Here is a 57671-nt window from a genome sequence, read left to right as displayed (position 1 = left end):
ATCTTTTTATCTATCTTCTTTAACTCTCTTGCCATATCTAAGCCTGACATCTTAGGCATATTTATATCTGTGATTACTATATCAGGCGAGATTTGTAAAAATTTTTCTATGCCCTCTTTGCCATTAGATGCTAAAGTAAAACTATAAAAACTATCACCAATAGCACTTTTTAAAAGTCTTGCAATATTTTCTTCATCTTCAACAAACAAAACACGCAATTTTTTTAAAATTTTATTTTTCATAAGTTAAGACTTAATCAGAGGAATTTTAATGCTGAAGGTTGTTAAACCTTTTTTAGAACTCACACCCATATAACCATCTAAACCTTGCTCACAAATCATTTTTGACATAAAAAGACCAAGTCCTGTTCCCCTACTTTGATGTTTAGTAGTGAAGTATGGCTCAAATATCTTTTCTAAATTTTTACTTTCTATGCCACCTGCATTATCTTGAATCTCAATATAAGCAAAATTTTTATCTTTTGTTGTTTTTATATTTATCTCACGAATTAAGATGCCTTTACTTACAAACGAGTCTGTTGAGTTTTTTATAAGGTTTATGATAACTTGAGTTAACTCATTCGAGATGCCAAGAACTTCTAAGTCTATAAAATCTTTTTTTATACTTATCATCTCTACTTTTAAGATTTTTTCTAAAAGAGTCAGAGATTCATTTATACTATCACTTACATTAAAAGGATGCTTCTCTTTTTGTGGTCTAAAAAAGTTTGTAAAATCATCTATGGTTTTTGACATATTATTTATAATGACTTTACTCTCTGCGTAATACTGCAAAAACTTTTCTTCATCATCAGATAATGCTGATTTTTTCATATTGAAGTTACTTAGATTTAACTCTGTTAATGGTTGTCGCCATTGATGTGCAATATTTGCTAGCATCTGACCAAGAGATGCCAATCTTGACTGCCAAAACATAACTTTTTGCTTTTGTTCATTTTTAGATATTTCATCTTTTACACGAATCTCTAGCGTTTTGTTTAACTCTTCTAGTTCTTTTGTTTTTTCTTGAACTCTTTTTTCTAAGGTTTTATTTAACTCTTCAAGTTCTTTTTCTTTTTTTTGTAACTCTTCTTTGTAAAAAACTTCCTTAGTTACATCGTACCTTATAGCTATAAACTCTGCTATATTGTCATCTTCATCAAGAATGGGGATAACTGTTGTATTTACATAAAAGGTAGAACCATCTTTTGCTCTATTTTTTACAGTATCTTTATATATTCTTTTAGCTTTTACTGTGTCCCAAAGTATTTTAAATGTTGATACATCTACATCTGGATGTCTTACAATATTATGATTTTGACCAACTAGCTCTTCTTGTGAATATCCAGAAATTTTACAAAACTCATCATTAACAAAAGTGATTATTCCTTCCATATCAGTTTTGGAAATTATATTGCTCTTCTCTATGGCTTCTTTATACTGTTTTAACATAATGCCATTATATAGATGCTATACTTAAAAATGATTAATATCTCAAATAATAAGCATCTTGATATTATATTACCAAATACAAACAAGGCTTTAAAAGAGGTCTTAAAAAGTGCCTCTCCAAAAGAGTTAGAAGTCTTAACTCAAAGTAAAGACCTAAAATCAGTCATAAACTCCCTGCTTCAAGAAAGTTCCAAAAACTCAGCATCTGATAAAACAATTTTAAATTTAGTTAAAAACAATCCAACTTTAAAAAATCTAGGAACTATCTCTTCAACTATAAAAGACTTACTAAATTCTTTAAAATCAACTCTACAAAATCAAACAACAGAAAAAACTCCACTTCCAATAGAGAAAGTTTTAAAAGAGTTTCTTGTAGATATAAAACAATTAAGTGAAAGTGCCTTAAAAACTAAAATCACAAACTCTGGTATTTTTTTAGAATCAAAACTTAAAAATGTACAAAACCCTCAAGTCCAACTAAAAGAAACCCTAAACTCTTTACTAAAAAGTATTGAGAAAAGTTCTATTTATCCTGTAAAAGTTTTAAATAAACATATAAAAGAGATTTTAAATAGTGAAATTATAAAAAATGCTACAAATAAATCTTTAACAACAACTTCACCGCTGAGGGAAAACTTACCTAATGAAAAACAGGCATTAAATAAAGTTGCAAAAACAATAGAAAAAATCATCCAAACAATGCAAACAAATCTAAAAAGTGAAGATATCACTACTACAAAAGAATTTTCAAAAATCTTAGAAAAACTTCAACACACAATATCACCAAAGGTTTTAACACCAGAAAATTTTAAAGTAGCATCTATACAAGAGAGCATTGTACAACTTTTACCACAACTAACAAAAAGTCAAGTTCCAGAAGCCAAAGGTCTTTTTGATGCTCTAAGTAAGATTTTAAAAATTCTTCCAAATACCTCACTTGAACAACTAACACAAACAAAAATACCACAAGAGATAAAAAGTGCCATTTTACCACTAGAAAATGCCATAGAAAAGTCTGATACTCTCTTTTCAAAAGATACGAAAGTTCTTTTAAATAAACTAACAACTCTTGACACCCCACAAAAACTTTCATCATCTACAAATGTAAAAGAGATAGTAGTAAATGATTTAAAGTCTGTTTTGTTAAAAACAGGTGAAGAAATATCTAAGTCACCACTAACAAACCAAAGTGAAGTTTTAAAACATATAGATAAATTATCTCTTCAGATTGATTATCATCAGTTAGTTTCACACCTCTCAAATTCATCCTCTTTATATCTTCCTTTTTCCTGGGATGCTTTAGAAGAAGGTAGTCTTAATATTAAAAGAGATGAAGATGATAGGTTTTACTGTGATATAGAGTTGAAACTAAAAGAGTATGGGGAGTTAAGTCTGCGTTTGGTTTTATATGAAAAAAACCAAATCAACATTAAAATACACTCTGATAATATAGAGTTTCAAAAATCATAAAAGAGAATATCAATGTTCTTCGCTCAGGTTTGATAGATGCTAACATAACACCAAGAGAAATTCGCATACTAGATGCTAGTAAAAAAACACCTATATCGCCTTATGAGAGCCAAACAAAAGCTATCCACATAGGTTTTGAGGTAAAAGCATGAAAAAAGCAGCCGCACTTAGATATAACAAAGACAAAGAATCCGCACCTCGTGTTATAGCAAAAGGAAAAGGTGAAGCTGCACAAAACATCATCAAAATTGCCGAGCTTCATAACTTACCCATAAAAAAAGATGAAGACCTCATCGAGCTTCTCTCAAAAGTAGAACTAGACAAAGAAGTCCCAGCAGAACTGTATAAAGCAGTAGCAGAGGTTTTTAGTTTTATTTATAAGGTATCAAAGAAAAAGTAAAACAACAAATATAGTTGCGGCAGTAGTATTTAAGCTTTTAGCAGTTTTTGTAGCAGCAATTCTTCAACATTTTGCCTTGAATCTAATATAGCCATTATATAAACGGTGTCATTTCCAACTTTATATATAATTCTCCAAGGAGATGTTATAACTTCTCTATACAGTGTGATACCTTCTTTTTGAAGTTCAGGTACAACTCGACTTTTAAAAGGAAAAAAATTGCTTATTTTAGCTTTAGCTCTAATTTTTAAATAAATCTCATTAGCATTGTGAGGGCTATCTTTTTTTATGTAATCAACAATATTCAAAAGGTCATCTTTTGCATTTGTTGTCCATTGAAGTTTATATGTTTTACTCATTTTTTAAGTAGTTCTTCTACCGAACTAAATACATCTTCTTCATTATGAAGGTTTCCATTTTTAATATCTTCTTCGGCAAAAGAAAGAAGTTTTAAAATAGAAATTGCATTTTTCATATCTTCATAACTTTTTGGATCTTGAATAACAGCTTTAGCTTCACCATTTTGCGTGATAATCATCGGTCGGTGAGTTTCATTTATGTGTTTTAACACATCAGCTGCTCTATTTTTTAAATATGTAACTGGTTTTATATCATTAACTAACTGCATAAAATCTCCTTCAGTCTTTTAATGGTACTATATTAAGACCGAATTTGCAAGTGGGTATTCAACCCGCGTGCCAGTTATCCAGTCATGCAGTGAATGGAAAACGGTTGACTTTATCAATAAAAAGCAAAAAGGCATTTTATAAGTGTGCAAGATTTTATTAGACTAAAACGGTATTTCATCTTCGTCAATATCTATTATTTGTACTGATTGTACTTGCTGTATTGGTTGTATTGGTTGTTGCTTTTTCATTTCAAATCTTTCTTGATTATTCATAATCCAATCCCACCCTGTTTTTGTAAGTTGATAACCAATATAAGAATCATGTTGATAAGAATCTTGATATTCTTGATTTGAAATTAAATCTTTTCTTTCTAAATTTTGTAATCCTATCACAGCAGCCATTTTAGTAAATCCACTATTTTCTATATCATTTTTTATAGTATATGATGATACATTATCTTGTGGACTTGCTAAATTCTCTGCAATCGCAACTATTGTAATAAGTTCATGTTGAGCTAAACCTTCAATATCAGCAATACTTTCTGATGAAACTTTTATTAATATTTCCCTTTTCTCTAAAATTGCTTTAGCTCTATTCTCGATATCTTTTGTTAATTTTTCAAAATCTTGTAAGGATTCAGTTGAATATGTTATTATTTTTCGATGTTGTACATCAAATGGAAATTTAGTTTTTCTATCCTTTGAACAAATCATAATTACTGGTTTATTCGCAGAAATAGCATAACCTAATTCGTACCATACATTAGGATTATCTAAAGTTATATCTGCAAGACAAATTAATGAACTCTTTATTTTATCTTCAATATCATTAATTGGTATACTTGAGTGATGGTCTTCATCTACTCTATATGGTTCTAGTCCACATTTTTCAATAGTTGGCTTAATTACATCAAGGTATCTTTTATCAAATGGCCCTCCATCAAAAGGCTGAATTATAAAACATGTATCCATTTTTACTCCTATTATTTCGTTAAATATTAAGTATTATGATTTGTCATACTTTTACATTATTTTAATTATAATAATTAATTGTTCAAAAACTTACATAACACTCATTATTATGTTTTGCTAGACTTCAGCCCTTGTTAGTTCGATAAGCTCTTTGTCTTTGAATAGTAAATTGTTTACAACTTGAGTAACAGTTGTATTTCTCTCATTAGCAATTTTATTTATAAAATCTTCAAGTTCTGAATCTAAATATATTGGTAAGTGAAAATTTACATTTTTTTTATAAAACTTTCCTCTTGTGCCTTTTGAAAAATCATATTCTTTTTGCATTTGCTTATCCTTCATTGTAAAATTTTATTTCTTTTTTTGTTGCTTTTCTTGCACTTATAATTCTTATATTATAAGTCTTTTCATTTACTGAAATATAAGTGTGAACAACAACAAGTGTTCTGGTTTTCACATCTAATCCAATAGTGGCCCATCGTTCTTCATCTTCGCTATGGCTTTCATCAAAGAGCGAAATTGAATTCTTGTCTTTAAAAATTGAGGTTGCATCTTCAAAGCTAATGTTATGTTTAGATAAATTACTTTTTGCTTTTGTTGGATCCCATTCAAAATTATAATTCATTGAAAGCCTTGTATATTTTATATATTGTATCAAAAATAAAAAAATATTACGAAAAACAACTCTATTTCAGTTCACCCCAATTATCACCAATATTCATACTAGCTTTAAGTGGAATACTTAACTCATAGATATTTTCCATTATGTTTTGGAACTTCTCTCCTAGCATCTGTGCTTGAGAAGCATCTACTTCAAAGATAAGTTCATCATGGATTTGTAAAAGCATTTTTGCATTTAATCTTTCACTTTTTATAACCTTAGCTATCTCATTCATAGAAAGTTTGATTAAGTCACTTGCACTTCCTTGAAACACACTATTAACCGACTCTCTGTCATAAGCTGCTCTAAACATAGGAGATGCCGTTTCATAGTCAAAGTATCTTCTTCTTTTAAGTAAGGTTTCAATGTACCCCATCTCTTTTGATTTATCTACAATAGAGCGAAAGTAAGTTTTAACAGTTGGAAAAGACTCAAAATACTTCTCGATTATCTCTTTAGCTTCTTTTGTTGTTATACCAAGAGTTTGAGATAGTTTTTTTTGCCCCATACCATACAGAAGTCCAAAGTTTACAGTTTTAGCAACTGCTCTTTTTTTAGGTGCTTCTTCTTCTCCAAAAAGGGCTATGGCAGTTTGCAAGTGAATGTCTTTATCTGCTTTAAAAGCATCTACTAACACACTATCTTGTGAGTAGTGAGCCAGAAGTCTTAACTCGATTTGTGAATAATCAATGCCTATAAGCTTCTTACCCTCAGATGCCACAAACGCTTCTCTTATTTTTAAACCTTGAGTAGTTCTAGCAGGTATGTTTTGAAGATTTGGATTTTTTGAACTTAACCTTCCCGTTGCCGTTCCTGTTTGAACAAAAGAAGTATGAATCCTAGAGTCTTTATCTAAAGCTGATAGTTTTAAAAGTGGCTCTATGTAAGTAGAGTAGAGTTTATATGTTTCTCTATACTCTAAAAGAGAAGTAATTATCTCATGTTTATCTTTTAGCGAACTTAGTACCTTCTCATCGGTAGAGTAACCTGTTTTTGTTTTTTTGCCAACAGGAAGTCCTAGATGCTCAAAGAGTATAACACCTAGTTGTTTTGTTGAATTTATATTAAACTCACTCCCAGCTAAAGCATAAATATCTTTGGTCAACTTAGATAGTGTAACTTTAACCTCTTTTAAAAACTCTTCTAAAAAAGAAGAATCAACCCTTATGCCATCTTTTTCCATTTCTAGTAAAGTTTTAATAAAAGGAACTTCTACTTTTTTTGAGTAGTCTATCAGATGAGAGGCATCTTGGAGTTCTAGTTTTTCATTTAAAAGATAAAACAGTTTTAGTGTTATATATGCATCTTCAGCCGCATACTTAGTGGCATCTTCTAGCTCTACACTTGCAAAAGTTTCACCTTTTTTAACTGTATCTTTAAAGGCTACCATTTTATGATTTAAAAGTTTATCTGATAGTTTGTCAAGACCTAAAGCACTCTCTGAGTTTATGAGCCATGCAAGTATCATACTATCGGCATAAACATCTAAGTCATTCTCATTTAAAAACCTAGTTACAAAATGAAGGTCAAACTTGATGTTATGCCCAACAACTTTAGAGTTAAATATCTTTCTTATAGCAGATGCTACAACTTCTTTAGAAATCTGATCAGATACACCTAGATAAAAGTGAGCAAAAGGAACATAAAAAGCTTCTTCTTCATTAAAACAAAAACTAAAACCAACTAAAGAGTTTTTATCGTAGTCAAGCCCTGTTGTTTCAGTATCAAAAGCGACAATAGTATCTGGAGTTAAAGAATCTAAGACTTTTTGTAGATGCGATACTTCTGTTATAAGCGTTGCTTTAAAATCTAAGTTCTTATTTTGTACTTCTTGTTCTACATCTTGTCTAATTTGTGTCTTAACTTCATCACTCACCATGTTTTTAGCGTGGATTACTCTAAGAATTGCATTGAGTTCATACTTTACAAGTTCATCATAAATATTTAAAAATGGATTCTCAACATCCATCTTATACTCTTCAAAATCAATAGAATCCATTACATCATCTTTAAGCGTTACAAGCTCTTTTGACATGTAAGCTGACTTATGTGACTCTCTAAGCTTCTTTTGCACTCCTGGGGGTTTAATCTCATCTATATTGGCATAGATTGCATCTAGCGTTTTGTAAATAACTAAAAGTTTTTCAGCTCCTACCTTGCCTATCCCTTTTACACCAGGGACATTATCTGCACTATCTCCCAAAATTGATTGATAATCAGTAAACTGTTTTGGAGTTACACCGTACTTTAAAAAACAAGCATCTTCATCCATATTTTTTCTTTTTATAGCATCTATAACCACTACTTTATCATCTTCTATGAGTTGGTAAAGGTCTTTATCGTGAGAAACCACCCTAACTTTATACTCTTTTTCTTTTGCAAGTTTTACAACTGTTGCTATCATGTCATCGGCTTCAAAACCAACTTTGCCTAAAGTCTTATAACCCATTTTTTCTATCCACTCTATTGCGATTGGTAATTGCATACTTAACTCTTCTGGAGGAGGCTTACGATTTGCTTTATAATTTGGGTCTATCTCATTTCTAAAAGTAGGACCTTTTGTATCGATTGCAAAGATAATATAGTCACTATCGTGCTGTTTTTGTAAAGTTGATATAAAATTTGTAAAACCTGTTAGGAGTCCTGTTGGAAAGCCTTCTTTATTTTTAAGATGCTGAGGGAGTGCGTAAAAACTACGAAAGAAAAAACCAAAAGTATCTATGACTGTAACTACCTTAGACATCTATAGTACATCCAACATATCATCAATAGCGTCTTCTAAAAGTTCATGGTCATATCCAGCATCACTAGCTTTTTTAAGTCCAAAATTTATGGAAACCTCAGAAAATGGCTTATTTACAGGAACTACTGTTTTTATGATATGAAGTGCTGTTGCATATTCCCTTATAGACTCAGGGGCAGATGCGGGAGTGTCTGAATATTTAATCATTTCAATAAAATCACTATTAAATCCCCAATGTTCAAAAACAATGGCTGTAACTTCTGCAGTAGTCATTTCAACATAAGATTTCTCAACCATAGCAATGTTATTAGTTGTTTCTATCTCAGATGCAAAACTTATAGTTTCATCATCCTCTATTACATCACTAGCTATAAGTATCTTTCCTGTTTCTTGAAGAAGTGTTGCAAGATAAAGCTTATCTGCTTTAGTCTTATCTAAACGGTTATACCAACTAAGCATTAGTGCAGATTGCTGAGTTGAAATATCTGCAAACTCTTCTGATGTAACGCCATAAGGTTGCATATCAACATTTAAAAGCTTGCGAACAGCATTTCCCAAAGCGATAGAACGAGTCATACTCATACCAAAAAGACTCACAGCTTGGGCTGCATTTTTTATATCTTTTGAAAAACCATAAAGAGGAGAATTTGCTGCTTTTAAAAGGTTTGCTATTATCATAGGGTCATGCTCAATTGCTTTTGCCATATCAACTATTCCAGCTTCTTCATCTGCATAAACTTTATTTATATCTATTATTGTTTTTGAAAGTGGAGGAAGAGATTTTATACTATCGAGAATTGAGCTTTTCATAAATAAATCCTATTTTAATTTGCACTTATTATATCTTTAATGCGGTTTATTATTATTGAAAATTTAACTTTATATGATTTTTATGTATCTCACTATATAGCAATTCATTTTTTGTATTAAAACTTACAATATCTATTTTATAATCAAAATCAATTCTCATAAGCATTGCTAAAAATAAAGATTTTTTCTTTCTAAATTCTTGCTTTGATATGTCAGCATCTATCGCTAAATCAATATCTCCACCTCTTTTACTATCATCTGTTCTACTTCCAAATAAGTATACAGCTACATCACCGAAACTCTTTTTTATATTATGTTGTAATATTTCAATCACTCTTTTTGATAACCTCATACATCATACTTTTTAAAGAAGTTTAATGAGTTTAAATAATAACCTTCAAGCTTTTCAAAACTATCTACACAATACTTTAAATCATCTAAAGCTTCTTGTAATTCTTCTGGATAATCATGCTCAAGTTCATTTCTAACTTCTCTTAATTCTATCCAGTTCTCAAGAGAATCTATAATATTTTCTTTTTCAATATTTGATAATACTTCACTCATTTTTGTATTATTTATTCCAGCAGTTTCCAAAAGAAGAGAAAATATTTTTGCACCTAAGAAATCTTGAATAGATGCAAATCTTTTTATAAGTATCTCTTTTTTATTCATTACTCTATTTCATCCCAATTTGATATAATACTCAGTCATATTTTAACATATTTTTAAAAATTCTTTAAGTATGACACTCTGTTAAAGTTTTTTCAGGTCTATTTATGTAGTCATAACCATTGTAAATAGTATAAACTCCATATATTATAACAGCGATAGATGCTAAAGACATCATCATCTTTCTAAAACTTGTTGCAGAAGTAAGAGAGGTTAAAAAACCCAAGCCAAACATAGCAGGAATTGTACTTACTCCAAACACTACCATAACTAAGGCTCCATAGACTGGACTTGCTGTACTAGCTGCTGTTATAGCAAAAAAGTAAACAAAACCACATGGTAGTAAGCCATTTAACATACCAAGTAAAAAGAAACTAAGATTTGATTTTGAGTTTAGCACACTTTTAAAAGCATTTTTATAAATCGAAGAAGATGAAAAAGAATGCTCTATAAGAGTTAAAAACTTTATCTTGCCCATCAAGGACAAACCTGCTAAAACCATTGCAATTCCTGCAAAAATTAGTAAAGCACCGTTTGCATTATTGCTAAATGTAACTACTCCACCTATTGCACCAAAAATGGCACCTAAGATAGAATATGTAAAAACCCTACCAAAAGAGTAAAGTAGATGCGCTACACTTTTTGTCACTTTAGAGCTTTGTGGTTCTATCTTTATGGTTGAGTATGCCAAAACTATACCACCACACATTCCGATGCAGTGACCAAAAGAACCTAAAAAAGCGATGCTAATAATAGTTAATAAATTTACAGTTTCCATATTTGTACTATTTTGTTCCTAAAAGTTGTTTTCTTATTCGTGGATTATTTAGAGTTTCACCTCTTAACATTCTTAATCTCATTGTATCAAAATCTACATATCCTAAAGCTTTTTTTTCATAAGCACCAAAGCCATATCCCATCGGCGTTTTATCTACTAAAGAATAAAAAGCGACTCTAGCATCTATCCATCTTTTACTATCTTTACTCATTACCCATATCACAGCTTCATCTTTAAACTCTTTATCTTGTAACCATTTTACAAAACCACCATGGTCATGAAAGAACCAAGTCTGAGAAGATGGAGATATAACTTGAGAAATATACTCCATATTATCTATAAGCATTCCGCAGTCACTATCTTGGTATTTATTTATTTGCATCTGTATAGGTTGTTTTGATTTGTTATTTTGCATAGTAACTATCATCTGATTTTGTGAAGCTAAAGATAAAAAAACTCCAACAATAATTCCAACAAAAACAATTATTATAAAAAATGGTAGTAATTTTTTCATTATTTTCATAAACTCCATGTATTATTTGATTTATCACACTTAAATTAATTATTTAACTAGTAAATAAAAGAGATATAGAGTTAAAAACTATTTATTTTTTCATATAACTAGATTTATTTTAATAAACTGTATGATTAATCAAATAAATTTTATATATTAGAACTATATTCTCTTTTTACCTTTGCCTAAGTCATCATAAATTAAAAACCTAGCTAAGTCATCTTTCATCTCATTATCAAGTCTATCCCAGATTGCTTTTTTTACTTTTATATCTTACTTGGTCTTCGTGTTGACTCCAATGCATATCTCTTATAAGATAGTGATAACGAACTATTTTTTTAGTATATTCACTTAAGAAAAACCAGTTCTTTATTATCTGATAAGAAGTTTCTTCATGGTCTGTAAAACTATACTCAAAAAAAGGTATCTCATCATCATGCTTATCATACGCTACAAATGGTTTTCCAATATCGTGCAGAAATGCTCCACCAATAAGCTTATAGTCTTTTGCCTTTAAAGTATAATAGAGAACTCTTAAAGTATGTAAAAAAACACCATGCTGATGCCATTTATTTTGTCTATAGAACAATGACATTAAAAAAGTTTTTGATAGTATTTTATTTTTTATATTTTTCATAATTGATATTCATTCTTATTTTCTTTGTTTTTATATTATAACAAAAAAATTATTTTATGCCAAAGGGTGACAAACTTCTACAGTTTCCTTTAAGTCTTGTTTTTGAATATGTGTATATATCTGAGTTGTCATTAGTGAAGCGTGACCTAACAACTCTTGAACTACTCGTAAATCTGCTCCTCCACTTATAAGTGCTGTAGCATAAGAATGACGAAGCACATGAGGAGAAACTTGTAAATATTTTTGAGTTATCTTATATGCGGTTATGCGACTTAAACTTTCTCCTCTATAATTACACCAAACATATTCGTTATCTGACTCTCTTTTATTGAGATATATTTTGATAGCATCTACTGCTACTTTAGCTACGGGAACTATGCGTTCCTTTTCACCTTTAGCATGTCGTATATGTAACCAGCCATCCTCTATATCTTCTTTTCTTAAAGCTAAGCACTCACTTATCCTTGCTCCTGAAGCAAACAAAAACAGTATCAAAGCATAATCACGAAGTCCAAGCCAACTACTTCTGTCTATGTATTTTAAAGCATCTAGTATATCTTTATATGATAAAAATTTAGGGAGAAGTTTTGGAACTTTTGCAAATTTGTATCTTGTTTTTTCATTTTTAAACTGACTTTTATAACAAAAATCAAAAAAGCATTTAACGCAGAAAGTTTTCTATTTAAAGTTCTTTTATTTTCATAGCTAGATAACACTGCTAAGACGCTATCTTGTTCAAGTTTTATAAGAGAAGCAGAAGTTAACTCTTCTATGTGTAACAAGTCACTCTTATAAGCCTCAACACTTTTTTTACTAAGAGCTCTTGTTACACTAATATATTCTAAAAAAGCCTCTAGCTCATTACTCAAATGAGATATACTCATCATCTACATAAAAGATTTTATCAGCTACAAAAATATAACCATCTTCAACATCAACTTCATATACATCATATTTTAGTAAATCTTTTGATAGTTCTATTATGTAACCCTCTTTTTCTAAAGCATAAATTTTATCTTTATATACAATTAAACCTAAAAAGTGAGCAAATGGAAATTTAACTTTTGAGTTTACTTGCAAATCTGGGGTTAAAGAGATTATCTCACCTTGTTTAGTAGTTATATAGATGTTTATATCATCATAAGTTATATTTCTTATCTCGTAACTAACTCTAACTTCTTTTGCTGCCATAGATAAGATTTTATTACCTGTTGCTGCTATAAGTTTTGAATCAACTACATGAAAGTTTATAATATTGTTGAAGTTGTCTTCTGAAGATACGATAACAGTTCTTAGTTTCTTTTTTAGTTTTGCATTGACGATTACAACTTTACCATCAAGCGTTAAAAAAACAACCAAATCATTCATAAAGTAAGGGTTTACTATCTTAGAATCTACAACTATTGGTGGACTTCCTTGTATTTTAAGAAGAAGAGATTTTTTTGATACTGAATAAAGTGCCATTTCATTATCTGCAAACAAAACTGCCAATACATCATTTTTTATACTTGCTGCTGCTATGGTTTTTTTAAGATTAAAAGTTTTTTTCATAGTTGCATCTTCTATGTAGTCAATAGTTAGTTTTCCATCTATACTTGAACTTAAAATCCAACCATCGCTACTACCTAAAAGTCTATGTGACTCTTCAATCTTAGTTTCTATTTCACCATCTTTTAAAAGAACTTTTCTACTCTCAAGCATCGCGACATCAGAAGAAACATCAACTATTCTTTCTTCTTTACTTCCATAAAATCTCCAATCATCTTTTACAACTTTTGGCTCAAATACCTCTTTTGAACTACATGCTCCAAAAATAAAAGCAATAAAAAATAGTAATAATATATGTTTCAAAATACTACTTTACTCCATAATGAAGTAGTGCAGATGCAATCTTTGCAAATGATGACTGAACTGGAACTTTTTGCAAAATCTCATGTGCTTCTTTGATTTTTGATTCACCCATAAGGATAATCGCACTTTGAACTAAGGCTAAATCTTTATATATTGCATCTTGTTTTGAGGCATAAGTGTTTAAAGCTTTAGCGTCTTTAGTATTTTGTGCAAACTCATAAGAAGCTAAGTCACCAACCAAAAATGCAGAAGAATTTTTCATCTCTTTTATAGTAATAAAATCTTTTTTTGCAATCGCGTTAGAATAAACCCAAACATCATACAAATCTGGAGATATACTCTTTAGTGTTAAAAGCGCCTCAGAATTTTGCGAATCTTTACTTAAAACACTCAAAGCTTCATTTGCAGCAGTTACTTGATTTTGCTTGTTAATGTCATATGCAATATTTCCGACAACTAAAACTACAATGACAACTAATGCTACTATCATTTTATTTTTATATTTTTTAACAAACTTCTCAGTAATTACAGCTTTTTCAAAAAACTTTTCTTCAGAATTCAACTCTTCTTTTACCATCTCTATATCATTTTTTAAACTCAAAAATATTCCTTATTTCAAATAGTTTAAAATAATATCGCATACTTTGTTAAAGTTTCATCAAACACATAGAATTTTTTTGTTACAATCATATAAAATAATAACATTAGGAACATAAATGCAAGTAAATGACGCATTGCTAACAAAACTAGAAAAATTATCATTTTTAAAAGTTTCAGATGATAAAAGAGAAGAAATTATCACTCAATTATCTGAAATTGTTAGTTTTGTGGATAATTTAAGTGCATTAGATACAGATGGGGTTGATGATAAATTTGCGATGAATGATAATGCAACTTTTACAAGAGAAGATTTAGCTTCTTGTGATACAAGCATAAATGATAATATCATTAAAAATGCACCTCTAAGCGGTGACCACTTTTTTATAGTACCAAAAATAATCGAATAATATTACAGGAGCATCTATCATGAGTGAAGAAGTTAAAAAAGTAGTTGATATAAAAAAACTACTAAAGAGTGTTTTAGCATATGGGTCAAGTGATTTACACCTTGTTGTTGGAAGTGAACCACAAATCAGGATAGACAAAGAACTTCGTCCTCTGAATCTTGCAATTTTAAATGCTAAAGATATTGAAGAGATGGCTTACTCACTCATAGAAGATAAACAAAAGAAACTTTTTGAAGATCTAAATGAACTTGACTTTTCTTTTGAGCTAAAAGGTATTGGTCGTTTTCGTGCAAACTATTACCGTACTATTGGTGGTGTTGCTTGTGCTTTTCGTATGATTCCTATCGATATACCAACTCTCGATGAGTATGGAAATCCCCCGATTTTTAAAGAACTTATAAAAAAAGAAAAAGGTCTTATACTTGTAACTGGACCAACAGGAAGTGGTAAATCAACTACTTTAGCATCTATGCTTCATGAGATAAACTTAACAGAAAGACGACATATTATCACAATCGAAGACCCTGTTGAGTTTGTTCATAAAAATATAAAATCTCTTTTTTCTCAAAGAGATGTTGGAAACGATACTGCCTCTTTTGCATCTGCACTTAAATATGCTCTAAGACAAGATCCAGATATCATTCTTATCGGGGAAATGAGAGATGCTGAAACTATTGGAGCGGCTTTAACAGCAGCAGAAACAGGTCACTTAGTTTTTGGAACACTTCATACAAACTCTGCCCCTGGAACTATAAACCGTATCATCGATGTTTTTGATGGAGATGAACAAGCTCAAGTAAGAGCACAGTTAGCATCTTCACTTGTAGCAGTTGTTTCTCAAACTCTAATCCCTCGAATCGGTGGTGGTAAAGTCGCAACTCAAGAGATTCTTATAACAAACCCTGCTGTTCAAAATCAAATCAGAGAAGACAAAGTTCATCAAATATACTCACAGATGCAACTAAATCAAAGAGAAACTCATATGAGCACACAAACTCAAGAGTTATTAGAACTGCTTCAAAAAAGAAGTATAACAAAAGAAAATGCTATTAAAAATTCAAATAGACCTGAAGAGCTTATTAAAATGATAGATGGGTTATAATACTTTCTCTATCATACATAATTTAACTACAAACAACATTTTATATTAAATCTTACTTAAACATAAAACTTAATACATAATTAACACTTTATTCTTATAATCCTGATAAATAATTTTAAATATGTTCAAGGGAAATATATGAAAAAAAGAGTTTATCTATCGGTTATTTGTGCGCTTGCAATTAATGTAGCAGCCTCAGATTTAGGAACAATACAGGTTGAATCATCAACAATTGATGATAAATTTGATACAAAAAAGTTCAATGTATCAAGTACGGCAACAATGAGTGGTAAAGAAGTTGAGTCTTTCCATGCAGAAAATATTGCTGATGTTTTAAACACTATTCCAGGTGTTACTGTAAGAAAAAATGAAGGTGATTCAAACAAAATTCACATTAGAGGTGTTGCTACTGAGATGTATATGGGTGAAAAACCTGGTGTAGCAATCGTAATCGATGGTGTACCTGTTCAAGAAAGAGCAGGAAGTGTTAATATTGATGTTGATAATATTCAATCTATTAAAGTTATAAAAGGTGGTGCTTCATACTTATATGGTAACGATGCAATTGCCGGTGCTATCATTATTACAACAAAAAGACCTAAAAGTAAGAACCAAGGTTTTATCGCTACAGAACAAGGAAGTTATAACTATCAAAAGTATCTAATGACATACAATGCAGCAACAGAGAGCTTTGCTATGAATGTTCAAGGTAGCTTTAAAAAAAGTGATGGTTACTGGGAAAATTCTGATTATTGGACTAAATCTATTAATGGTAAATTTCAATACTATATAAATGACAACAGTGATATTACGATTGGTGCAGATAAAACACTAAGATATGAAGATGATACAGGTTCTATTACTCATACAACATTTGATGCAGGTGTTTATACTAATCAAGTTGATAACAATCCTAAAAGTGTTGGTCAAGTAGGATATTCTACAAAATATAATATAGATTTAGAAAAATACTTTATTACATACTCAAATGATATTACAAGTAACTCAAATCTAATGACTCAGTTATATAGCTATAACGATAAGACAGAGAATAGAAGTGGTGCATATGACAGTAATTCCAATGGTCAAAAAGATGATCATTTATATGATGCGTATGCAAATACTAAACAAATCGGTTTAAAATCAGAGTACAGACAAAATACACAAAAATCAGCAGGTATGATTGGTTTAGATATCGCCAGAAATAAAGAGGACAAAAAAAGAACATATAGAGTTTCTTATGACCCTCCAGGACCAAGACCTGTTGTACCAAAGGGAACAGTTAGTAGTGATACAAAATTAGATGAAAGTATTAATGCGATTTACGGCGAGTTAAAATACAAAGTATCTGAAGAATTTGTTGCTACTTTAAATGCAAGATATGATCAAATTACATATGATTATAAAAATAATTTGACATCAGATACATTTGAGAAAAAATATTATGAAGATTCTTATCGTGTAGGTGCAACATATAAACTTGACGAAGATAAAATAATATTTACGAATGTCTCTACAGGTTTTAGAGTTCCTACAATCTCTCAACTATTTGCGGGTGATATTCTATCCGGTAGATATACATATGCTAATAACCCTGATATAAAGACTGAGACAACTATCAACTACGAAATTGGTCTTAGACAAAAAACTGATTTGTTATCTTACGAAATCTCTATTTTCCAACTAAACAGAGATAATACGATTACAAGAGACAGCGGTAACTATGTAATTGACCCAACTGCTCCTGCTACATCTTACGGTAACTTTGCAGATATCAGAAACATGGGTGTAGAACTAGGTGTCAACAGCAATAAGGCAAAAGATTTGTCATTTGTTTTTAACTATACATATCTTGATTCACAATACACAAGATTTGACAGTTATAAGCTAATCTTAAATGGTGCAGTTGATAGCGTGCATAATCTTTCTGGAAATACTGTACCAAGAACTTCAAAGCATACAGTATATCTTGAAGGAAACTACAGAATCATACCAAGTGTAATACTTACGGCTGATGTTAAATACAGATCTTCTCAATATGCAGATGAACTTAACAGAGTTAAAGTTAACGGCTATTCAGTTGTTAACCTAAGAGCTAAATACAATACAAAAATATCAGACTACAAAATCGAAGTATTTGGAAAAGTTGAAAATATTTTTGATGAGCGATACTACATGATGCCTCGTGTAACTGGTGACAGGAATGACGATAATCTATATGATATAAGAGATATGGGATTAACTGTTAATCCAGGTAGAACATTCCTTGCAGGTGCATCTATAAAATTTTAATAATAAGTTGGTAAAAATATGAATATAGAACTAATAAAAGACTTTGTTGACTACGGTGTTATTGGACTTCTTGGAGTTATGAGTTTTATGACTTTTTGGTTTTGGATTGAGAGAATTATTTTTTTTAGAGAAATAGATATTAATAACTTTGAAACAAAAGAAGAACTTGAAATTGTACTTACTAACAATATCAACATTATCTCAACTTTTGGTTCTAATGCACCATATATCGGACTGCTTGGTACAGTATTTGGAATTATCATTACTTTTTATTCTATGGGAGAAGGTAATGATTTGGATGCCAAAACAATAATGACATCTTTAGCTCTTGCACTAAAAGCTACTGCTATGGGACTTATAGTAGCAATTCCTGCCATAGTATTTTACAACCATTTAGCTAGAAAAATTGAAGTTGTTCTAGCTCATTGGGATATAAAAGAAAAGAGAAAACTTGCAAATTAAAAAATTTGATTCAATAAATGTAGTCCCGTTTATTGATATTATGCTTGTACTTCTTGTAATAGTCCTTACAACTGCAACATTCGTAGCAAAAGGGATTATTCCTGTTGATCTTCCAAATGCAAAAACTGCAACAAAGCAAAACAACAAAAAGAATCTTACTATCACTATAAAAGAGAATGGTGATATTTTATTTGACAAGGTTAAGGTCTTAAAAAAAGACATTATTATAGAACTTTCTAAACATGATATAGAAATACCAGTTCATATCAACTGTGACAAAGATGCAAAGTTTGACCTGTTTGTTTCAGTTTTAGACTCTCTAGAAGAAAAAGAGTTTAAAAACCTTGGAATAATTACCAAGAAAAACTAAGAAGAGAAATTAATGGAATATACAGCTTTTATATCAATATTTATCATTGGTCTCTCTTATGGAGCAACGGCATGTATGTTCTCATGTATGCCATTTCTAAGTCCTATACTTATTAGTAATTCTAGCAATACAAAGCAAGCACTAGGAATTATTTTGCCTTTTAGTTTAGGAAGAATATTCAGCTATACGCTAATAGCGATAGTGGCGTATTTGAGTTCTGTTTGGGTAAAACAGATGCTAAATGATAATCAAATTTTTAGCATCATATTAGGTGCTAGTACTATCTCTATGGGAATATATCTATTTTACAAGAGCTTTAATTCAACTAGTTCTTGTGGATACACTACACCATTAATAAAAAAACCAAAGTTAAACAAACTTGGTTTTTTTACTATTGGTGCAACTATGTCAATCAATCCATGTGCTCCGATTATGGCTCTTCTGGCAGTGGCAGCAAATAGCAGTAGCATCTACAACTCTATAGGACTAGGTCTTTTTTTTGGTGTCGGTGCTGTTATATTTTCAATAATATTTTATGGTTTTATACTCTCAAAACTAATTAAGGGATTGATGCTTCAATTTTCTTCTTATAAAGTTTATATAGAAAGAATAGCGGCGCTCCTGCTCATAACAGTAGGAATACTTGTACTAAATGGCGTTTTAGTACTTTAAAAAAGGTTTAGGATTTAATAATGGTAGATTTTATAAAACGAGACAAAGATGATATTTATTCCAAACCTATAATAGGTTTTTTATTTAAAAATCAGAAATTTTTAATGACTCTAAAAATAGTAGTATCAGCTCTATTTTTATATGCTATATATTTTGGTTACATACATACAGGTAAAGATAACTTGTTTACTTGGGCTGTGTTTTGGGTATCTTTTGGTCTTTGTTTATGGTTATCACTCTCCCTACATTAGGAAGAGTTTTCTGTGGCATCTGCCCTCATGGTTTTATGGGAAAATACATTACAAAATTTGGTTTAAAAAAGACTATGCCAAAATGGATGCAAAACCAATATATAGGTGTTTTTTTACTTGTAATTGGCTGGTGGGGGATTTACTATATGTTCCCTGGAGTCTATAGAACAGCTATGGGAACTGCTATTATGTTTACAGTTATGACCCTAATCTCTTTTGTAGTATATTTTTTATATAAAGATATGAGTTACTGTAAATATATCTGTCCTATTGGAACACTAACTAGAGCCTACTCAAAACTATCATTTACATGGTTGGGAACTTATAAAAGTGCTTGTAATGAATGTAAAACTTTTGAGTGTGCAACTGCTTGTCCTTATAACTTAAAACCATTTACATTTGACAAACGAAATTCTATGACTGACTGTACCCTATGTATGGATTGTAGCTCTGCATGTGAAGCGGTTAGTTTTAAAACTAAAAAACCATCATTTTCTCTATTTTCAAAATTTCAAACTTTAAAAGCAGAAGTATGGGCATTTGTTCTTATACTTGCTTCTATTCCAATTACAATGTCGTTTCACCATGGAATCGGACGAAGTAATGCTGCAAGTGATATGATTTGGTCAAAAACAGCTGAGTTCTTCAAAGGTTTTATTAGTTTTGGCTCAATAGACCCTATCGGTCTATTTGCATTTCTTTATGCGATGCTATTTACTATTGTAGCGGCTCTTGTTGGTATGTTTATAGCATCTAAAATTCTTCAAAAAGATTTTTCTAAAATATTTTATGATCTTGGATACTCTTATGCTCCACTATTTATATTAGGTTCAATCGCTCACTCGTTAGAGACATTTTTCATAAAGGGATATGAGAAGATAGTAGAAGGATTTGCTCAAGGTTTTGGATTTACTGTTGATGTAGCATCTCTGGCAAATAGAGGAGATAGTTGGTTGCATATGTTTGGCATACTCAAATGGATTGCAATAGCTTGGGCACTAATCATACTTTATAAAAGAATGAAACTACTAGATGCCAATAAGATGAGAAAGATTATAGCTTACCCTTTTGCAGCATCTCTGATTATTTTCTTCCTAAGTGTCAATATGTACAGATCACTTATTTTAGATACTTACGGCAGAGTTTCTGGAGGACATGGCAGTCATGGTGGTGGTGCGAAGATGTTTCAAGCAGTACTAAATGATAAAGCCACAATCTTACAATCAGGTAGAAGTAAAAAATCTTGTACAACTTGTGGAATGAAGTTGGCAAACTCTTTTAAAGCCAACTATGTAGCAAAACAAGATGGGGTAACTAAACAATTCTGTTCTCTTCACTGTTTTTCAAAAGAAATCAGTATCAAAAAAACTCCACTTACAGACTTTCAAGTTGTAGATTTAAAAAGTTTAAAATTCATAGATGCTAAAAAAGCTTACTATGTTTTAGGAAGTAAAAAAAGAGGAGTTATGTCAAAGATGAGCAAATTGGCTTTTGCCTCCCAAGCAGAAGCTATAGCCTTTATAACAAAATATGGCGGAAAAATTGTAAGCTTTGATGAAGCATATAAAAATGCTCTAAGAGATTTTCAAAAAAGACCATCTCAAAGTTATAAAAAACCAACAGCATTTAATACCATATATTTTTCAGATACTAACCCAGAAGCCAAAAAAAGAAAATCGTATAGTGGTGGGCATAGCCACGGTGGAGCAAGAAATAAAGTTCCTTCAAAAAAAATGTGGCCTACATTTGAAGACAACTCTGGAAAAAAGAACTGTTTGGGTAACATAGATGCCGATCTTTATGTTCTAGATGCTAACTTAATAACAACAAAACTAACATCTTCAAAAGATAGAGGCTGTAAATCTGTTAGTTTTAAAATGCCTGATAATGGCTACTACAACCTTTACTATAATAGTAAAACACTCCAAGACAAGACTCTTTATGTTCAAACGGCAAAGTATGAAAAAATGCGATTTAATCATAGTAACGATGCTGTTTATGACGAAGAAAAAATGTCAGCTCATACAATTGCTGAAGTACCTTTTGATATTTTAAGACTCAGAGAAGACGGTGAGACATTTTATCATCGTCTATATTCAGGCGACAAAATAAGACTAAAAGTTATGCTCAACTCTAAAGCCATTCAAAATGCGTCTCTTACCTTATCAACTCAAACAGGTTGGTCAAAAACCATTAAAACAGATAAAGATGGAGTAGCAGTTTTCACACTTTTAAAAGATTATTTTCCTGAGTGGAACAAGTTTGACAGAAGACATAAGAACCAATTTTTACTCACTGCAAACTTCGCAGAGAATGCTAAAGGTACACATAATGATAAAGAGTATGCATCTATAAACTACGAAGCGACATACACATCTACTTATTATCCAGCAGATAGTGCTTATAGGTCTTACGCTTATGGTCTGTTTGCGGCAACTTCTACAGCTATACTATCAGGGTTCGCTATATACTGGTTTAGAAAAAGAAGACAAAGACCTTTTAAAGAGGTGAGATTTGATGAAAAGAATTAGAGACTTTATAAACAGAGCAGACATTCGAAAATTTCGTTTTTGGTTGCAACTATTTTTCTTTATCATCTTTATATATGGCGGTTACTTTTCTCTTAACTTGGGAAACAGCATCCCTGTATTTTCATGTGGTTACGATAGAGAAGTTGGAGGTATGTGTTACTTCTTGCCTCTACAGCATCAACTAGCTCGTCCTTTGGATGTGCTTTTTAGTGTAGCTAGCATCTCAGTTGCCATAAGTTTCATGACTTTTTTACTATGGTTTATAGTATTTAACAAGGCATGGTGTGGTTATGCTTGTCCTCTTGGAACTATGCAAGACTGGTTAACGGGGCTTAGAAAAAAGATGGGTATCAGGTACAGTACTTATACGCAACCACAATTCAGTAAACTAAAAAAGATAAAGTACATTATGCTCGCACTTGTAATTTTAGCCCCTATGGCTGTTGGTATGGGACTTCTTGGCGGTGAGTGGAGAACAGCATTTTGTGAGATTTGTCCAGGAAGGATGATAACACCTCTATTTGTAGGCGATGTCTCTCAGTGGAGTTTAGACTTCTCAACAAAGAGTGCGATGATCCTTACTTCACTGGGGCTAATATTTACAGGTCTTTTTGTAGTTGGCTCATTTGTTAAAAAAAGATTTTTCTGTTTTTTCTGTCCTATGAGTGCGATGCATTATATCTTTAGTGATGCGGCACTTTTAAAACTAAAAAAAGATGGTGATAAATGTACAAAGTGTGGTGATTGTTATACAGTTTGCGATATGCAGATAAAAGATATTGCTGATGATGTAACAAGTAGCAATATCTTAAGAGATGACTGTATTTTATGTATGAAGTGTGTGGCTGCTTGTCCAGAAGATGATGCCTTACATGTAGATTTTATAAATTATCCAATATTCAAATCTACAAAAGGCGGTTTTGTTAAAAGAATGCAAATGGACAAACTGGAGAAAAAAGATGACTAAAGATATGAGAAAACATACTATAGAGACTCCAAAAGAGAAACAAAACCGTCACAAAGCCATGGAAGCCATAAGTGTCCTCGATAAGCTAAAACATGAATTTAAAGAGCCTCCAAAGTCTACGAATTATTTTTATGCTCTTTTTGAAAGTGTGCATTGCAAACATGAGCCTCTACATAGTGACAAAGTAAAAGTTGGTACTATGTGCATCCAAGTGCCATCAGAAATCATCTACGCACTAGATGCTGTTCCACTAAGACTATGCAACGGTTTTTATACTAATGATGAGATAGGTAGTGATTTACTACCTTCAAAAGCATGTCCATTAGTCAAGGCAACTGTAGGACAGTTTGCATCTAACAACTTCACAGATAAGCCTGATATAGTTATATCTCCTACAACATGTGACCAAAAAGCAAAATCCGGTGCTATTATAGAAGAGATGGGATTTTCAGTCTATGATATGGAGTTTCCTAGAACAAAAGAGAGTGAAGAGAGCCGTGAGTATTGGAGACGCAGTGTTAGAAAATTCACTAAAGAGTTGTCAAATAATTTGGGTAAAAAACTAACTAGAAAAAAGTTAAAAGAGTCTATACAAAAAGTCGGTTTCGCTCAGCATCTCTATCACAGACTAAATATTTTAAGAAAAAACATAAATGTTCCTATATCTGGAGTAGATATGTTTATGATTACTAATGCTTTTTTCTTCGATAAAATAGATAACTGGATAGAAGCAATTGAAGCAGTTGCAAAAGAGTGTGAGCAAAGAGTAGAAGATGAAATCAGTATGGCACATAAGAGAAGTCCAAGAATCGTCTATACAGGTTCCCCTCCTATATTTCCAAACCTTAAAGTCCCTCTTCTTATAGAGCAATCAGATGCTATTATCGTTGCAGATGAGACATGTTCATCAAACAGAATGTTTAATGATATGGTGAGTGTTGATGAGTGGTTTGTAAATGACATGGTCGATGGTGTTGCAGACAGATATCTCAAAGGGTGTACATGTCCGATATTTACAAAAAATGAAGATAGAAAAAGAAGAATTATTGATTTAGTAAAAGATTATAAGGCAGATGGTGTTGTTTATCAGGCATTTGCTGGATGCCAAGTATATGAGATGGAACAAAGATCTATTTTAGAGGCTATGGAGAAAGAAGGAATCCCTATCATTTATCTTGAGAGTGATTACTCTCCTAGTCATTTAGGACAGCTAACAACTAGAATTGAAGCTTTTGTAGAGTCTCTTAAAAATAGAAGAAGGAAACGCTAATGCAGTATTTTGCAGGGATAGATATAGGCTCAACTGCTATTAAAGTAGCACTTATAGATGAAAATAAAAAGTTAATCGGGCATAAAATAAGTGCTAGCGGAAGTATGTTTTATAAGTATGCTAAACAGAGTTTAAAAGAGATACTCAAAGAACATAATATTAGTGAAGATAAGTTAGTTTACACGGTATCAACAGGATACGGTAGAAAACTGTTTAAAGAAGCCGATGAAAATATAAGTGAAATCACTGCAAATGCAATTGGTGCTAGAGCGGCTGCGGCAGATAAGTGTGAAATAAAGACCATTATTAATATTGGTGGACAAGATTCTAAAGCAATTTCACTAGATAGTGAAGGAAATGTAGTAAATTTTGCTATGAATGACAGATGTGCAGCCGGAACTGGAAAATTTTTAGATGTTGTTGCCATGAATTTGGAACTTGAAGTTGACGAGTTAGGTGATTATCACTTTAAATCAAAGGGTACACCACTAGCTATTAATAGTACTTGTGCAGTCTTTGCTGAGTCAGAGATTATAGGACTTTTAGGAAATGACAATAGTGTAGAAGATATAGTTGCTGGAGTTCACTACTCTATAGCAAAAAGAATCATCAAACTAGTAAAGAGAGTCGGTATAAAAGAGAATATCTATTTTGATGGTGGTCCAGCTCTTAACGGTGGTTTAGTTCATGCTATTGAAAATGAGCTTGGAAAAGAGATTTTTATTCCTGAATTTCCACAAATAACTACATCATATGGAGCGGCAATTTTAGCACATGAGTCTCATACATATGAAAACGAGGTAGACTAATTAATGTTTGAAAGAGTATTAAACTTTTTTATTGATAACTATAAAATCAACTATATTCTATTTTTCCTACTCTTTGGAGTTGGTATCTTTTCATATACTCAGATTCCAAAAGAAATATCTCCTACAATAGAACCTAACTCTGTAACAATTAGAGGTTCATATAGCGGTGCATCTGTAGATACGCTAAACAAGATGGCAGTTACTGAGATCGAAGATGAAGTAAAAAACATTGTCGGTGTTGATAGTGTAACATCAGTAGTATCCCCAGGAAGATTTATGATAATTTTAGAGCTTGAAAAGGGAGCAGAAAAAATAGAGGTTATCACAAAAGTTGAAGATGCTATATCTTTAATAAGAGTAAACCTTCCAAGTGATATGGATGAGCCAATTATTCGTGGAGTTGCACATTCTAAAAGTATTATGCATGTATCTATAATCTCTTCTAAAGCACCTAGAGACCGACTAAAAGCACTCTCTAAAAAATTCAAAAGCAGACTTCTCTCCATAAAAGATGTATCAGATGTAACTATATTTGGAGACTCTGAACTTTTTTATGAAGTCTTAATAGATGAGAAAAAAGTTAATGCCTACGGTATTTCTCTAAATGAAGTAATTCGTGTATTTTCAGAAGTATCATATATATTTCCTCTTGGTAAAATAGAAAATCTCAAACAGCAGTACTACATCTCTACTCATAATGACAAAAGAGAATCTCATGAGCTTGAAAATACTATCTTAAACATAGATAATCAACGCATCGAGCTAAAAGACATAGCTATGATAACTAAAAGATATGAAGATGCTTCTACCCTTGCAAGTATGAATGGAAATAACTCTATAACACTTGCTGTTTCACAAAACCCAAAAGGTGATGCAGTTAAGATAGCCGAAGATATCAAAAAACTCATATCCAAGATGAAAGTAAAAAATATTAACTTCGATGTCAGAATGGATAAATCAACTGTAATAAAAGACAGACTAAACATTGTTATCTCTAACATCCTACTTGGCGTTATTTTGATAACTGTACTAACTGCAATACTTATAAATGTCCGTATTGCATTTATTATCGCTTTGGGTATTCCAACATCTTTTGTCATGGGTGCTATTTTTTTCTACTTTACAGGGCACAGTATCAATGTCAACTCTCTTGTCGGTGTACTTATTGCTATTGGTATTATCGTAGATGATGCTATCGTTGTGAGTGAAAATATACAACAGTACATAGAAAAAGACTACTCTCCAAGAGAGGCTGCCTTTTTGGGGACAAAAGAGGTTGCAAAACCTGTAACCATTGCATCTATAACTACACTGTTTTCTTTTATCCCTCTACTGATGCTAAGTGGAAAACTTGGAGAAATCATACAGCTTATACCTATAGCATTCTCTGCCCTTGTTGTCGCTTCACTTATAGAATCGTTTATATTTTTACCTATTCACGCTTCACATACTCTCTCTTGTAAATCAAGAACACTCTCCTGGGATAGAGTAAAGGCACTCTACCTAAGAGTTCTCAAACAACTTGTAAAGTACCAAAAGACTTTCTTGCTTACATTTGTAATAATCGTACCTGCCCTAATTTACTACGGTGTGAAAAGTTCAAAATTTCAAATGTTTCAGCCATTTGATTCTTCATCAATAAACATTACATTTAAGGCAAAACCTACAACTACTTTAGAAGAATCACTGGAGATTGTTCAGACTTTAGAAAAAAGTATTTTAAAAGAGAAAGACAGATTTTTTGTAAAACATGTGAGTTCTACTGCCGGATATAGAAGAAGTGCAACAGGTTCTGCCGAGATGTACCCTTATGTAGGGTATCTCTCTCTTGAACTGCATAAGATGAAACCTTCAAACTTTGTAGACAAGTATATTACTCCTTACCTTAGTTTCTATTATGACCCTGCTGGTAGAGTAAGAGATAAATCTTCACAAGCAATATCTAAAGACCTTAGAACTTGGCTAAAAGAGCAAAAATACAAAAAAAGCTTTAACTTAAGTAACCTCATGGTTGTTGAGAAAAAAATGGGACATACAAAAGCTGATATTCGCATCGGTATCATCAGTGAAGATTATCAAAAAGCTATAAAGACCATACGAGAGATAGAAGACAGCTTCTCTAAAATAGACGGCATAAAGTACTTTGGTGACAATGTTAAAACAGGACTTGATGAGATAAAGATAAAACTAAATTCTTATGGTGAAGATTTAGGTATTACAGAGAGTTCTCTTGGTAAATATATATCCGGTCTATACCTCACAAGAAAAGTAGGTACTATCTTTGACGGGAACGAACTTGTAGATGTAAAAGTAAAATCATTAAATATTGAAGATGACTTGGAGAGTTTTAAAAGACTGGAAATTCCTCTTAAAGATGGCGTCTTTGTAAAGTTAAAAGATATATGTGAGTTTGAAAAAGTTGAGTCTCTGGAGAGACTTGTTAAAGATGATGGCGAAACTAATTTTTATGTCTTTGCTAATGTAAATCCTTCCATAATAACAGCGACAGAGGTTCTAGAAAAAATTACTCCAACTATCCAAAGGCTAAAAGAAGTAAAAGGTATAAAGCTAAAATTTAAAGGTGAGAGAGAGCAACAAAGAGCTATGCAGACTGAAATGGTTTTAGCATCTGGACTTGCTGTTATACTTATATTTATATCTATACTCTACCTTTTTAACTCTATAAGAGAGACTATTATAGTTATGTCTGTTATTCCTTTTTCTCTTCTTGGTGTCTATGCAGGACATTTTATTATGGGTTTAAATATTTCACTACCATCTCTAATCGGTGCATTAGGATTAGCCGGAGTTATTGTTAATGACGGTATTCTTATGATGGCAACCATAAAAAAGGCAAAGACAAAAGAGGATATATTTGACCTTGCTCCTAGAAGGTTTAGACCTATTATACTAACATCTATAACAACTATTATAGGTCTATCCTCACTAATATTTTTTGCAACAGCACAAGCTGTAACATTTCAGCCTTTAGCAGTTACCATAGGTTTTGGACTTTTGTGGGGGACTATACTAAATCTTTTTTATCTTCCGACAATGTATAACTTTTTTCATAAGTACAGGGCAGATTCATGAACAGATATATCTCATCATTTATAATCAGTTCTATTTTTTATTTAGTCATAATTATAGGACTAGTATATTTTGTAAGTATTAACGACAGTTGCAAAGCAGATGTCAACATAAAGGCAACAAAAAAAATTTGTTTCTCAGTAGTAACACAAGCAGAAACTTCTAAGCCTAAAATAGAAAAAAGTCCTAAGTTTAAGAAAAAACCTAAACCTAAGCCAAAGCCTGTACCGGTTAAAGAAGAGCCTATTCCTGAATCAATATCGGAATCTATAGTAGAAGAAACAGAAGTAGTTGAAAAAGAAACTAAAGAAGTTATTGAACCTGTAGAAACTATTACAGAGACTCAAAATAAAATCAGTCATGAAGTTGTTCAGGCAAAACAAGATCTGTTTATTAGTCATTTAATCCATAAAATAAATAGTAATAAGTCCTACCCAAATATGGCTAGAAGAAGAGGAGTAGAGGGTCTTGTAAATGTTAAGTTCAAGATATTGTCAGATGGTAATGTAGAAAATATTAAAATAGTTTCAGGAAAAAAGTATCTTCAAAAAATCAACAATAGAGGCAATTTCTAGAAGTTTTCCTGTTATCGTGAAAGATTCATTATTTGATTTTCCAAGAGAATTCAAAATAAATATTTCATATATTTTAAAATAACAAGCTTAAATCTAATAAAACCTCTTGTAGCCTTAAAATATTTTTCTAAACCTTATCATCTTAAATCTTTCACCAAGAAAATTCGGCATTATGAGCATCTTTGCTTTTTGAAGTTCTTGTTCATAAATTTTTTCATCAACATTCTCTTTTAGCATCTCTAAAAGGTTTAAAATTCCCATGTCAATAAGAGCTACCATTTGAGCTTTTAACTCTATAAACTCTATTCCAGCTTCTTTGTAGGCATCTTTTACATGCTCAAAGGTTACATCATATGTAATATCTGACTTTTTAAACAATTCTTCTCTTTTTATATCTTCATCAAAAAATGGTATGACTTTATGGTTTTCATAAACTCTCAAAGAAAAATCAGGACGGGCTTGCATCTCTCCATAGTCAAAACTCATAAACTCAAATTTTTCACAAGATTTAGCCATGCTTAGAGCAAACTCTTCATAACCAACAGCTATTTCTCCTCTTGATTTATGATATTTTTGTGCCTTTTGTTTTACCCATTCATTATCAACATCAAATTCTATTTCATGTCCATCTACTCTCGCAGTTTTACCTTTGAAAAAGAGTTCACAAGCAAAGGCATCAAATATCTCATTTGCTATAAAAAAAGCATTCTTACATTTTAACTCATACAAGGATTTATAATGAGTTAGAGTAATAACATCTCCAAAAGAATCTTTAAAATACTCTTTTTGTTGAATCTGTAAATCATCAAACCTTTCAATAATCACAAATTTTAATGTTTTTAGTAATTCTGGTCTAAGTGTATATATAAATTCTATAACATCTGCTAAAAAGTACCCATGATGAGCACCTATCTCACAAACAACACCATCCTTTTTTAAAAAACCTTCATCGACTAAAGATATAATATGTTTTGCAATAGTTCCACCAAAAAATTTACTTGTGCTTACTGCTGTATAAAAGTCACCCTCTTTACCAATATTTTTATATGTAGCATAATATCCATCACTGCCATATAGCCAATCATTCATATACTCACTAAAAGAAGTGTTAGTTTTTTTCATTTTTATACATTTCGTAAAGTGTTAGAAGTTCAAGTTGTTTGTCTATTTCAAAAATTTTCACATCAATACTTTGAATATTTACAGAATTTTCAAGTAAAGAAACATCATAGTGAGTTTTATAACCTGCACTATACATATCTTTTGTTTCTAAAAGCAACTTTTTATAAATATCTGCATTTTCTCTACTTAAAGTTTTTTTCTTTTGAAAATTTTGTATATTTTGCATCACTTGTTCAAATATGGCTATAAGTTCTCGTTTTTTATCTTCAATCATAACTTTTGACTTTAGATACTCAACTTTTGATACCTCAATGTCATTAAAAGTATTTATATCAAGTGGCATTGTTGCTCTAAGACCATAGTTATAATAATCTGTATTTCCAGAAAAACCAGCACCTGTATTTCCAAACTGTTGATTCTCTGTTTTATCAAAATTGTATCCAGCAACAAAATTAACTCGTGGCAAGTACTTTGAGATAGTTACATTTTTGTTGTATCTATTTCTTTCAATATCACTTTGTGACATACTTAAAACTATATTGTATTTTAAAAAGTCTTCTTTTGTAAGTTTGTCTAGATACGGTATATAGGCACTTGTGAAGTCCATATCACTTATCGCATTAAACTTTGAGATAAGTCTTTGTTTGTTTGTTTGTATGTCATACAAAGCCTGAATGACAAAATTTCTCTCTATTACTGCATTATCCAAAAAACCTGAAGAAAGTTGTCCATTTAAATATTGCTCTTTTTTTTGTGCCAATGATATTTCAGAGTTTTTTATTTGAAGATTTTGTCTTTTAACTTTTAAATCCATCTGTTTTATCTGCATTAAAAGAGAGATAGCATCTTTAACAAGCCTTCTTTTTGCAACATCAACAGAATAGTTTGAATACTTTTGTGAAGCCTGAGCAAACTTAATCCCATAGTAAATTCCACCACTTGCGAAAATAGCTTGATCCATTTTTATAGAAGTTTTCTCTGAGGTTTGCTCCTTCTCATAAGGGTTACTCTGAGAGTAACTATAATTTAGATTAATTGGAGAAATCCAAGAATCACGAAGTTTAGAACTCTGTGCTTCTATCTTTTCATAATCATAAGCAAACTGCTCTTTTTTGTTTTTAGATATATATCTATCTAGGGTTTGATTTTTTTCATTTTCACCGTATGTTAAACTACAAAGAGCTAACAGCACGATTAATGGAGTTAAAGCCTTCATCTATTTCCTCTTTTGTTATTGTAAGTGGAGGTAAAAATCTTAAAGTATTTTTTCCTGCTTTTAAAACCATTACACCTTCATCTTTTGCATTTGATATAATTTTATTTAATATATCTCCATCTTTTGTACGAAGACCACACATTAACCCAATACCAACTTTTTTAGTAAATAATTTTTTATTTTCTTTAAAAAAGATATCTAATTTTTCATTGAAACATTCTATTGTATTTTGAAGTTCTCCATTTCTTTTTAGCTCATTTAATATATCTAAAACACTACACGCTGCAGTAGAACTTAAAAAATTTCCACCAAATGTTGAACCATGATCACCAGCACTTAAAACATCTTTTAGTGAAGTCATAACAACACCGATAGGAACACCTCCACCAAGACCTTTTGCAAGAGTGATAATATCTGGTTCTATCTCATAAACTTGTGAAGCCAAAAACTTTCCTGTTCTATAAACTCCAGTTTGAACTTCATCAACTATAAGAAGTATATTTTTAGATTTTAAAAGTTTTGCTAAAGCTTGAACTTCTTTTTTATCTTGTGGTTGAACTCCACCCTCACCTTGTACAAGTTCTATCATTACAGCCGTTGTATGACTATCAAGCAAGCCTTCTATATCACTTATAGTATCTGCATATACAAAACCATCAGGAAAAGGTCCAAAATAGTTATGCATTTCTGCTTGACCTGTTGCTTTTACTGTTGTAATTGTTCTACCATGGAAAGAATGTTGTAAAGTTATAATTTTGTATCTCTTTACTTCACCATTAATTTCACCATATTTTCTAGCTATTTTAATTGCACCTTCATTTGCTTCTGCTCCACTATTTCCAAAAAAGCATTGCATCTCATAACCACTAGTATCTACGATTTTTTGTGCAGCCTTAGCTTGTGGTGCAATATTATAAAGATTAGAAGTATGTGTAAGATTTGATATTTGCTTACAAATAGCCTCATTTACAAGTTTATTTGCATGACCAACACTAACAACACCGATACCAGATGTGAAATCTATATATTTTTTTCCATTTGAATCTACTAAAGTTGCATTTTCACCACTTACAAACTCTACATCCGCTCTGGCATATGTAGGTAAAACATATTTTTTATCTAACTCTTGTGTATTACTCATCTATTTACCTCTACTCTATTTTCTTGATATATAGCATTTTTACCTTCGTAAGAATGCTTTGATGATGTTAAGTTATTAACACCTTTTGTTCCGCTGAAGATAAGAACACAATCTTCTCTTACATTATCATCTATTTTAACACTTAATTCTACACTTCCATTTACAGATGAAATTACTACTTTTTCATATTCTTCATAGCCCAAAGAACTATGAAGATAAACACTTTGTTCTTTATGAAACTGTGAGTTTAAACTAATTGGACTTTTTGAAGTTATGAGATGTAACTTATTACTCTGTTGTACATCACAGTCAACTTCATCTAAAAATAAAAACTCTTTGCTCTGTGTATCAAAACCTTCTTTATAAGGTGTATTTTCTCTACTTTTTACTACAAAAAGTCCATTTTCATCTTCTTGTGCAAAACTTTTAAAATGATTTATATAAAACTCTTCTGATTCTAACTTTATATTATATATTTTACAAAAATAAGAACTTAAATCATACTCACTTATACCAACATTTGTTTCTTTTTGCTTTGGCATAAAGTTTATTAAATTTTGCGAGTAAGAAGCTCTTACATCATCTTTATATAAAAAACTTTTAGCTGGAATAATAAGGTCTGCAACTTCGCTTGTTTCATTTTCATAAAGCCCGAAATAAACAACATTTTTAGTTTTAGATATAGACTCTTTAACTCTTAAACTATCTGGCATCTGTGAAAGCGGGTTTGCCCCTTGAATAAAAATAGTTTTAAACTTAGAAAATTCAGTATCTACCTTTGAGATTCTTTTGGCATCTGTGATAAAAGGAGAAGTTATATGCTCTTTTGACGAGCCTAAATAAGCAACTCCACTTCCCTCTTTACCAAAAAGACCCAACATAACTCCAAAAGCGTCTATGGCTCTCATAATCTCTGCCCCATCTATATATTTTTGGATGCCTACACCACAAACAATAGCTACTTTTTTACCCTCAACTAACTCTAAAACTTTTTCAATCTGAGAAAGTTCAACATCCATTTCATTTAAAGTTGGAACTATCCTCATACTTTGAGTAAGTTCATGGTACTCTTCATATTCACTTGCATATTTTTCTAAATACTCTTCCTTATGTGAGTCGTAAATATATAAAAATCTACTAAGTATCATGGCTAAAAATAAATCTCTATGAGGTTTTATTTGAATATGAAGGTCGGCTGTTTGTGCTATTTTGGTTTTTATAGGGTCTATAACAATAATCGTTTTATTTTTTATATATGGCAAAAGATGACTAGATGTTGCATGAGGGTTTCTTCCCCAAAATATTATAACTTCTGACTTTTTTATCTCACTAAAAGGCATATTTTTATTACTACCTCTACCTTCAATAATGCCTGCTTCACCTGCTCCATCACATAAACTTCCATTAGTAAGTATTGCTCCAAAAGAGCTAAAAAAATGTTCAGTCACATCTTGCATAAGAGCAAAATTACCATGACCTTTATAATGTAAAACTTCATTTGGCTCTGACTCTTTTAACATAAGACTTAATTGACTTAAAGCCTCTTGCATACTAATCTCTTTACCTTTATATCTAGGAGATATTATAAATTCATTTTTTTCAAAATGGTTCATATGTGGACATAAAAAACCGTTTGTATCGCCTTTTTTATAAGCTTTTATTTTTGAATTTTCATAAGAAATTACACAAGCATCATAACAATCAAGTGGACAGGCAGTAATATTTTGGAGCATCTACTTATCTTTTAATTCAACAGTAGCAAGTTTTGAAAAAAGTTTAGGAGCTTTTATAATTATCTGCGCCATATATTTTGATATATTCTTTGTATCTGCAATATTTAGTGTTCTTGATACTTTATATGAAGTTTTTTCGCCATTTATGTAAACTACTTTACTTTTTACACTTGCGACATCTACTTCATCTAAATATATAGTCAACTTTGCCTTTGAAGTATCTGCAACTTTTGCTAATGGAGTAGAGATGCCAACAACCTGTCCTACTTTTACTGAGATTTCATACAAAACAAAACCTTTATTTCTAATATTCTTATCTTTTACACTTCTTTTTAAATGCGCTTTTCTAAGTTTTAAGTCTGCAACTTGTACATTTAAATTTTGTATCTCTTTTTGTGTATTTAAGTATGCGTTTTCGCTAGAAACAAGTTCATGGTACTCTCTATCTTTTTCAACAACTGATTTAAACTTCAATTCTGCAATGCGTTTATAGTTTTCTCTTTTTCTATTTAAAGATTTATCTAAATTTTGTAAAACATCTTGATTAACTCTAAGAATTTCATCCAAATATTGTAATTTTTCATCAATAAATTTCAATTCTTTTGAATCAAGCTCAGCATCTATGCGTATATATGACTTTGAAGTTAATTCTCTACCTATTTTATCTTCATCGATAAAAAGAACTAAACCAGAAACATTTGAAGAGATATCCCTAAGTTCATAAGGCTCAACTTTTGAGTAATAAACTTTAGCAAAAGATAGGGTAAACATAAAAAAAAGGGTTATTAATATTTTCATATTAATATTTTACCATTTAATTGTTAATACTACTTATTTTTGGTACTATTAAAGTAGATTTAATAAAAGGGTACTTATGTCAATTTTAGATAATGTAGACGCAGCCACAAACCTAGCAAAAAATAATGAGCTTCAACTTTTAGTTTTTAGAGTTAGTAACAGTGAAGAATCTGCTTATTATGCTATAAATGTTTTTAAAACAAGAGAAGTAGTTGAATCAAGAAATCATTTTTTAACACAAATTCCCTCTGCACATCCTCTTCTTGAAGGTACAATAACCCTTCGTGGATTACAAATACCTGTATTAAATCTTCCTTCATGGCTAGGAAATGATCTTAATAAAAAAGAATTGGCAATATCCAATATCTTAATCTGTGATTTTAATGGTATAGTTATTGGACTTAGAATTATGTCAGCTTTTAGAGTTATAAAGAAAAACTGGAATGAAATGCATGCTCCAGATGCTTATAGACTCAAAGATGACGGTTTAGTTATGAATGATACAAGACTTGATGATGGTTCACTTTGTCTTATTCTCGATTATGAAAAATTACTTTCAGATGTAATACCTCAAGCAATGGTTAATGTTCTTGAATCTCCTGCAAATTTAAATGAGCTTGATATACCATTGAAGTTAAAAAATGGTGAAGTTCTTATTGCAGAAGATTCAAAAACTGCACAAAGACACTTACGACAAATTTTCAAACATGCAAATATAAATATTAAAATTTTTGATAATGGAAAGTTACTTGTTGATTATATTCATGAAATGCCTGACACTTCTATCATTCCAGCAATCATAACTGATATAGAGATGCCAGAGATGTCTGGATTTACGGTATTAAAAATATTAAGAGAATTTGCAGGGACTAAACTTACACCAATAATAGTGAACAGTTCAATGACAGGTCATAACAATAAAAGAGAAGCTGAAGTTTTAGGTGCTAGTGGCTTTATAGATAAAACAAAAAGTCATAATGTAATTCCACTTATTGTAGAAACTATGAATGCAGTTAATCAATAGGCTTAAAGAAGCCTATTGATTGGATATTATTGAAATAGTGAGATAAGAACACCAGCCGCAACTGCTGAACCGATTACACCTGCAACATTTGGACCCATAGCATGCATAAGTAGCATGTTAGTCCGGTCATACTCCATACCAACTTTATTTGATACACGAGCTGCCATTGGAACTGCTGAAACACCAGCTGAACCAATAAGAGGATTAATCTTATTTCCTGGAAATTTATTCATAATTTTAGCCATAATAACACCCGCTGCTGTACCAACAGAAAACGCTACAATACCAAGAGCTAAAATAGCTAAAGTATCTGGAACTAAAAACTGGTCAGCTGCTAGTTTTGAACCAACACCAAGACCTAAGAAAATGGTTACAATATTTATAAGTGAATTTTGAAGAGTATCACTAAGACGCTCAACAACACCTGATTCTTTTAAGAAGTTACCAAACATAAACGCACCGATTAGAGGAGTAGAAGCTGGTAAAACTAAAATAGCTAAAACAAGAACCATAATAGGGAATACTAACTTTTCTAAACGAGAAACATGACGAAGTGTAGTCATTTTTATCTTTCTCTCTGCATCGGTTGTTAATGCTCTCATAATTGGAGGTTGAATAATCGGAACCATCGCCATGTAGGAGTAAGATGCAACTGCTATAGCTCCAAGAAGTTCAGGTGCAAGTTTAGACGCTATAAAGATAGATGTCGGACCATCTGCCCCACCAATAATTGAAATAGCCGAAGCTTGTTGAAGAGTAAAATCAACTATACCATACTGAGTTAAAGCAACTGCTCCGACAAGTGTTCCAAATATACCAAACTGTGCAGCTCCACCAAGAAGTGCAGTTTTAGGGTTTGATAGAAGTGGACCAAAATCTGTCATCGCTCCAACACCCATAAATATAATTATGGGGAACATCTCATTTGCTAGACCCATCTCATATATTACACCTAAGAATCCATGAGCACCTGCTATATTTGCAACTGGGATATTGGCTAATAAACCACCAAATGCAATAGGCAATAGTAAAAGAGGCTCAAAACCTTTTTTAATCGCTAGATAAAAAAGACCAAAAGTAATAAGAATCATCATAACTCTACCCCAAGACTTATGAAAATCACTCATATTATCACCATGAGAGTTTAACTCATTTGGATCTGGGTTAATTAATGCATTTATACCTGTTGACTCTAAAAATCCGCCTACCATTTCAGTAAACGATTGTGATTTATAAGTCTCTTCTTTATGCATTGAATTCTCAGCACTAGAAGCACCCTGAGTACTAGCAAAAACACTACTAAAGCTAAAAAGCATTAGTAGCGTTAATAGTTTTATAACAAAAGATTTCATATGCCTATCCTATTACTGCTACGACTTGACCTTCCACTACCTTGTCGTTTGTCGCAACATTGATAGATTTAACCACACCGCTACGAGTTGCAACTACATCAATTTCCATTTTCATAGATTCTAAGATTAGAAGTACATCACCTTCTTGAACACTTTGACCTGGATTTGCTACAAGTTTCCAAACGCTACCTGGAAGAAGTGCTTTTATAGAAACTTCATCTCCAGATGTTGCTGCAGGAGCTGCTGGTACAGATGTACTTTCACCATTTACTGCTGTAACTTGAATATCTGCGTCACCTTCTGCAACTTGAACACTAAACTTTTGACCATCTACTACTACTGTATAATTTCCACTACCCATATTTGAATTTCCTTCACAATCTTTTTTCATTTCTGATATTTTACGAACATTTAACTCACCCTTGCCTTTTAAGAAAGCTATTCCCTTCTCTTGGCATGCAGCTGCGATAAATATATTCTCTTCTGTAATTTCCAACTCTTCTTCTTTAAGTTTATTTATCCAATTTTCTAATGATTTTGAATAATCAGCATTTGCTAAATCAAGAGCATTATCAGTTGTTGGAACTAAATTCAACTTCTCAGAAGCAATTTTTACAATTTCTGGATCTGGAGCAACTGGAGTTTTTCCAAAATAACCAAGAACCATTCTTCCATATCCTGGAGCTATTGCTTTCCATGGACCTTGCATTACATTGTTAAGTGCTTGTTGGAAGTAAAATTGAGAAACTGGAGTTACGCTTGTACCGTAACCACCTTTTTTAACAACTTCTTGCATCGCTGCTATAACTTCTGGAAACTTATCCAAAATGTTGTTATCACGCATCATTTGAGTATTTGCAGTTAATGCACCACCTGGCATTGGAGAAAATGGAATTATTGGAGAAACCATAGTCGCTTCAGGAGGCATAAAATAATCGGAAAGACAATGCTGTAACTCTTTTTCATAAGTTAAAATTTTATCAATCTCTAAACCACCAAGGTCATAGTTCATTCCCTTAGTTGCATGAAGCATCGTTAAGATATCTGGTTGACTTGTTCCACCACTCACAGGAGCAGCAGCCATATCTATACCATCTATACCAGCTTCAAGAGCAGCCATATAAGCAGAAACACTTACACCAGCAGTTTCATGAGTATGAAGACGAAGATGTGTTCCTTCGGGAACTAAAGCTCTTGCCATTTTAATAGTATCAAAAACTTTTTGAGGATTTGAGGTTCCAGAAGCATCTTTAAAACAGATACTACTATAAGGAACTCCACTATCTAAAATCTCACGAAGAGTTTTTTCATAAAAATCAACAGTATGAGCGCCATGACATCCTGGAGGTAAATCCATCATAGTTACAACAACTTCATGTTTAAGACCATGATGGGCGATTCTCTCACCTGAATACTTTAAGTTTTCAACATCATTTAAAGCATCGAAGTTTCTAATCGTTGTAGTACCATGTTTTTTAAATAGTTTTGCATGCAAATCAATTAGTTCTTTAGAACCAGTTTCAAGCATTACTGTATTTACACCACGAGAAAGTGTTTGAAGGTTTGCTTCTGGACCAACAATTTTACGGAATTTATCCATCATTTCAAACGCATCTTCTCTTAGATAAAAGTAGAGTGATTGAAATCTTGCACCACCACCAAATTCATAGTGAGTTATTCCTGCTGTCTTTGCAGCTTCAACAGCTGGAAAGAAGTCGTTCATTAAAACACGACCACCAAAAACCGACTGGAAACCATCTCTAAAAGTGGTATCCATTATATCTATAAACTTTTTAGCCATTATAATCCTTAACCTTGTCTATGATGAGAAATTGCAGCTGTTATAGCTGCAATTATCTTTTTATTATCTGATTTTGACTCCACTACTGGATCCAAACTTGCCTGTGGCTCTGGAAAATACTTGTTTACTATTTTTGACATTGCATTCATCAAAAATATTAAAACAACAAGGAAAAGTAATACCGTTCCCATTCCCAAACCCATAAACTTGAAGCCCTCTAGTATGAGGTTAGTTTCCATAAAATTACCTTTTATAAATTTTGCCAAAAGTATAGTATAAAGATGTTTAAAGTTTTCTAGTCTTGTTTAAAAATTGTTACCTTTTGAGTATATACTTTCACTTAAGTTACAAATCCTAAAATAAAGAAAGAATAAAATGATAAAAAACAGCGTTAAAAAATTTGGTCAAATCAACTCCATAGAAGGCTATTCATACCTATTTCTATTATTTATAGCAATGCCTATGAAGTACCTTCTAGGCTTCCCTTTAGCAGTAAAAATAGCTGGCATGGTTCATGGTATTTTATTTATACTATTTTGTCTTTTACTATTACAAGCATATAAAGATGCAAAATGGTCTTTTAGTGAAAATATTATTTTCTTTATAGCTTCACTTATCCCTTTTGGAACATTTTTTTACAAAAAAAAGAATAAAATCTTACGAATAAGTTACAGAGCATAAATAAAGAATTATTTCGATAGAATACAAGATAATATAAACGGAGAAATTATGATAGCTGGAATGAATGAACAAGACTTTGTTGCATATATAATCTTTGGGATAAGCCTTAATTTTCTTTTTTCTATACTTTTTGGAATTTACCTTAGTCAAAACATAGGTATGCAAGAGATGATAGAATCAAAAGGCGATAAAGAACAATCACTTTTAGTTAGTCTAAGCCTTTTTGTTCCTTTTGCAAAAATGTTAATAACACTATATAGAGTAACGATACTTCAACTTTATTTTTTAAATAAAGGCTTCTCTCATAAAGAATTTTGGGTTTATATGACTCATAATGAAAATTAAAAAGCTTTCATTATTTTTCATATAACTCTGCTACACAACTTGTAAATATATCTTCATTCCATAAACCTTTTTTTTGCATCTTAGCTTTTTTTTGAGCTGCCGTATAATAATACTCAAACTCTTCATCTTTAAAAATTGGTTTTTTAATTGCCAAGCCTTCATTTAGAAGCAGTTCAGCTAAAGTAACCTGTCCTTTTGCATAGATTACACAGCCTGTCTTTTTATTTTCTATATGATAAAGTTGCTTATATTTTAAAATATTATATGTAAAATATTTTTTCTTTGGATATTTTTTGTAAAAAGCATCTATACTTTTTTGACACAATGAGTTGGTTTTTGATTTATTATATAAAGTTTCTAAAGCTAAAACACCATACAGATTGCACTTAAAAGTATAGTTATCCAAGCCAAATTTTTGTTTTTCATTTGAGATGATATTTTCAAGCCTAGCCAATATAATATCAGCATCTAGACTAAGAACAATAAAAAAGCAAAGAAATAATTTTAACATGATATAATTATACCAAGCTACAAACAAATATAAAAGGAATATAGATTTTTGAATGATTTTAAACTAAAATTGATTCTTAGCCTTCTAGGTGGAGTTGTATTTTCATTTGTATTTATAGTCCTCGCATTTGCTCTACCTTTAGAGAATCATAAAGTATTTAAAAGAGCTCCAAAAAGTGTTTTAGAAAAAGTATCTTATTCTATAAGAAAGTAAGTTAAACACTATAAAGAACTTTTTATCTCAATCAAGCGTAATGTTTCGTATGCACACTTTGGTCTTAACCTAATTGCACAAAACTCTAATGCTTCAACACATAAAGTAAGATAATCCAAATCTGTTTCTATCATCATTTCATCTAGTAATTTTTGTCCATCAAAAATACGCAAATTTTTAACAACACCCAAATTTTTATGAGCCAATTCTCTAAATTGTGTAAAGTCTAGTTTTCTAGATATATCTCTATTGGCTTTTAATTTTTCTAAATATTTTAAAAAAATAATTTTTGATGTAATTATTTGAGCAACATAGTCTTGGGCTAGTTGATTTACTAAATCAAAGTCTAGTCCTAACTCTTGCATAGCCTCATTGGGATTATAGTTATAATTTTGTATTTGTAAATTTATAAAGTGATTTTGTAAAAAAAGTGTAGTATTTTTTATCGATTTATCGATAAATATACGAACATTTGCATTTTGTTCTTGTCGTCTTTCTAATGTAGTTGTTTTATCCATGTGTTAAAGATATCATATTTAGTAAGTTTTATGCAACAAGTGTCCATCAAATGTGTATAAGTTTTATAAGTGCTACAAAAGCACTCATAAAAGAATAGTTATAAAGCTTTAGAAATAATTCTATTTAGTCTTGAAATAAAATCTGCTGTATCATCAAGTTCTTTTCCATCAAACAGTTTTGCTTGATCAAGAAGTACATGCGCAGCATCATTTACTAAATTTTGGTCAACCGAATCTTTAAGTTTTTTAAGTAACTCATGATTTGGATTTATTTGTAAAATCGGAGCAGGTTCTGGCATATCTGAATCTTGTCCCATTTGCTTCATCATTTGAGCCATCATATAAGCTTGATCTTCTTTATCTTCTTTTAGTTTTACAGGAGAATCAACTAAATCTGATGTAGTCTCAACAGATTTAACACTATCACCTAGTGCATCTTTGAGCTCTTTTGCTAAACCTTCATAAGTTTTTGCTACTTCTTCTTCAGCTTTTTTTTCTTCTTCACTCTCTTCAAACTTAGCATCTGCTACTGCTACTAATTTATAATCTTTATACTCAGTAACCATAGGAAAGATGATAGTATCAACTTCTTCATTTAAAACTAAAACATCAAGACCTTTTGCTTTAAATCTCTCTAATGCTGGAGAAGATTTTAACATTGAAAGAGAAGCTTTACCAGTAATATAGTAAATTTCTTTTTTATCATCATCGATATTTTTTACAAAATCTTCAATCATTACAGTTTCTTGAGAGTTTATAGTATTAAACTGCATAAGTTCTAAAATCTTTTCACGATTGTCATAATCATTATAAAGACCCTCTTTTAAAACATTACCAAATTCTCCGTAAAAAGTATTGTATTTTTCTTTATCTTTTTTAGCCATTTTTGCTAATTCTGAAAGAACTTTTTTAACAGATGTTTTTTTGATTTTGTCCATTGTTGGATTTGACTGTAAAATTTCACGAGATACATTAAGTGGTAAATCTTTAGAATCAATTACACCTCTTAAAAATCTTAAGTAAGTTGGCATCAATTCTTTTTCATCATCAGTAATAAATACACGGTTAATATATAGTTTAATCCCTGTTTTATAATCAACTCTAAAAAGGTCCATAGGAGCTTTTGATGGGATATAAAATAGTGTAGTATATTCAACTGCACCCTCGGCTTTATTATGTATCCAACTCAAAGGCTCTTCAGATGAATGTGCGATAGAACTATAAAAATCTTTATACTCATCTTTAGTAATATCTTTTTTAGGAATTGTCCAAAGAGCACTTGCTTTATTTATTTGCTCATTTACTATATCTGTTCTACTTGGCTCAAGTTCTTTGTCATCATCATCTTTTACAGCAGGAACAAAATTTTCTTTATCCATAAAAATAGCAAAAGGAATATGATTTGAGTATTTTTGAATAATACTTTCAACTCTATAAGTTTCTAAAAATTCACTCTCATCATCTTTTAGATGCATTACAATAGTTGTACCATGCCCATCTTGAGTTGTATTTTCTAACTCAAAAGAACCATCCCCTGTACTTGTCCATAAAAAGGCTTGGTCTTCACCGGCTTTTTTAGTTGTCACTTCTACTTTATCAGCAACCATAAAACAAGCGTAAAAACCAACACCAAACTGACCAATAAGATTTGAATCTTCTTTTTGATCACCAGTAAGGTTTTCTAAAAATGCTTTTGTACCTGATTTTGCAATGGTACCAAGATTGTCCATCAAATCTTGCTCATTCATTCCAATACCAGAATCTTTGATTGTTAAAGTTTTAGCTTCTTTGTTTACAACTATGTCTATGCGAGGTGCGAAAACCACATCTTTGTATTTATCATCTGTTAAAACTAACAAATTTAGTTTATCTAGTGCATCTGAAGCATTTGAAACCAACTCACGAAGAAAAATTTCTTTATTTGAATATAGTGAGTGAATCATTAAGTTTAGTATCTGATTTGCTTCTGTTTGAAATTGATGTTTTGCCATTTTAGTAATCCTATTTAATAATATTTCGTAAGTTTAGCGAAAATTAGTTAATAGATACAAGTTCTATCAATAAACTTTAGTCGTTAAGACTAAATAAACTTTAGTCTTGTTTCTATTTATATAAATTTGATATACTTTCGTATGAATGATTTTATAGATATGATAGAGCCAACTCCAAAACTACACTCAAAAAAGTGTAAACTTATTTCAATGCTATTAAGAATTTTTTTACAATATGGCATCTATATAATAGGTTTATTAGTTTGGCTAAAATATGACTACTTTATTGGCATCTCTACTTTTCTTTTGAGTTTTATAATTATGGGAATAGTTCGCTCAAAAATAAGAAATAGTGTAATACCGATTAAACAAAGAGAATATCAATACAATGACAAAGGCATAGCAGATTGGTACACTGCAAAAGAGATATGTAATGACCCTCTTGAGAGTAAAATAGAAAAAATATAATCTTTAAGTTATATAATTATGTAAAATCCAAGTAGTCAAAAAAGATATTAATATCCCATATCCAACAATAGCAGAACTAAGTCTTGGAGCTAAACCAGCCATAGATGCCACTGCACCTGCAGTAATCATAGGTCCCATACCTGCTTCCATAATAGAAACTAAAGCAGCTTTTCCTTGCCATGAAAAAATCGTAACTACTCCAATAGCTATAAGAGGAGATAAAATCAACTTAACACTAAGAGCACTAATAAATGGTTTAATATCATGAGGTGGTAATTTAAATCTAAGCTGTAAACCAACCGCAACCAATGCTAAAGGTACAATTGTACTTGCTAAAGATTCTAAAACACTTATAACAACTGGGTTAAATGTTCTTCCTATAAAAAACATTGATATTATAAGAAACAAAAAGGGAGGGAAGGTAATAATTTTTTTAGCAATCACTTTAACATCTACACTCTCTTCACTAGAATAATAAGCTGCAATAAAAGTACCATAGGTTGCAAGTGCAATAAATGAGCCTAACTGATCATACATAACAACATATGGAAGAGCACTATCACCAAGATATGCTTGAATGACAGGAATACCAACAAAAGAAGTATTTCCTAAAACTGCTACAAGCATTAAAGCACCTGTAACTTCTTTAGAAAAGTTCATTATTTTACATAAAGATAAAACTGCAACAGCACTAATCCCCATAACAATCCACGCAATAATAACAGGAATAATAATCTCAAAAGAAAAAGTAAGTTGTGGAATTTTAAGTAAAACCAAAGCTGGTAAAGAAATATATAAAATAAATTGATTTAAAATTATAGGTGTGTCTTTAGGGAAAATATCTTGTTTATTTATAATATAACCTATCAACATTGCTACAAAAATTAACGCAAAATTTTCCATACTTTTCCTTGTGGTTGAATTATAGCAAAGTTTATTATAACTTCATCAAGCTATAATTATGAAAATTAAACTTAAGATTATTTATGGCACTAATAGACCTACAAAATATCTCAAAACATTACTCCGCTCAAAAGATACTCACAGAGGTTAACTTTCATGTTGATGAGGGTGAACGCATCGTTATTATTGGTAAAAATGGTAGTGGCAAATCAACCTTGATGAAAATTGTAAATGGAACATTAACTCAAGATTCTGGGAACAGAATCACTAAAAATAATCTAGAAATAAAAATGCTAGACCAAAGACCTAACTTTAAAGAGGGACAAAGTGTTCGGGAAGCTGTTGAAGATGGACTAAAAGAGTTAAACGATGCAAAGAACAAATACAATGAACTCTCATTAAAACTAGCCGATGATTTTGACAATAAAAAACTTCTTGATGAGCATGAAAATTTATCTCGTTACATTGAGCATCATAATGCTTGGAATTTAGATGACAAAGTAGAGAGAATTATTAATCATTTTGATTTAAAACAGTATGAAGACAAACCCTTAATCCTTCTGAGTGGCGGAGAACAAAGACGAGTTGCTCTTGCTTCTTTACTCTTACAAAAACCTGATATACTACTTCTTGATGAACCTACAAATCATTTAGATGTATATATGGTTGAATTTTTGGAAGAGTTGATTTTAAAAGAAAAATTCACCCTTATATTCATCTCACATGATAGATATTTTATAGATAGAATTGCTACTAAAAGTATAGAAGTTGAAGATTGTACTTTACGAGAATACAAAGGTGGTTATAGTGATTACCTAACACAAAAATCAGAACATATAAGAACTCTTCAAAAACAACATGATAATCTTCTTGACATTTTAAAAAGAGAAAATGCTTGGTTTGCAAGAGGAGTGAGGGCAAGGCTTAAAAGAAATGAAGGTAGAAAAGACAGACTTATGAGTCTTAGAGAAGATGCTAAAACTAATCCTGCAAAAATAAGAAAAATGTCTATTGAACTTCAACGAGAAGATAAACATTTTAACCGAGACAAAAGCATAAACAAGCAAAAAATGCTCTTTGAAGTAGAAAACTTATATCTAACGCTAGGAAGCAAAGAACTTTTAAAAGACTTCACAACTCGCATACTTCAAAAAGATGTTATAGCCATAGTTGGACCAAATGGAAGTGGCAAATCTACACTACTAAGAGCTATACTTGGACGGCTTGAGCCAACAAGTGGAAAGATAAAACAAGGAGAGTTTAACATAGGTTACTTTGACCAACATAGAGAGATGCTAGATGATGATAAAAATCTTATGGAAACATTTTGTCCTCATGGTGGAGATAGAGTAAGCGTTCGTGGAAAAGATATGCATGTATATGGTTATCTTAAAAACTTTTTATTTCCTAGAGAATTTTTAGAAAAAAAAGTTGGTATTTTAAGTGGTGGTGAAAAAAATCGTATTGCTTTAGCTCTTCTTTTTACAAAAGATGTAGATATTCTCATACTTGATGAGCCTACAAATGATTTAGATATTCCAACTATAAATATTTTAGAAGAACAATTAACAAACTTTAGTGGTGCGGTAATCATTGTAAGTCATGATAGATATTTTGTAGATAAAATTGCAAAAAAATTATTTATTTTTAAAAGTGATAAACATATAGAAGAGTCTTATAAACAGTATTCAGAGTACTTAGAGATTGAAAAAGAAGTTCAAGAACTAGCTATTATGGAGCGTGAAAGCAGTAAAACTAAAGAAATTAAAATCATAAAAGAAAAACCTAAAACTGCAAAACTAACATTTAAAGAAAAAATGGCTCTTGAGAGTTTACCAGCAGAAATAGATGCTCTTGAAAAAAAAATAGAGAAAATGAATGAATGCTTAGCAAATCCAAAATGTTATGAAGACAAAGGGATAACACAACTAGCACTTGAACTCAAAGAGCTTGAAGAAACTTATGAATCAAAAATCGAAACTCTTTTATCGATAGAGGAAAAAGAAGAAAAGATAGAGCTTTGTAAAACTCTATCTTTTTGATTCTTTTAAAGTATCTGCTATTAAAAATGCCAACTCTAAAGACTGGTCTGCATTTAGTCTTGGGTCACAGTGAGTATGATAACGAGAACTTAAATCTTCTTCTGTTACAGTAAATGAACCACCAATACACTCAGTAACATTTTTACCTGTCATCTCTAGATGCACACCACCAGCGATAGTTCCCTCAGCTTTATGAACTTGAAAAAACTGTTTCATTTCTGTTAGTATTGCATCTACTGGACGAGTTTTGTAGTTGTTTGAAGATTTTATAGTATTGCCATGCATTGGGTCACAAGACCAAACAACTTTCATACCTTCTTTTTCAACTGCCCGTATAAGTTTTGGCATACCTTCGCCAACTTTATTTGCACCCATTCTAACTATAACATTTAAACGACCAGCTTCATTATTTGGATTTAATGTTTGACAAAGTTTAATCAAATCTTCAGGGTCCATAGTAGGTCCTGCTTTAACACCAATAGGATTTTGAACACCGCGTAAATACTCAACATGAGCACCATCTAATTGACGAGTTCTATCTCCTATCCATAACATGTGAGCAGAAGTATCATACCAGTCCCCGCTAATAGAATCTCTTCTAGTAAAAGCCTCTTCGTATGGAAGCAAAAGTGCTTCATGTGATGTATAAAAATCTGTTTCTCTTAAGTTTCTGTAAGTTTTAGATGTAATTCCACAAGCTTGCATAAACTTCAAAGAGTTTTCTATATCTTGAGCTAGTTTTTCATACTGAGCGCTTACTTCACTTTTATGTGCAAAGTCTAAGTTCCAGCTATGTACTTGATGTAAATCCGCCATTCCACCTGTTGCAAAAGCACGAAGTAAATTTTGAGTAGCAGATGCTTGGTTGTAAGCTCTTATCATTCTTTTTGGATCTGGAACACGAGCTTCTTTTGTAAACTCTACACCATTTATAATATCACCACGATAAGAGTCAAGTTCAACACCATCAAATATTTCTGTGTTTGATGAACGAGGCTTTGCAAACTGACCACCAAGACGACCAACTTTTATCACTGGAACTCCACCTGCATAAGTCATAACAACAGCCATTTGCATTAAAGCTTTAAATGTATCTCGTATGTTATCTGCGTGAAATTCACTAAAACTCTCAGCACAATCTCCACCTTGAAGTAAAAAAGCTTTTCCTTGGGCCGCGTCACCTAACTGCTCTCTAAGTCTTTTTGCTTCTCCCGCAAAAACAAGTGGAGGATAGTTTTCTAACTCTTTTAAAACTTTATTTAAATCATCTTTGTTTGGATAAGTCGGTTGTTGTAAAATCGGTTTTTCTCTCCAACTTGTAGGACTCCAAATACTCATAGTTATACCTTAAATTATTATTTTTTACATTCTACATTAAAACACCTAAAATAGCTATAAATACAACCCTTTACCTTTAATAAAAGTTTTTTTTATGCTTAGAATAGTATAATGGCACCATTAGTTACACAGGATATAGCATGCAAAAAAATGAACTTATCTCTATTTCAAATGAAATGTGCAAAGAGTTATCACTGTTGATAAACCAAGAAGAAGAAGGCAACAAAGAAAAAGTTGCAAATTTTCTTTTAGAATCAGCTCAAATAATAATGAATTTAAAAGAAGAAAAAATAAACGAAGAAGGATTTACTCAATCTTTATTTTCAAATGCTTATAAAGACATTGCTACACAAAGTTTATCTTCATATGCTGATACAAATGAAAAAATTCAAAAACTAACAAGACTACATGAAAAAACTCTCTCTGAGTGCCATGAACAACATATAGATTTACCTTCACTTACAAGTAAATTTGATGAAATTCAAACTCATATGAGTGATGAAGTTAAAAAAGCAAATGAAATCATTACAGAGTTAATCTCAAAAGTTAAAACACTAGAAGAAAAATCAAACTTAGACTCACTAACTAAAATTTACAACAGACGAGCTTTATCTACTTACTTAAACAAAGTTTGTTCAAATAAAAAACTATCTTACGAATTTCACTTGTTGATGCTTGATATTGATGATTTTAAAACAGTAAATGACAGATATGGACATGTTACTGGAGATAAAGTCTTAATCTTTATAGCAAATATTCTTAGACAAACACTAAGAGAGGGTGACAAAGTTTTTAGATATGGAGGAGAAGAATTTATCATAATACTCAATCGCATAGATAATGAACATTGTAGGTTGATTATAGATAGGCTTCTTTATTTAATCAGAAAAAATAAGCTTATTTACAAAAAAGACAGTTTAGGCATTACTACAAGCATCGGAGTTGCTAACTACAAAAATGGGGACACTCCTGATAGTTTAATAGCTAGAGCAGACAAGGCTCTTTACAAAGCCAAATCAAATGGCAAAAATCAAATGTTTGGGATATAATCAAATATGGAATTAAATTATTTTGACTTAGTAGCCTCGGTAATTATTTTATTACTTGGTCTAAAAGGTATTCTTAATGGATTTTTTAAAGAGGTCTTTGGATTAATTGGTATCGTTGGTGGTATCTTTGTAGCATCTAGAGTTGGCGATACAGTTGGTAAAGCGTTAAGTGATATGATTTTTAATTTTGATAACAATAGTGCTATCAGTTTTACAGGTTTTTTATTTACTTTAGCAGTTTTTTGGCTCTTTATGATTGGCATTGGTTTAATCTTTAAAAAGTTAAGTTTACTAAGTGGTCTTGGCATATTTGACAGAATTTTAGGTTTTGTTTTTGGTGCAAGTAAGTTTTTTCTTATTGCTGCTGTAATCGCTCATGCTGCATATAATATAAAAGCTGTCAAAAATGCGATAGACTCAAGTATAGAAACTAGCTTCTTGTTTCCTGTTCTTGTTAGTACAGGAAAGTTTGTAATGAAAATAGACCCTGTTAAAATCAGTGATGATATAAACAAGTCCATAGATAAAGTAAGTGATAAAGTTCAAGAGAGCGTAAAAACATCAACTCAAAAAATAGTTGAAAAAACAAAAAAAGAAATTAAATCAAAAATGAAGGAGAAAATGTAATTATGTCTAATGTCATAACTAACTTTAATCAAAGAACTATTGAGTATGAGCAGCTTTTAATTGACTTTAAAGCACTGCTAAAGAAAAACTCTCTTAAGTTTACAATACAGCGAGAAGTAATTTTAGAAACTCTTTATGATTCTGATGAACATTTAACACCAGAATCTTTACATAAGCTTATACAAGAGAAATTTCCAGACTTAAAAACTGGTATCGCAACTGTATATAGAACTCTATCTCTACTAGAAGACTCAGATATGGTCACATCTTTATCTTTTGGTGCTCAAGGGAAAAAGTATGAACTTGGGGCTAAAAATCATCATGACCATCTTATATGTATGGAATGTGGAGATATAACTGAGTTTGTTGATGAGCAAATCGAAGGTAGGCAAGAACATATAGCCCGTGAACTTGGCTTTAAGATAAAAGATCACTCGATGCAAATTTATGGTAACTGTAAATCATGTCAAGAAAAACAAATAAACAAATAATTAACTAAGGAAATATATTGGCTTTTGAAAATAAATTTATACAACAAAGAATCCAAAAAGCACAGCTTCTTAGAGATGCTGGTTTTAACCCATATTCAAATGATTCTAAAAGAAACACAACTGTTGAAAAATATCTAAATGTAAACTCTGACATAGAAGAAAAAGAAAATAAAAGAGATGAAAATCGCCACTACATCGTAAGTGGAAGAATAAAATTGTTAAGAATTATGGGGAAAGCTAGTTTTGCTAAAATCGAAGATGAGAGTGGTATGCTTCAAATTTATGTAGCAAGAGATAACCTTCCTGAAGGTTTTTACAACACAATTTTTAAAAAAAATATTGAAGTTGGAGATATTATTGAAGTTAGTGGTTACCCATTTATAACTGGTAAAGGGGAACTTTCACTTCATGCTACTGAGTTAAAACTTTTAACAAAAGCAATCGCTCCACTTCCTGAAAAGTTTCATGGTGTAACAGACAAAGAGATTAGATACAGAAAAAGATACTTAGATCTTATTATGAACTCTGAAGTTCGTAAAACTTTTCATACGCGTTCACGCGTCATCTCTCTTACAAGACGATTTTTTGAAGATAAAGGCTTTTTAGAAGTTGAAACTCCAATGATGCATCCAATAGCTGGTGGAGCTAACGCAAAACCTTTTGTAACACATCATAATGCACTTGGAATCGATAGATTTTTAAGAATTGCACCTGAACTTTATTTAAAACGACTTATTGTTGGTGGGTTTGAAGCAGTATTTGAGATAAATAGAAACTTTAGAAATGAAGGTATGGATGCTACACATAATCCTGAATTTACTTCTATAGAGTTTTACTGGGCATATAAAACTTACAAAGATTTAATAGAAATAACAAAAGAGTATTTTCAATACCTTTTTGAGCATCTAAACCTTCCATCAATGCTTCCTTATGGAGATATGGAAGTAAACTTTGAAAACTTTAGAGAGATTCCACTGATAGAATCACTTACTACTATTGGCGATGTTCCTAAAGAAATCACTAATGACAAAGAAAAAATAGTTAACTTTTTAAAATCTAAAAACATAAATGTCAAACCAAACCTAAACTTAGGACAACTTCAAGGTGAACTTTTTGATGAGTTTGTAGAAGAAAAACTAATAGACCCTACTTTTATAACAGAGTATCCTGTTGAAATTTCTCCACTTGCTAGAAGAAGTGATGATAACCCCGATATTACTGAAAGATTTGAACTTTTTATAGCAGGTCGCGAAATAGCAAATGCATTTTCTGAGTTAAATGACCCAATAGACCAATATGAAAGATTTAAAGGTCAAGTAGATGCTAAAGAAGCTGGAGATGATGAAGCACATGAAATGGATGAAGATTTCATAGATGCACTAAGCTATGGAATGGCACCAACAGCAGGACAAGGCATCGGAATAGATAGACTTGTTATGCTTTTAACAAACCAGCATTCTATAAGAGATGTTTTATTGTTCCCTGCAATGAAACCAATACACAATGAAGAAAAACAAGAAGAAAAATAAAAGATATGAAATCTCCTAGTGGCTTTGGCAAAATATCCTCAGAAAAAGATGAACTAGATGAATCTCCTCCTGATGAAGCATTAGAATTAATTTATAAACTTAACTCAAAACCTTGTCAGTGTAACTGCTACTATAAACTAAAAACTAAAGTAATACTTCTTATAAACCATTTTATACCAAGATGTCCTTTTTATACCGTTTGTTTTGCATTCCGTAGAACCGGTGTGCACCCTCCTTTTATATCCTAAAAACCAATTAAACTAAACTAAAAATATATATAAGGATAAAATAATGTCAAAAAATTACATCGTAGGATTTCCAAGAATTGGAGAACAAAGAGAATTAAAAAGAGTATTAGAGAATTTTTGGGCTAAAAATTGCTCATTTATTGAAGTACAAAAAGTAGCAAGTAAACTTAAAAAAAGACACTGGAACTATCAAAAAGATGCTGGTATAGACTTTATCAGTTCAAATGATTTTTCACTTTATGACAATATGCTAGATACTGCAATTATCTTAGGTGCAATTCCAAAAAGATTTAAAAATCTAAATAATGAAGACCTGTATTTTTCCATGGCTAGAGGGAATAAAGATTGTGTTGCTATGGAAATGACAAAGTGGTTTAATACTAACTATCATTATATAGTGCCGGAACTATCACTTGAAGATACTTATAAACTAAATGCTTCAAAGATTATCAATGAGTATTACGAAGCAAAAGAATTAGGTATAAAAACCAAGATAAATCTAATTGGACCTATAACATTTTTAGGTCTCTCTAAAAGAGTTGATAGAGGTGACACTTATGAGTTGTTTAACAAAATCTTAGCAGTTTATGAAGACCTCTTAAAGGAGATTTCAAAACTTGATGAGTATATTACTATACAAATGGATGAACCAATATTTGTAAGAGATAATGAAATAAAAACATTAAGTCTTATCAAACCAACTTATGACAGACTAGCAAATATTAATAAAAATATAAATATAGTTGTAACTACATATTTTGAACACTCAAATGAAGCCACAAAAATTTTAGTTAATACCCCCATTTGGGCATTAGGACTTGATTTTTTGCATGGGCATGAAAATCTAAAATCTCTTGAATTGATTTCTAATAGCAACAAGAAGCTAATTGCGGGTGTAGTTGATGGTAGAAATATTTGGAAAAATGATACTAAAAATACAAACAAGCTTTTAGAGAGTATTGCTCAAAATGTAGAGAAGAAAAATATTATAATTAGTTCATCTTGTAGCCTTTTGCATACCCCTTTTACACTAAAGTATGAAGAGAAACTTGATAAAGAAATTAAAAACTGGTTGAGTTATGCAGTAGAAAAACTTGATGAAATTTCACTTGTCACAAAACTATTTTTTGATGGTTTAGATAGTTTAAATGCAACAAACAAAGACGCATTAGATTTAAATATAAGAGCTAATAAAAGTAGAAAAACTTCTACTCTTATTCATGACAAAGTTGTACAAGAGAGAGTAACATATTATACTAAACTTCAAAGAGATGGCAGATATGAAGATAGAATCAAACTTCAAAAAGAGATTTTGGGATATAAAGATTTAGCTACTACAACTATAGGTTCATTCCCTCAAACACCTGAGGTGAGAAAAGCTAGAAGAGAGTTTAAAAATGCTGATATTTCTTATGAAAATTATGAAAAACAAATGAAAGATTACATAGATGATTGTATAGCTTTTCAAGAAGAGTGTGGTATAGAAGTTTTAGTCCATGGTGAACCTGAAAGAAATGATATGGTTGAATACTTTGGGGAACAATTAAAGGGATATGGATTTTCTCAAAATGGTTGGGTACAGAGCTATGGCAGTAGATGTGTTAAACCACCATTTATATATGGAGATATCAGTCGTCCAAAGGCTATGACCGTTGATTGGATAACTTATGCACAAAGTAAAACTAAAAGAATAATGAAAGGGATGCTAACAGGTCCGGTAACCATTTTAAACTGGTCATTTGTAAGAGATGACATGCCTAAAGATGAAGTTTCAAAACAAATAGCTGTAGCTCTAAGTGATGAGATAGATGATTTACAAAAAGCAGGAATAAAAATCATACAAGTTGATGAGGCAGCATTTAAAGAGGGTTATCCATTAAGAGATAAAAAGATAAAAATTTATGAAGCATGGGCTGTCAGAGACTTTAAAATATCTGTAAGTAGCGCAAAAAAAGAAACTCAAATCCATACTCACATGTGTTATAGCGAGTTTAATGATATCATCCAAACTATAGAAAATATGGATGCAGATGTTATCTCGATAGAAACTGCAAGAAGTGGAAATGAACTCTTAAAAATATTCAAAAAAGTTGGCTATAAGCAAGAAGTTGGTCCCGGAGTTTATGACATTCACTCTCCAAGAATACCAAGTATAAATACAATTGTCCATCAGATAAAACTATTACTTGAAGTTTTACCAAAAGAACAACTTTGGATTAATCCAGATTGTGGTTTAAAAACTAGAAAATGGAGTGAAGTAAAACCAAGTTTAAAAAATATGGTTGAGGCAGTTAAAATAATTAGAGCTAATCTTAAATAGTTTTTATTCAGTCATTTATTATTAAATATTGAGTATAATCCAATCAAATATAATAAGGAATTTTATATCATGAGTTTTTTAAAAGAGTACGATAGCGAAATTTACAATTTATGCGAAAAAGAGTTAGAGCGCCAAACTGACCACTTAGAGATGATTGCATCTGAGAACTTTACACTTCCTGCAGTTATGGAAGCTATGGGTTCAGTTTTTACTAACAAATATGCTGAGGGTTACCCTGCTAAACGCTACTACGGTGGTTGTGAATATGCTGATGGTGTTGAGCAACTAGCCATAGACAGAGCTTGTGAACTTTTTGGATGTAACTTTGCAAATGTTCAACCACACTCAGGAAGCCAAGCAAATGGTGCAGTTTATGCAGCACTTTTAAAAGCTGGTGATAAACTTCTTGGTATGGACTTAAGTCATGGTGGTCATTTAACACATGGTTCAAAACCTTCTTTTTCAGGTAAAAACTACTCTAGTTTTACTTATGGTGTTGAGCTTGATGGTCGTATTAACTATGAAAGAGTTATGGACATTGCTCAAATTGTAAAACCTAAAATCATCGTTTGTGGTGCGTCTGCTTATGCTCGTGAAATTGACTTTAAAAAGTTTCGTGAAATAGCTGATGCTGTTGGTGCGATTTTATTTGCTGATATTGCTCATATAGCAGGTCTTGTATGTGCTGATGAGCATCCTAGTCCTTTTCCTTATGCGGATGTTGTTACAACTACAACGCACAAAACTTTAGCAGGTCCTCGCGGTGGTATGATTATGACAAATGATGAAGATATTGCAAAGAAAATAAACTCTGCTATCTTCCCTGCTCTTCAAGGTGGTCCACTTGTTCATGTTATTGCTGCTAAAGCTGTTGGTTTTAAATACAACTTATCTCCAGAATGGAAAGAGTACGCTAAGCAAGTAAAAATAAATGCTAAAATCCTTGGCGAAGTAATGGTTAAACGCGGATATGATGTAGTTTCAGGCGGAACTGATAACCACTTGATACTTGTTTCTTTTGTTGGAAGTGAGATTTCAGGAAAAGATGCTGACTTAGCTCTTGGTAACGCTGGTATAACTATCAATAAAAATACAGTTCCAGGTGAAACTAGAAGTCCATTTGTAACTTCTGGTATAAGAGTTGGTTCAGCTGCTTTAACTTCTCGTGGTATGAAAGAAGCCGAGTTTGAACTAATCGCAAACAAAATGGCTGATGTTCTTGATGATATTAATAACACACAGCTTCAAGCTACTATTAAAGAAGAACTTAAAGCCTTAGCTCAAAATTTTGTAATTTATAATCAATCAACATATTAAGGTAAAACAATGACTGCGATGGATTTAAAACTTATTAAAATGGTAAATGATCACTACTGGATAAAAAGAGATACAGTAGTTGAAAAGCTTACATTTAAAGGTCGTACTTTTTACAATAAATTTGAAAAAATAAATGCACCTTTAACGCAGTCATTAATCAACCAACACCTAAAAGGTGATATTACGATTGCCCATTCTATTGTAAACAAACATACAAAAGTTGAAAATATTGTGATTGATTATAATGGTAGAGATCCTGAACGATTTTATCATAAAACTCAGCTTCTTCTTCGTGAAGAAGGCTATATAAATTTCACAGCTTATTCAACAAAGACAGATGGTCATCTTCATGTTTATATTCATAAAGGTCATACAACTCTGCAAGAAGCTATACAACTTGGGAAAATGATTAGTATGAAACTATCTGCAAAACAACCAAAACAGTGGAGAATGTTCCCAAATGCTGATATGCCTGATGAGTATAATATTTTAACCTTACCATATGAAGTTTATGCCAAAGAGCGTGGTGCTTCTTGGTCAAAACACATGTAAAGCATATATAAACATATTTTTTGATATGATAAAGTAAATAAAATTTTGGGAAATGAAAATTATGAATGAAAAAAATGAATTAAATGATATTATTTTAAATAGAGGTGGCTCTAGCGGAGGAAACAAAAAAATTGTTTTGGCTGTAGCTACACTTGGTGTAATTCTTATCATAGTTGTTATGTTAATGAGCACTTTAACCCCAGATGCTAAAGAAAACCTTCCTCAACCTATCCCTCTTCCTGTTCAGCAAACAAAAGTAACTCCTGAACAAGAGAGTGAACCATTATTTGAAGAAGTTATAATTATTGAAGAAGAGTCTAAAAATAGTGATTCTTTAGATGAAATAGCAAAGAGATTGAAAAAAGAATCTTTAAAAGAAACAAAAATTGCAAAAGTGAAAACAAAAGCACCTGTAAAAAAAGAAGTTAAAAAAATAAAACCTAAAAAAGTTATAAAAGCCCCTACAAAAGAGGTTTCTACCGTTAAAGCTTACTTTATTCAAGTTGGTTCATTTTCAAAATACGAACCAAATAAGAAATTCCTAGACTCTATTTTAAGTCAAGGTTATAGATATAAGTTTCATAAAGTAAAAAACTTAACAAAAGTTTTAGTTGGTCCTTTTTATACAGAAAGAGAAGCTCGTGCAGCCCTAAGAGTTTTAAGAAGTAACATAGAAGCAGGTGCTTTTTTAGTTAAACTTTAATGATATACTCTAAACAATTTATACTAGACCAATTAGCACCTATTGCTGTTTACTCTAAAATGAAACAGCTTTTTAAAAATGAGATAAGTTATCTTTTTGAAAGTGCTGGTCAAAGTGATGGAAACTATAGTTTTATCTGCATAGGTGCAAGAGAACGACTTCAATACATAAATAACCAAACAATCTATACAGATGCAACTGGTAAAAAACATATAAAACCACAAAACCCTTTTAGCTTTTTAAAAGAGTATTATAAAAAAATTGATGCTACTATATATAAAGAGGCAACAGCAAAGTTAAATATTGGCTTCGTTGATGGATTTATAGGATATATTGGTTATGACATGGTTAAAGTATTTGAGCCAAAACTTAGTTCTACAATGGAGAACTTAAAAGATGAGTTAAATACACCAGACTTAGATTTAATGCTTCCAAAAATTATACTCGTTTATTCACATAAAAACCATCAAATCACTCTTGTTAGTATAGAAAAAGAGATGAATGATAAATTTGAGTTCATAGAAAAATCACTTAAAACTAATTATGAATATGTACATATGAAAAACAATATCGGAAATGACAAAGGAACATTTGCTCACTCAAAAGATAAATTTTTCAAAATGATAGATGATTCTAAAAAGATGATTAGAAGTGGT

At 31.2% G+C, this 57671-nt stretch carries 63 protein-coding genes (2 of these 63 cut by a window edge); 32 read left to right on the top strand and 31 right to left on the bottom strand.

Annotation, left to right across the window (positions count from 1 at the left end; genetic code table 11):
- Both MOV50_RS11735 and MOV50_RS11730 read right to left on the bottom strand, forming a co-directional pair.
- On the bottom strand, positions 1–242 hold the beginning of the coding sequence (locus MOV50_RS11735) for a response regulator transcription factor (protein WP_321778089.1). It extends 445 nt beyond the left edge of the window; the window shows 242 of its 687 coding nt (coding positions 1–242); the start codon lies at positions 240–242; its stop codon lies off the left edge, out of view.
- 3 nt (positions 243–245) lie between these two features.
- Positions 246–1451, bottom strand: a complete 1206-nt coding sequence (locus MOV50_RS11730; RefSeq protein WP_321778088.1) for a PAS domain-containing sensor histidine kinase — start codon at positions 1449–1451, stop codon at positions 246–248.
- A gap of 30 nt (positions 1452–1481) precedes the next feature.
- Here MOV50_RS11730 and MOV50_RS11725 point away from each other — a divergent pair, with 30 nt between their 5' ends.
- Genes MOV50_RS11725 through MOV50_RS11715 form a run of 3 tightly spaced genes read left to right on the top strand, consistent with a single transcriptional unit; the run spans position 1482 to position 3321 of the window.
- On the top strand, positions 1482–2921 hold the full coding sequence (locus MOV50_RS11725) for a flagellar hook-length control protein FliK (RefSeq protein ID WP_321778087.1): 1440 nt from the start codon (positions 1482–1484) through the stop codon (positions 2919–2921).
- A gap of 29 nt (positions 2922–2950) precedes the next feature.
- The gene (locus tag MOV50_RS11720; protein ID WP_321778086.1) at positions 2951–3073 is read left to right on the top strand and encodes a hypothetical protein; all 123 of its coding nucleotides are present in this window, start codon (positions 2951–2953) and stop codon (positions 3071–3073) included.
- Positions 3070–3321: an EscU/YscU/HrcU family type III secretion system export apparatus switch protein gene (locus tag MOV50_RS11715; protein ID WP_321778085.1), complete on the top strand. Its 252-nt coding sequence runs from the start codon at positions 3070–3072 to the stop codon at positions 3319–3321. The genes MOV50_RS11720 and MOV50_RS11715 overlap by 4 nt, the downstream gene beginning before the upstream one ends.
- A gap of 29 nt (positions 3322–3350) precedes the next feature.
- Here MOV50_RS11715 and MOV50_RS11710 read toward each other — a convergent pair whose 3' ends face one another.
- The 16 genes from MOV50_RS11710 to MOV50_RS11635 all read right to left on the bottom strand — a co-directional run bounded on the left by MOV50_RS11710 (position 3351) and on the right by MOV50_RS11635 (position 14185).
- Positions 3351–3680, bottom strand: coding sequence for a type II toxin-antitoxin system RelE/ParE family toxin (locus MOV50_RS11710; protein ID WP_321778084.1), 330 nt, complete (start codon positions 3678–3680; stop codon positions 3351–3353).
- Entirely contained in the window at positions 3677–3949 is a 273-nt protein-coding gene (locus tag MOV50_RS11705; RefSeq protein WP_321778083.1) for a type II toxin-antitoxin system Phd/YefM family antitoxin, read from the bottom strand. The genes MOV50_RS11710 and MOV50_RS11705 overlap by 4 nt, the downstream gene beginning before the upstream one ends.
- Positions 3950–4111: 162 nt before the next feature.
- Positions 4112–4921: a hypothetical protein gene (locus tag MOV50_RS11700; protein WP_321778082.1), complete on the bottom strand. Its 810-nt coding sequence runs from the start codon at positions 4919–4921 to the stop codon at positions 4112–4114.
- Positions 4922–5038: 117 nt separating this feature from the next.
- The gene (locus MOV50_RS11695) at positions 5039–5248 is read right to left on the bottom strand and encodes a hypothetical protein (protein WP_321778081.1); all 210 of its coding nucleotides are present in this window, start codon (positions 5246–5248) and stop codon (positions 5039–5041) included.
- A gap of 4 nt (positions 5249–5252) precedes the next feature.
- Entirely contained in the window at positions 5253–5546 is a 294-nt protein-coding gene (locus MOV50_RS11690) for a BrnT family toxin (protein ID WP_321778080.1), read from the bottom strand.
- 61 nt (positions 5547–5607) lie between these two features.
- Positions 5608–8325, bottom strand: coding sequence for a DNA polymerase I (gene polA / locus MOV50_RS11685; protein WP_321778079.1), 2718 nt, complete (start codon positions 8323–8325; stop codon positions 5608–5610).
- On the bottom strand, positions 8326–9135 hold the full coding sequence (locus MOV50_RS11680; protein ID WP_321778078.1) for an HDOD domain-containing protein: 810 nt from the start codon (positions 9133–9135) through the stop codon (positions 8326–8328).
- A 52-nt stretch (positions 9136–9187) separates the two neighbouring features.
- A complete protein-coding gene (locus MOV50_RS11675; RefSeq protein WP_321778077.1) occupies positions 9188–9469 on the bottom strand; it encodes a nucleotidyltransferase family protein in 282 nt (93 codons plus the stop codon).
- A gap of 14 nt (positions 9470–9483) precedes the next feature.
- A complete protein-coding gene (locus MOV50_RS11670) occupies positions 9484–9807 on the bottom strand; it encodes a hypothetical protein (RefSeq protein WP_321778076.1) in 324 nt (107 codons plus the stop codon).
- A gap of 64 nt (positions 9808–9871) precedes the next feature.
- Positions 9872–10582, bottom strand: coding sequence for a sulfite exporter TauE/SafE family protein (locus MOV50_RS11665; RefSeq protein ID WP_321778075.1), 711 nt, complete (start codon positions 10580–10582; stop codon positions 9872–9874).
- Positions 10583–10589: 7 nt separating this feature from the next.
- The gene (locus MOV50_RS11660; RefSeq protein WP_321778074.1) at positions 10590–11096 is read right to left on the bottom strand and encodes a hypothetical protein; all 507 of its coding nucleotides are present in this window, start codon (positions 11094–11096) and stop codon (positions 10590–10592) included.
- A gap of 241 nt (positions 11097–11337) precedes the next feature.
- The gene (locus MOV50_RS11655; protein WP_321778073.1) at positions 11338–11733 is read right to left on the bottom strand and encodes an HD domain-containing protein; all 396 of its coding nucleotides are present in this window, start codon (positions 11731–11733) and stop codon (positions 11338–11340) included.
- Positions 11734–11787: 54 nt separating this feature from the next.
- Entirely contained in the window at positions 11788–12267 is a 480-nt protein-coding gene (locus MOV50_RS11650; protein WP_321779672.1) for a tyrosine-type recombinase/integrase, read from the bottom strand.
- A gap of 14 nt (positions 12268–12281) precedes the next feature.
- Positions 12282–12602, bottom strand: a complete 321-nt coding sequence (locus tag MOV50_RS11645) for a site-specific integrase (protein WP_321778072.1) — start codon at positions 12600–12602, stop codon at positions 12282–12284.
- Complete coding sequence (locus MOV50_RS11640) at positions 12595–13584, bottom strand: hypothetical protein (RefSeq protein WP_321778071.1); 990 nt, start codon at positions 13582–13584, stop codon at positions 12595–12597. The genes MOV50_RS11645 and MOV50_RS11640 overlap by 8 nt, the downstream gene beginning before the upstream one ends.
- A gap of 4 nt (positions 13585–13588) precedes the next feature.
- Positions 13589–14185, bottom strand: coding sequence for a hypothetical protein (locus MOV50_RS11635; protein ID WP_321778070.1), 597 nt, complete (start codon positions 14183–14185; stop codon positions 13589–13591).
- Between the two features lie 115 nt (positions 14186–14300).
- Between MOV50_RS11635 and gatC the strand changes: the two genes are divergently transcribed.
- The 13 genes from gatC (at position 14301) to MOV50_RS11570 (ending at position 28982) form a co-directional block, all read left to right on the top strand.
- The gene (gene gatC, locus MOV50_RS11630) at positions 14301–14591 is read left to right on the top strand and encodes an Asp-tRNA(Asn)/Glu-tRNA(Gln) amidotransferase subunit GatC (protein WP_321778069.1); all 291 of its coding nucleotides are present in this window, start codon (positions 14301–14303) and stop codon (positions 14589–14591) included.
- Between the two features lie 19 nt (positions 14592–14610).
- Positions 14611–15693 carry a type IV pilus twitching motility protein PilT gene (locus MOV50_RS11625; RefSeq protein ID WP_321778068.1) on the top strand — a complete coding sequence of 361 codons (1083 nt, stop codon included), beginning with the start codon at positions 14611–14613 and terminating at the stop codon, positions 15691–15693.
- Between the two features lie 138 nt (positions 15694–15831).
- Positions 15832–17985: a TonB-dependent receptor gene (locus MOV50_RS11620; protein ID WP_321778067.1), complete on the top strand. Its 2154-nt coding sequence runs from the start codon at positions 15832–15834 to the stop codon at positions 17983–17985.
- Between the two features lie 18 nt (positions 17986–18003).
- On the top strand, positions 18004–18447 hold the full coding sequence (gene exbB, locus MOV50_RS11615) for a TonB-system energizer ExbB (protein ID WP_321778066.1): 444 nt from the start codon (positions 18004–18006) through the stop codon (positions 18445–18447).
- The gene (locus MOV50_RS11610) at positions 18437–18817 is read left to right on the top strand and encodes a biopolymer transporter ExbD (RefSeq protein ID WP_321778065.1); all 381 of its coding nucleotides are present in this window, start codon (positions 18437–18439) and stop codon (positions 18815–18817) included. Before exbB ends, MOV50_RS11610 begins: the two co-directional genes overlap by 11 nt.
- 12 nt (positions 18818–18829) lie before the next feature.
- Positions 18830–19489, top strand: a complete 660-nt coding sequence (locus tag MOV50_RS11605) for a sulfite exporter TauE/SafE family protein (RefSeq protein ID WP_321778064.1) — start codon at positions 18830–18832, stop codon at positions 19487–19489.
- Positions 19490–19509: 20 nt separating this feature from the next.
- Positions 19510–19740, top strand: coding sequence for a hypothetical protein (locus tag MOV50_RS11600; RefSeq protein ID WP_321778063.1), 231 nt, complete (start codon positions 19510–19512; stop codon positions 19738–19740).
- The gene (locus MOV50_RS11595) at positions 19716–22271 is read left to right on the top strand and encodes a nitrous oxide reductase accessory protein NosL (protein WP_321778062.1); all 2556 of its coding nucleotides are present in this window, start codon (positions 19716–19718) and stop codon (positions 22269–22271) included. The genes MOV50_RS11600 and MOV50_RS11595 overlap by 25 nt, the downstream gene beginning before the upstream one ends.
- Positions 22258–23238, top strand: a complete 981-nt coding sequence (locus MOV50_RS11590) for a 4Fe-4S binding protein (protein ID WP_321778061.1) — start codon at positions 22258–22260, stop codon at positions 23236–23238. Before MOV50_RS11595 ends, MOV50_RS11590 begins: the two co-directional genes overlap by 14 nt.
- Positions 23231–24508 (top strand): 2-hydroxyacyl-CoA dehydratase family protein, encoded by a 1278-nt coding sequence (locus MOV50_RS11585; protein ID WP_321778060.1) that lies wholly within the window; start codon positions 23231–23233, stop codon positions 24506–24508. The genes MOV50_RS11590 and MOV50_RS11585 overlap by 8 nt, the downstream gene beginning before the upstream one ends.
- Positions 24508–25317 carry an acyl-CoA dehydratase activase gene (locus MOV50_RS11580; RefSeq protein ID WP_321778059.1) on the top strand — a complete coding sequence of 270 codons (810 nt, stop codon included), beginning with the start codon at positions 24508–24510 and terminating at the stop codon, positions 25315–25317. Before MOV50_RS11585 ends, MOV50_RS11580 begins: the two co-directional genes overlap by 1 nt.
- A gap of 3 nt (positions 25318–25320) precedes the next feature.
- Complete coding sequence (locus MOV50_RS11575) at positions 25321–28410, top strand: efflux RND transporter permease subunit (protein WP_321778058.1); 3090 nt, start codon at positions 25321–25323, stop codon at positions 28408–28410.
- A complete protein-coding gene (locus MOV50_RS11570; RefSeq protein WP_321778057.1) occupies positions 28407–28982 on the top strand; it encodes a TonB family protein in 576 nt (191 codons plus the stop codon). The genes MOV50_RS11575 and MOV50_RS11570 overlap by 4 nt, the downstream gene beginning before the upstream one ends.
- A gap of 114 nt (positions 28983–29096) precedes the next feature.
- Here the strand turns inward: MOV50_RS11570 and MOV50_RS11565 are convergent, their stop codons facing one another.
- The 5 genes from MOV50_RS11565 to MOV50_RS11545 are packed head-to-tail and all read right to left on the bottom strand — an operon-like array spanning position 29097 to position 34992.
- Positions 29097–30104, bottom strand: coding sequence for an SAM-dependent methyltransferase (locus MOV50_RS11565; protein ID WP_321778056.1), 1008 nt, complete (start codon positions 30102–30104; stop codon positions 29097–29099).
- A complete protein-coding gene (locus tag MOV50_RS11560; protein WP_321778055.1) occupies positions 30091–31320 on the bottom strand; it encodes a TolC family protein in 1230 nt (409 codons plus the stop codon). The genes MOV50_RS11565 and MOV50_RS11560 overlap by 14 nt, the downstream gene beginning before the upstream one ends.
- Positions 31277–32461, bottom strand: a complete 1185-nt coding sequence (locus tag MOV50_RS11555; protein ID WP_321778054.1) for an aspartate aminotransferase family protein — start codon at positions 32459–32461, stop codon at positions 31277–31279. The genes MOV50_RS11560 and MOV50_RS11555 overlap by 44 nt, the downstream gene beginning before the upstream one ends.
- The gene (locus MOV50_RS11550) at positions 32458–34194 is read right to left on the bottom strand and encodes a molybdopterin-dependent oxidoreductase (protein WP_321778053.1); all 1737 of its coding nucleotides are present in this window, start codon (positions 34192–34194) and stop codon (positions 32458–32460) included. The genes MOV50_RS11555 and MOV50_RS11550 overlap by 4 nt, the downstream gene beginning before the upstream one ends.
- Positions 34195–34992: an HlyD family efflux transporter periplasmic adaptor subunit gene (locus MOV50_RS11545; protein ID WP_321778052.1), complete on the bottom strand. Its 798-nt coding sequence runs from the start codon at positions 34990–34992 to the stop codon at positions 34195–34197.
- A 76-nt stretch (positions 34993–35068) separates the two neighbouring features.
- Here MOV50_RS11545 and MOV50_RS11540 point away from each other — a divergent pair, with 76 nt between their 5' ends.
- A complete protein-coding gene (locus MOV50_RS11540) occupies positions 35069–36016 on the top strand; it encodes a chemotaxis protein (protein ID WP_321778051.1) in 948 nt (315 codons plus the stop codon).
- Between the two features lie 26 nt (positions 36017–36042).
- On the opposite strand, the gene MOV50_RS11535 is transcribed toward MOV50_RS11540, so the two are convergent.
- Genes MOV50_RS11535 through MOV50_RS11525 form a run of 3 tightly spaced genes read right to left on the bottom strand, consistent with a single transcriptional unit; the run spans position 36043 to position 39408 of the window.
- Entirely contained in the window at positions 36043–37368 is a 1326-nt protein-coding gene (locus tag MOV50_RS11535) for a sodium ion-translocating decarboxylase subunit beta (protein ID WP_321778050.1), read from the bottom strand.
- 4 nt (positions 37369–37372) lie between these two features.
- The gene (locus MOV50_RS11530; protein ID WP_321778049.1) at positions 37373–39169 is read right to left on the bottom strand and encodes a biotin/lipoyl-containing protein; all 1797 of its coding nucleotides are present in this window, start codon (positions 39167–39169) and stop codon (positions 37373–37375) included.
- A gap of 8 nt (positions 39170–39177) precedes the next feature.
- Complete coding sequence (locus MOV50_RS11525) at positions 39178–39408, bottom strand: OadG family transporter subunit (protein WP_321778048.1); 231 nt, start codon at positions 39406–39408, stop codon at positions 39178–39180.
- Between the two features lie 136 nt (positions 39409–39544).
- Here MOV50_RS11525 and MOV50_RS11520 point away from each other — a divergent pair, with 136 nt between their 5' ends.
- Together MOV50_RS11520 and MOV50_RS11515 are read left to right on the top strand one after the other, a co-directional pair.
- A complete protein-coding gene (locus MOV50_RS11520) occupies positions 39545–39850 on the top strand; it encodes a DUF3817 domain-containing protein (RefSeq protein ID WP_321778047.1) in 306 nt (101 codons plus the stop codon).
- 48 nt (positions 39851–39898) lie between these two features.
- The gene (locus MOV50_RS11515; protein WP_321778046.1) at positions 39899–40195 is read left to right on the top strand and encodes a hypothetical protein; all 297 of its coding nucleotides are present in this window, start codon (positions 39899–39901) and stop codon (positions 40193–40195) included.
- Between the two features lie 10 nt (positions 40196–40205).
- On the opposite strand, the gene MOV50_RS11510 is transcribed toward MOV50_RS11515, so the two are convergent.
- Positions 40206–40706 (bottom strand): thermonuclease family protein, encoded by a 501-nt coding sequence (locus MOV50_RS11510; protein ID WP_321778045.1) that lies wholly within the window; start codon positions 40704–40706, stop codon positions 40206–40208.
- Between the two features lie 48 nt (positions 40707–40754).
- On the opposite strand from MOV50_RS11510, the gene MOV50_RS11505 reads away from it, so the two are divergent.
- A complete protein-coding gene (locus tag MOV50_RS11505; protein ID WP_321778044.1) occupies positions 40755–40919 on the top strand; it encodes a hypothetical protein in 165 nt (54 codons plus the stop codon).
- A gap of 8 nt (positions 40920–40927) precedes the next feature.
- Here the strand turns inward: MOV50_RS11505 and MOV50_RS11500 are convergent, their stop codons facing one another.
- The gene (locus tag MOV50_RS11500; RefSeq protein ID WP_321778043.1) at positions 40928–41437 is read right to left on the bottom strand and encodes a hypothetical protein; all 510 of its coding nucleotides are present in this window, start codon (positions 41435–41437) and stop codon (positions 40928–40930) included.
- 98 nt (positions 41438–41535) lie between these two features.
- Positions 41536–43428 (bottom strand): molecular chaperone HtpG, encoded by a 1893-nt coding sequence (gene htpG, locus MOV50_RS11495; protein WP_321778042.1) that lies wholly within the window; start codon positions 43426–43428, stop codon positions 41536–41538.
- Positions 43429–43569: 141 nt separating this feature from the next.
- Here htpG and MOV50_RS11490 point away from each other — a divergent pair, with 141 nt between their 5' ends.
- Positions 43570–43896 (top strand): hypothetical protein, encoded by a 327-nt coding sequence (locus MOV50_RS11490; protein WP_321778041.1) that lies wholly within the window; start codon positions 43570–43572, stop codon positions 43894–43896.
- 3 nt (positions 43897–43899) lie between these two features.
- Here MOV50_RS11490 and MOV50_RS11485 read toward each other — a convergent pair whose 3' ends face one another.
- Positions 43900–44799, bottom strand: coding sequence for an AEC family transporter (locus MOV50_RS11485; RefSeq protein ID WP_321778040.1), 900 nt, complete (start codon positions 44797–44799; stop codon positions 43900–43902).
- Positions 44800–44882: 83 nt separating this feature from the next.
- Here MOV50_RS11485 and MOV50_RS11480 point away from each other — a divergent pair, with 83 nt between their 5' ends.
- Positions 44883–46841, top strand: a complete 1959-nt coding sequence (locus MOV50_RS11480; protein ID WP_321778039.1) for an ABC-F family ATP-binding cassette domain-containing protein — start codon at positions 44883–44885, stop codon at positions 46839–46841.
- On the opposite strand, the gene MOV50_RS11475 is transcribed toward MOV50_RS11480, so the two are convergent.
- Positions 46830–48179 carry a class II 3-deoxy-7-phosphoheptulonate synthase gene (locus tag MOV50_RS11475; protein WP_321778038.1) on the bottom strand — a complete coding sequence of 450 codons (1350 nt, stop codon included), beginning with the start codon at positions 48177–48179 and terminating at the stop codon, positions 46830–46832. The genes MOV50_RS11480 and MOV50_RS11475 overlap by 12 nt on opposite strands.
- Positions 48180–48319: 140 nt before the next feature.
- Between MOV50_RS11475 and MOV50_RS11470 the strand changes: the two genes are divergently transcribed.
- The 10 genes from MOV50_RS11470 to MOV50_RS11425 all read left to right on the top strand — a co-directional run.
- On the top strand, positions 48320–49228 hold the full coding sequence (locus MOV50_RS11470; protein WP_321778037.1) for a GGDEF domain-containing protein: 909 nt from the start codon (positions 48320–48322) through the stop codon (positions 49226–49228).
- Positions 49229–49234: 6 nt separating this feature from the next.
- Positions 49235–49855 carry a CvpA family protein gene (locus MOV50_RS11465; protein WP_321778036.1) on the top strand — a complete coding sequence of 207 codons (621 nt, stop codon included), beginning with the start codon at positions 49235–49237 and terminating at the stop codon, positions 49853–49855.
- Positions 49856–49857: 2 nt separating this feature from the next.
- On the top strand, positions 49858–50346 hold the full coding sequence (locus MOV50_RS11460; RefSeq protein WP_321778035.1) for a Fur family transcriptional regulator: 489 nt from the start codon (positions 49858–49860) through the stop codon (positions 50344–50346).
- 17 nt (positions 50347–50363) lie between these two features.
- Positions 50364–51875, top strand: coding sequence for a lysine--tRNA ligase (lysS, locus tag MOV50_RS11455; protein WP_321778034.1), 1512 nt, complete (start codon positions 50364–50366; stop codon positions 51873–51875).
- A 5-nt stretch (positions 51876–51880) separates the two neighbouring features.
- Positions 51881–52123, top strand: a complete 243-nt coding sequence (locus MOV50_RS11450; RefSeq protein ID WP_321778033.1) for a hypothetical protein — start codon at positions 51881–51883, stop codon at positions 52121–52123.
- 43 nt (positions 52124–52166) lie between these two features.
- A complete protein-coding gene (gene metE, locus MOV50_RS11445) occupies positions 52167–54443 on the top strand; it encodes a 5-methyltetrahydropteroyltriglutamate--homocysteine S-methyltransferase (protein WP_321778032.1) in 2277 nt (758 codons plus the stop codon).
- Positions 54444–54512: 69 nt separating this feature from the next.
- Complete coding sequence (locus MOV50_RS11440) at positions 54513–55760, top strand: serine hydroxymethyltransferase (RefSeq protein ID WP_321778031.1); 1248 nt, start codon at positions 54513–54515, stop codon at positions 55758–55760.
- 9 nt (positions 55761–55769) lie between these two features.
- The gene (locus MOV50_RS11435; RefSeq protein WP_321778030.1) at positions 55770–56312 is read left to right on the top strand and encodes a DUF1882 domain-containing protein; all 543 of its coding nucleotides are present in this window, start codon (positions 55770–55772) and stop codon (positions 56310–56312) included.
- Positions 56313–56373: 61 nt separating this feature from the next.
- Positions 56374–57015 (top strand): SPOR domain-containing protein, encoded by a 642-nt coding sequence (locus MOV50_RS11430; protein ID WP_321778029.1) that lies wholly within the window; start codon positions 56374–56376, stop codon positions 57013–57015.
- On the top strand, positions 57015–57671 hold the beginning of the coding sequence (locus tag MOV50_RS11425; protein WP_321778028.1) for an anthranilate synthase component I family protein. It continues 753 nt past the right edge of the window; only the first 657 of its 1410 coding nucleotides appear in the window; it begins with the start codon at positions 57015–57017; its stop codon lies off the right edge, out of view. The genes MOV50_RS11430 and MOV50_RS11425 overlap by 1 nt, the downstream gene beginning before the upstream one ends.

This window comes from Sulfurimonas sp. (assembly GCF_029027585.1).
In the GTDB taxonomy this organism is placed as follows: Bacteria; Campylobacterota; Campylobacteria; order Campylobacterales; family Sulfurimonadaceae; genus Sulfurimonas.
This window is presented reverse-complemented; position numbering and strand designations above follow the sequence as displayed.

Coding starts and splice junctions, on each gene's coding strand:
- MOV50_RS11730 (WP_321778088.1), bottom strand. CDS start 1,451: ATGTTAAAACAGTATAAAGAAGCCATAGAGAAGAGCAATATAATTTCC.
- MOV50_RS11725 (WP_321778087.1), top strand. CDS start 1,482: ATGATTAATATCTCAAATAATAAGCATCTTGATATTATATTACCAAAT.
- MOV50_RS11715 (WP_321778085.1), top strand. CDS start 3,070: ATGAAAAAAGCAGCCGCACTTAGATATAACAAAGACAAAGAATCCGCA.
- MOV50_RS11710 (WP_321778084.1), bottom strand. CDS start 3,680: ATGAGTAAAACATATAAACTTCAATGGACAACAAATGCAAAAGATGAC.
- MOV50_RS11705 (WP_321778083.1), bottom strand. CDS start 3,949: ATGCAGTTAGTTAATGATATAAAACCAGTTACATATTTAAAAAATAGA.
- MOV50_RS11700 (WP_321778082.1), bottom strand. CDS start 4,921: ATGGATACATGTTTTATAATTCAGCCTTTTGATGGAGGGCCATTTGAT.
- MOV50_RS11695 (WP_321778081.1), bottom strand. CDS start 5,248: ATGCAAAAAGAATATGATTTTTCAAAAGGCACAAGAGGAAAGTTTTAT.
- MOV50_RS11690 (WP_321778080.1), bottom strand. CDS start 5,546: ATGAATTATAATTTTGAATGGGATCCAACAAAAGCAAAAAGTAATTTA.
- polA (WP_321778079.1), bottom strand. CDS start 8,325: ATGTCTAAGGTAGTTACAGTCATAGATACTTTTGGTTTTTTCTTTCGT.
- MOV50_RS11680 (WP_321778078.1), bottom strand. CDS start 9,135: ATGAAAAGCTCAATTCTCGATAGTATAAAATCTCTTCCTCCACTTTCA.
- MOV50_RS11670 (WP_321778076.1), bottom strand. CDS start 9,807: ATGAATAAAAAAGAGATACTTATAAAAAGATTTGCATCTATTCAAGAT.
- MOV50_RS11665 (WP_321778075.1), bottom strand. CDS start 10,582: ATGGAAACTGTAAATTTATTAACTATTATTAGCATCGCTTTTTTAGGT.
- MOV50_RS11660 (WP_321778074.1), bottom strand. CDS start 11,096: ATGAAAAAATTACTACCATTTTTTATAATAATTGTTTTTGTTGGAATT.
- MOV50_RS11655 (WP_321778073.1), bottom strand. CDS start 11,733: ATGAAAAATATAAAAAATAAAATACTATCAAAAACTTTTTTAATGTCA.
- gatC (WP_321778069.1), top strand. CDS start 14,301: ATGCAAGTAAATGACGCATTGCTAACAAAACTAGAAAAATTATCATTT.
- MOV50_RS11625 (WP_321778068.1), top strand. CDS start 14,611: ATGAGTGAAGAAGTTAAAAAAGTAGTTGATATAAAAAAACTACTAAAG.
- MOV50_RS11620 (WP_321778067.1), top strand. CDS start 15,832: ATGAAAAAAAGAGTTTATCTATCGGTTATTTGTGCGCTTGCAATTAAT.
- exbB (WP_321778066.1), top strand. CDS start 18,004: ATGAATATAGAACTAATAAAAGACTTTGTTGACTACGGTGTTATTGGA.
- MOV50_RS11605 (WP_321778064.1), top strand. CDS start 18,830: ATGGAATATACAGCTTTTATATCAATATTTATCATTGGTCTCTCTTAT.
- MOV50_RS11600 (WP_321778063.1), top strand. CDS start 19,510: ATGGTAGATTTTATAAAACGAGACAAAGATGATATTTATTCCAAACCT.
- MOV50_RS11595 (WP_321778062.1), top strand. CDS start 19,716: ATGGTTATCACTCTCCCTACATTAGGAAGAGTTTTCTGTGGCATCTGC.
- MOV50_RS11590 (WP_321778061.1), top strand. CDS start 22,258: ATGAAAAGAATTAGAGACTTTATAAACAGAGCAGACATTCGAAAATTT.
- MOV50_RS11585 (WP_321778060.1), top strand. CDS start 23,231: ATGACTAAAGATATGAGAAAACATACTATAGAGACTCCAAAAGAGAAA.
- MOV50_RS11580 (WP_321778059.1), top strand. CDS start 24,508: ATGCAGTATTTTGCAGGGATAGATATAGGCTCAACTGCTATTAAAGTA.
- MOV50_RS11575 (WP_321778058.1), top strand. CDS start 25,321: ATGTTTGAAAGAGTATTAAACTTTTTTATTGATAACTATAAAATCAAC.
- MOV50_RS11570 (WP_321778057.1), top strand. CDS start 28,407: ATGAACAGATATATCTCATCATTTATAATCAGTTCTATTTTTTATTTA.
- MOV50_RS11565 (WP_321778056.1), bottom strand. CDS start 30,104: ATGAAAAAAACTAACACTTCTTTTAGTGAGTATATGAATGATTGGCTA.
- MOV50_RS11560 (WP_321778055.1), bottom strand. CDS start 31,320: ATGAAGGCTTTAACTCCATTAATCGTGCTGTTAGCTCTTTGTAGTTTA.
- MOV50_RS11555 (WP_321778054.1), bottom strand. CDS start 32,461: ATGAGTAATACACAAGAGTTAGATAAAAAATATGTTTTACCTACATAT.
- MOV50_RS11550 (WP_321778053.1), bottom strand. CDS start 34,194: ATGCTCCAAAATATTACTGCCTGTCCACTTGATTGTTATGATGCTTGT.
- MOV50_RS11545 (WP_321778052.1), bottom strand. CDS start 34,992: ATGAAAATATTAATAACCCTTTTTTTTATGTTTACCCTATCTTTTGCT.
- MOV50_RS11540 (WP_321778051.1), top strand. CDS start 35,069: ATGTCAATTTTAGATAATGTAGACGCAGCCACAAACCTAGCAAAAAAT.
- MOV50_RS11535 (WP_321778050.1), bottom strand. CDS start 37,368: ATGAAATCTTTTGTTATAAAACTATTAACGCTACTAATGCTTTTTAGC.
- MOV50_RS11530 (WP_321778049.1), bottom strand. CDS start 39,169: ATGGCTAAAAAGTTTATAGATATAATGGATACCACTTTTAGAGATGGT.
- MOV50_RS11525 (WP_321778048.1), bottom strand. CDS start 39,408: ATGGAAACTAACCTCATACTAGAGGGCTTCAAGTTTATGGGTTTGGGA.
- MOV50_RS11520 (WP_321778047.1), top strand. CDS start 39,545: ATGATAAAAAACAGCGTTAAAAAATTTGGTCAAATCAACTCCATAGAA.
- MOV50_RS11515 (WP_321778046.1), top strand. CDS start 39,899: ATGATAGCTGGAATGAATGAACAAGACTTTGTTGCATATATAATCTTT.
- MOV50_RS11510 (WP_321778045.1), bottom strand. CDS start 40,706: ATGTTAAAATTATTTCTTTGCTTTTTTATTGTTCTTAGTCTAGATGCT.
- MOV50_RS11500 (WP_321778043.1), bottom strand. CDS start 41,437: ATGGATAAAACAACTACATTAGAAAGACGACAAGAACAAAATGCAAAT.
- htpG (WP_321778042.1), bottom strand. CDS start 43,428: ATGGCAAAACATCAATTTCAAACAGAAGCAAATCAGATACTAAACTTA.
- MOV50_RS11490 (WP_321778041.1), top strand. CDS start 43,570: ATGAATGATTTTATAGATATGATAGAGCCAACTCCAAAACTACACTCA.
- MOV50_RS11485 (WP_321778040.1), bottom strand. CDS start 44,799: ATGGAAAATTTTGCGTTAATTTTTGTAGCAATGTTGATAGGTTATATT.
- MOV50_RS11480 (WP_321778039.1), top strand. CDS start 44,883: ATGGCACTAATAGACCTACAAAATATCTCAAAACATTACTCCGCTCAA.
- MOV50_RS11475 (WP_321778038.1), bottom strand. CDS start 48,179: ATGAGTATTTGGAGTCCTACAAGTTGGAGAGAAAAACCGATTTTACAA.
- MOV50_RS11470 (WP_321778037.1), top strand. CDS start 48,320: ATGCAAAAAAATGAACTTATCTCTATTTCAAATGAAATGTGCAAAGAG.
- MOV50_RS11465 (WP_321778036.1), top strand. CDS start 49,235: ATGGAATTAAATTATTTTGACTTAGTAGCCTCGGTAATTATTTTATTA.
- MOV50_RS11460 (WP_321778035.1), top strand. CDS start 49,858: ATGTCTAATGTCATAACTAACTTTAATCAAAGAACTATTGAGTATGAG.
- MOV50_RS11450 (WP_321778033.1), top strand. CDS start 51,881: ATGAAATCTCCTAGTGGCTTTGGCAAAATATCCTCAGAAAAAGATGAA.
- metE (WP_321778032.1), top strand. CDS start 52,167: ATGTCAAAAAATTACATCGTAGGATTTCCAAGAATTGGAGAACAAAGA.
- MOV50_RS11440 (WP_321778031.1), top strand. CDS start 54,513: ATGAGTTTTTTAAAAGAGTACGATAGCGAAATTTACAATTTATGCGAA.
- MOV50_RS11435 (WP_321778030.1), top strand. CDS start 55,770: ATGACTGCGATGGATTTAAAACTTATTAAAATGGTAAATGATCACTAC.
- MOV50_RS11430 (WP_321778029.1), top strand. CDS start 56,374: ATGAATGAAAAAAATGAATTAAATGATATTATTTTAAATAGAGGTGGC.